Here is a 56356-nt window from a genome sequence, read left to right on the forward strand (position 1 = left end):
TATTCCGGCCAATGGGTCGATGGCCAGATCACCGGCACCGGCCGCGCCACCTATCCTAATGGCGCCGTCTATGAAGGCGCCTTCCTGAACGGTCAGCCCGAGGGCAAGGGCAAGATCACCTATCCCGATGGCGGCAGCTACGAAGGCGACTGGACCGCAGGCGCCATCACCGGCACCGGCACCGCCCGCTATGCCAACGGCTCCACCTATACCGGCCAGTTCAAGGATGGCCGGCACGAGGGGCAGGGCCTCCTCGAAGGGCCGGGCGGCTATCGCTACGAGGGGGCCTGGGTCGCGGGCCAGAAGGAAGGCCAGGGCAAGGTCACCTATCCCGACGGGGCAGTCTATGACGGCCAGCTCAAGGCAGGCCAGCGCGAAGGGACCGGCACGCTCACGCTTCCCGACGGCATGACCTACACCGGCAACTGGGCCAAGGGTCAGATCAACGGGCAGGGCAAGCTCACCTATGCCAATGGCGACATCTACGAAGGCAGCTTCCGCGATGGCGTCAAGGATGGCAGCGGCACGCTCACCTTCGCCTCGGGCGATGTCTACGAGGGCGCCTTCGCCGCCGACCGCCGCAGCGGCCGCGGCATCTTCCGCAGCAAGGACGGCTATATCCTCGAAGGCATATGGTCCGACGGCGCGCTGAACGGCCAGGGCAAGCTGACCTATCCCGACGGCTCGGTCTATGAAGGCACGCTCCGCAATGACCGCCCCGAAGGCAAGGGCCGCATCACCTATCCCGATGGCGCAACCTATGACGGCACCTGGACCGGCGGCGTCATCTCCGGCCAGGGCCGCGCCACCTATCCCAACGGTGCCGTCTATGAAGGCAGCTTCGCCAATGCCCAGCCCGACGGCACCGGAACGATGACCCTGCCCGATGGCTATGTCTATACCGGCCAGTGGAAGGCCGGCCAGCGCGAGGGGAAGGGCAAGGCCACCTATCCCGACGGCACCATCTACGAAGGCGATTTCCGCGGCGGCCTGCGCCAGGGCATGGGCAGCCTCACCATGCCCGACGGCTTCCTCTACGAAGGCCAATGGGCCAATGGCGAGATCGAGGGTCAGGGCCGCGCCACCTATCCCGGCGGCCATGTCTATGAGGGCAGCTTCGTCAAGGGCAAGCGGCAGGGTCCGGGCAAGCTCACCTATGCCTCGGGCGAGGTGGCCGAGGGGAGCTGGCTGAACGGCATCCTCGTCGCCCCGCCCGAAGCACCCGCCACCCCCGAAGGCGCAGCGGCGCCCGAAACCCCCACCGAAACCCCCACCGAACCCGCCCCGCCCGCCGAAGGCAGCGCCCCCGCCCCCGCATCACCCTAGCCGCGCCCGCCCTGCCCTCCCCAAGAGCCCCAACCCACTAACCTTAACGCCCCCCGACCGACCGCAGCCCCGCCCCCCACTTTCTGTCCAGAAATATCCTCGGGGGGAGGGCCGCATCGCGGCCCGTAGGGGCAGACAGCCCCCCCTACGACACCTATCCAAAGCTCCATCAGGCAGCCCACCCTCTGCCCCTCCCCCCAACCCGTTAACCTTAACGCCCCCCCCGACCGCGCCCCTCCCCCCACTTTCTGTCCAGAAAAATCCTCGGGGGAAGGGCCGCATCGCGGCCCGTTGGGGGCAGACAGCCCCCCTCTCCGACATCCACCCAAAGCTCCATCAGTCAGCCCCCCCTCTGCCCCTCCCCCAACCCATTAACCTTAACGCCCCCCCTGACCGCAGCCCCGCCCCCCACTTTCTGTCCAGAAATATCCTCGGGGGTGAATTGGCCGCAGGCCAAGAGGGGGCAGACAGCCCCCTGCGACGCTGGCCACGGGCACCGCGCCTCAGACCGGCTCCCCCGCCTCCATCCGCGCCAGAAAGGCCTCCGCCCCCGCCAGCACGCGGGTCCGGTGCCCTTCCTCCATCCGGTCCCAGGTCCGGTACATCTGCGCCATGCGCGGATTGTTCGCGAACCGCTCCCGGTGGCGCAGCAGGAAATGCCAGTAAAGCAGGTTGAACGGGCAGGCCCGCTCCCCGGCCTTCTCCTTCACCCGGTAGTGACAGCCGCCGCAGTAATCCGACATCCGGTCGATATAGGCCCCGGAACTCACATAGGGTTTCGACCCCACCACGCCCCCATCGGCGAACTGGCTCATGCCCAGGGTATTGGGCGCCTCGACCCATTCGAAGGCATCCACATAGACCGACAGATACCATTCATGCACATGGGCCGGGTCCACCCCGGCAAGCAGCGCGAAATTCCCCGTCACCATCAGCCGCTGGATATGATGGGCATAGGCCATGTCCCGCGTCTGCCCCACCGCATGGCCCATGCAGGCCATCCGCGTCTTGCCCCCCCAATAGACCGCAGGCAAGGCGCGGGCGTGCCCCAGCGCATTGCGCCCCATATACGCTGGCCCTTCCAAGGCCCAGATACCGCGCACGAATTCCCGCCAGCCGATGATCTGCCGGATGAACCCCTCCGCCGCATTGATCGCCACGCGCCCCGCCCGCCATTCCACCTCCACCCGCTGGCAGATCTCCATCGGCGACAAGAGACCAAGGTTCAGATAGGGCGAGATCAGAGCATGGCTCAGCGTCGGATCGCCCGCCAGCATCGCATCCTGCTCATCCCCGAAGCTGGGCAAGGCATGGCGCGCGAAATGCTCCAGCGCCGCCAGCGCATCCGCCCGCGTCACCCCCCATCCGAAGGGCCGCAACTCCCCGAAATGCGCCGCAAACCGCGCCTCGACCAGCGCCAGAACCTCTTCCGTCACCGCATCCGGCGCGAACCGCGGCGGGCGCGGGCGGAAGAGATCGGCCTTCGCGGGCTTGCGATTGTCATGGTCGAAATTCCACTGCCCGCCCGCAGGCTTCTCCCCCTCCATCATCAGCCCGGTCTTGCGCCGCATCTCGCGATAGAAGAACTCCATCCGCAATTGCTTGCGCCCCTCGGCCCAGGCGCCGAACTCCGCCTCCGAACAAAGGAACCGGTCATCCGGCAGCAGCGTCACCGGCAGCGGGCAGTCCCCCAGCGCGGCGCGCAGCCGCCAATCCCCCGGCGCGGTGGCGATCACCTCGCGCGCCCCCAGCTCCGCCGCGCGGCGGATCAGTTCCCCCACGATGCTCTGGCTGTTCTCCGCCTCGTCCAGCCGGGAATAGGCCACCCGCCTGCCGCCCGCCCGCAACTCCTCCGCAAAATGCCGCATCGCCGACAGGATCAGCGCGATCTTCTGCGGGTGATGGGGCACATAGGTCCCCTCCGCCATCACCTCGGCCATCACCACCACATCGCCCGGCCGCGCGGCGCGCAGCGCGGCCATATCGGGCGTCAACTGGTCCCCCAGCACAAGGATCAGTCGCGGCCCGCTCATGCGCCCCTCCCCCATGCGGCGCATCCCGCCGACCTGTCGCCATTGAGTATTTGGGCCAAGATGAAGCCCATGCCGCAGGACAGGATCACCACGGGACGACCTCCCCCTTCCAGTCGAAGAACTGCCCCGATTGCGCCGGACCGACGCCCTCCAGCACCCGCAGCAGGTTCTCCGCCGCCGCCTCCGGCGCCACCGACGGATGCCCGCCCGCATAGGCCGCCGTCAGCGACGTCGCCACCGTGCCGGGATGCAGCGCCACCAGCGCCGCCTGCGGATGCGTCCGCGCCAGTTCCACCGCGCAGGTCCGCACGATCTGGTTCAGCGCCGCCTTCGCCGCCCGATAGCCATGCCAGCCGCCCAGCCGGTTGTCCCCGATCGACCCCACCCGCGCCGACAGCACCGCCACCCGCGCCGGCCGGTCGCGCGGGATCATCCGCCAGACATGTTTCAACACCAGCGCCGGCCCGATCGCGTTCAGCGCGAATTGCGCCGCCATCGCCGCCCCGTCCAGCGCCTTCACGCTCTTCTCAGGCCGCACACCCCCGATCTCCAGCCCCCCCGTCGCCACGAAGACCAGATCGAACACCCCCTCCTGCGCCCCCAGCACCCGCGCCACTGCGGCCTCGTCAGTCACGTCCAGCCCATCGGCAGACCGCGACAGTCCCACCACCTGCCAACCCCGCGCCCGCAAGGCCGCCGCGACCGCCCCGCCGATCCCCCCCGATGCCCCGATCACCAATGCCCGCATGCGCCCTCGCTTTCCGAACCGGCACTTAACCCGCCGAAAACCCGCTTCAAGCCGCGTTTTCGGCCTTGCGCTGCGGCAATTCCTGCGTATCGTCGCGCCCCATGACACGGGACCGGCATATCGCTTCGCTGACGGGTGCGCTCTGCGCCCTCTCCCCCCGTGGCCTGCTTCTCCTTACCCGCCTCTGAGCGTGCCCAAGGGCGCGACCGCTCGGAGGTGAACAGCGCCCGCAGGAAAAGCAGCAGACGGCACAAGGAAACAGCCCATGACCGACAAAAGCACGCAACCCCGCGTCCTGATCTTTGACACGACCCTGCGCGACGGCGAACAAAGCCCCGGCGCCACCATGACGCATGAGGAAAAGCTCGAAATCGCGGGCCTGCTCGATGACATGGGCGTCGATATCATCGAGGCGGGATTCCCCATCGCCTCCGAAGGCGACTTCGCCGCGGTAAGCGAGATCGCCAGGCGGTCGCGCAACTCCACGATCTGCGGCCTCGCCCGCGCGAATTACAAGGATATCGACCGCTGCTGGGAGGCGGTCAAACACGCGAAATCCCCGCGCATCCACACCTTCATCGGCACCTCGCCGCTCCATCGCGCCATCCCCAATCTGGACATGGACCAGATGGCCGAACGCATCCATGAAACGGTCACCCACGCCCGCAACCTCTGCGACAATGTGCAATGGTCGCCGATGGATGCCACGCGGACGGAACCCGATTACCTCTGCCGCGTGGTGGAAATCGCCATCAAGGCGGGTGCGACCACCATCAACATCCCCGATACCGTCGGCTACACCTACCCGTTCGAAAGCGCCAAGATCATCAGGATGCTGCTCGACCGCGTGCCGGGCGCCGACACGATCACCTTCGCCACCCATTGCCACAACGACCTCGGCATGGCGACGGCCAATGCGCTGGCGGCGGTCGAGGCAGGCGCGCGCCAGATCGAATGCACCATCAACGGCCTTGGCGAACGCGCGGGCAATACCGCGCTGGAAGAGGTGGTCATGGCGATGAAGGTCAGGAACGACATCCTGCCCTATCGCACGGGCATCGACACGACCAAGATCATGAACCTCTCGCGCCGCGTCTCCACCGTCTCGGGCTTCCCGGTGCAGTTCAACAAGGCCATCGTCGGCAAGAACGCCTTCCTGCATGAAAGCGGCATCCATCAGGACGGCGTGCTGAAGAACGTGGAAACCTTCGAGATCATGCGCCCCGAGGATATCGGGCTGACGCAGAAGAACATCGCGATGGGCAAGCATTCCGGCCGCGCCGCCCTGCGGGCAAAGCTCAAGGAACTGGGTTACGATCTGGCCGACAACCAGTTGAACGACGTCTTCGTCCGCTTCAAGGCGCTCGCCGACCGCAAGAAAGAGGTCTATGACGACGACATCCTCGCTCTGGTAGCGGATGAACAGACCAACGACGCGCATGACACGCTGGTCCTGAAGAAACTGCGCGTGATCTGCGGCACCGAAGGCCCGCAAGAGGCGGACATGGTGCTCTCCATCGACGGCACCGATCACCACATCGACGCCACCGGCGACGGCCCGGTCGATGCGGCCTTCAACTGCATCAAGATGCTCTTCCCCCACAAGGCACGGCTTCAGGTCTATCAGGTCGCCGCCGTCACCGAAGGCACCGATGCGCAGGCCACCGTCTCCGTCCGGCTGGAAGAGGATGGCCGCATCGTCACCGGCCAGTCGGCGGATACCGATACCATCGTGGCTTCGGTGAAGGCCTATGTGAACGCGCTCAACCGCCTGATCGTCCGCCGCCAGAAAACCGCACCGGGCGAGGATGTGAAGACCGTCACCTATCACGGCGAGTGATCCGTGCAGGGGGCGGTGGCAACCGCCCCCCCTCAGACCACCCCGAACCGCGCCCGGACCGCCGCCGCATGGGCGGCAAGCGCAGGCACCGCCGCCCATTGCGCCAGCAGGTCCGCCCAGCGAACCGGCACGAAGACCACATCCGCCCCCTTCACGCGGCCCGCGAAATCCGCCACCTCCGCCGCATGGGCCGCAATCGCGCCCGGATCGACCGGTTTGCCATTGGCCCAGGCCACCGGCGCGGCATGCAGATAGACCAGCACCGCCCCCCGCCCCCGCTTGCGGCCCTGATTGCGCAGCCCATAGGCGTGCTTCACAAGTTGCACCGCATCCAGATGCCGGAACCGCAGCCGCCCCGCCGCAAGCTCCACCCGCAGCGCATCATAGCGCGCCATCCCCGGCCCCCAGTCGCGGCTCTCATAGGCCTCCGAAAAGGCCGTCGCCTTCGCCGGGCGGAAGGGCTCATACCGCTTCGCCTCCACCCCCACCAGCGTCGTGGGTGTCGTCACCGCCACGTCCAGCCAGGGATGACGCCCGCCCGCCCAGGGAAAGCGCATCTCCGCCTCGATCTCCACCGCCTCCGGCTGCCCCATCGGCACGCCTGGCAAAGGCGGCAGGGCCGCAGGCCGCTCCAGGAACCAGCCGAAGGCATTCACCGCCAGCGCGGAGGATGACTCGGGGCTGTCGAACTTGCCGCTGTCCACCTCGTTCCCCGGACTGCGCCGCAGCGCGGCCAGCAGGGCATCGGCAGGCAGGTCGGGCAGGAAATCGGGCATCGGGGCACCTCTTCTTTCCCCCTTGCCATAGGCGCGCCCCGCCGCAATGGAAAGCGCTGCCCAGCCGCCAGACGAAATCTGACGCAGATTTCGCCCCGCTTTCTGGCGCAGAAAGCGGCCGCGCCCCCGCGCGGCAGCCGGAATTTGCGTCAAATTCCGCCGCGATTTCTGCGTCAGAAATCGCCCCCACGCCGGCCCATGTCCGAAAAGCACAAGGCACGGCACCCGATCCGCCGCCGCCAGGTCCCATCCCGCCGCAAAACCGCAACCCAAACCCCATACACGCGGAATTGCGCGACCAAGGTCCCGCCGGGCTTTCGCAGGCCCCCACCTGTCTTTATATGGTGACGCCCGCCTCGGCCCTGCCTGAGTCGCGGGTATATCTCTTGTTCGCGCTTCAATCAGGATCACCCCAGCATGTCGGTACTCTCGGGCATCTTCTCGTCAGACATGGCGATCGACCTCGGCACGGCGAACACGCTGGTCTATATCCGCGGCAAGGGGATCGTGCTCAACGAACCCTCGGTGGTGGCCTATCACGTCAAGGACGGGAAAAAGCAGGTTCTGGCCGTGGGCGAGGATGCCAAGCTGATGCTCGGCCGCACCCCCGGCACGATCGAGGCGATCCGCCCGATGCGCGACGGCGTCATCGCCGATTTCGACAGCGCCGAAGAGATGATCAAGCATTTCATCCGCAAGGTGCACAAGCGCACGACCTTCTCGAAACCCAAGATCATCGTCTGCGTCCCCCATGGCGCAACCCCGGTGGAAAAGCGCGCCATCCGCCAGTCGGTCCTTTCCGCCGGCGCCCGCCGCGCCGGGCTCATCGCCGAACCCATCGCGGCGGCCATCGGCGCGGGCATGCCGATCACCGATCCCACCGGCAACATGGTGGTCGATATCGGCGGCGGCACGACCGAGGTTGCGGTCCTCTCGCTTGGTGACATCGTCTATGCCCGCTCCGTCCGCGTCGGCGGCGACCGGATGGATGAGGCGATCATCAGCTACCTCCGCCGCCATCAGAACCTGCTGATCGGCGAATCCACCGCCGAACGCATCAAGACCTCCATCGGCACCGCCCGCATGCCCGATGACGGGCGCGGCGCCTCCATGCAGATCCGCGGTCGCGACCTGCTGAACGGCGTGCCCAAGGAAACCGAGATCAACCAGGCCCAGGTCGCCGAGGCGCTGGCCGAACCCGTGCAGCAGATCTGCGACGCCGTCATGCAGGCCCTGGAAGCCACCCCCCCCGACCTCGCCGCCGATATCGTGGATCGCGGCGTGATGCTCACCGGCGGCGGCGCCCTCTTGGGCGACCTCGACCTCTCCTTGCGCGAACAGACCGGGCTGTCCATTTCGGTGGCCAATGAGTCACTGAATTGTGTCGCCCTCGGCACCGGCAAGGCGCTGGAATATGAGAAACAGTTGCGGCATGTGATCGACTACGACAGCTGATCCCCCCACGGGTCAGGCCATCGCAGAAGGGTAAGCCGTGGCAAAGTCGCGCAGCACAGGACCGGAAGATTACGCCCGCCCCCTGCGGCGGCTCTTCGTCGGGCTGCTCGTCCTTCTCCTTCTCGGCCTCTTCCTGCTCTGGCGGATCGACAGCCCCCGCGTCGAACGGTTCCGCGCAGCGCTGGTCGATCAGGTGGTGCCCTCCTTCGACTGGGCGCTCCTGCCGATCACCAAGGCCGCCGCGATGATCGACGAATTCCAGAGCTATGCCAGCCTCTACGAACAGAACCAGGAACTGCGCCGCGAATTGCAGCAGATGAAGGCCTGGCGCGAGGCGGCGCTGCAACTGGAACAGAAGAATGCCCGCCTCCTCGACCTCAACCAGGTCCGGCTCGACCCGAAACTCACCCATGTCACCGGCGTCGTGCTGGCCGACAGCGGCTCGCCCTTCCGCCAGTCCGTCCTTCTGAACGTCGGCGCCCGCGACGGCATCCGCGACGGCTGGGCCACGATGGATGGCATCGGCCTTGTCGGCCGCATCTCGGGCGTGGGCGAACGCACCTCCCGCGTGATCCTGCTGACGGATTCCAACTCCCGCGTCCCCGTCACGGTGCAGCCCTCGGGCCAGAAGGCCCTGCTCTCCGGCGACAACACCGCCCTGCCCCCGCTCGAATTCCTCGAAGACGCTGATCTCGTCCGCCCCGGCGACCGTGTCGTGACCTCGGGCGATGGCGCAATGCTGCCTGCGGGCCTGCTGGTCGGTCAGGTCGTCATGGGCACCGACCGCCGCCTCCGCGTCGTCCTCTCGGCCGATTACGAACGGCTGGAATTCCTGCGCGTCCTGCGCAGCCACGAACTCACGCCCATCACCGATGCCGGCGCCCTGATCGCCCCGCCCCCCGCCCCCCCGGAACCCGAGGCGGAAACCGGCGAAGGCACCGCCACCGGCCCCGATCCCGCCGATCAGGGCGGGACCGAAGACGTGACCGAAGGCTCCCCCGGACAGGCCGACAGCGATGGTTGACGCGCTCCGCTCCTCCGTCTGGCTCTACCGGCTGGCCTTCCTCGGCCTCGCCGCCCTGTTCCTCTTCCTGAAACTCCTGCCCCTCGGCTCGCTGGCGGGCGACTGGCCGGGGCCGGACATCCTGCTCTGCCTGATCTTCGCCTGGGTCGTGCGCCGCCCCGATTTCCTGCCCGTCCCGCTCATCGCCGCCGTGCTCCTGCTGGATGACCTCTTGCTGATGCGCCCGCCCGGCCTCTGGACCGCGCTCGTCATCCTCGCCACCGAATTCATCCGCTCCCGCGCCGCGCTCACCCGCGAACTCGGTTTCGTCACCGAATGGCTGCTGGTCGCCGGGATGATGGTCGCCCTCCTCATCTCCTACCGCCTCGCCTTCGCCTTCGCCTTCCTGCCGCAGCCCGGCTTCGGCTTCGCGCTGATGCAGACTCTCTGGTCCATCCTGTGCTATCCCCTCGTGGTGGCCGCCTCCCGCCTCGCCTTCGACCTGCGCAAGCCCGCCACGGGCGAAGTGGATGCCTACGGAAGACGCCTATGAGACGCACCGCCCGCGACACCGAAGAAAGCGCCCGCCGCATCAACCGCCGCTCCCTCATGATGGGCGGCGCCATGGTCGCCATGTTCGCCGTGCTCGGCGTGCGGATGCGCTTCCTCTCCGTCGAACAGGCCGATGAATTCCGCCTCCTGGCCGAAGAGAACCGCATCAACATGCGCCTCATCCCGCCGGAACGCGGCCTGATCTTTGATCGCAACGGCGTGCTGATCGCGGGCAATGAACAGAATTACCGCGTCACCGTCACCCGTGAAGAGGCGGGCGATGTCGATGCCGTCCTCGCCCGGCTGACCAACCTCATCCCCATCACCGCCGAGGATATGGAGCGGATCAAGCGCGACCTTGACCGCAACTCCCCGTTTGTTCCCATCATCGTGGCCGACCGCCTCTCCTGGGAGGATTTCTCCAAGGTCGCGATGAACGCCCCCACCCTGCCCGGCGTCACGCCCGAAGTGGGCCTGTCGCGCCACTACCCGCTGGTCGAGGATTTCTCCCATGTCGTGGGCTATGTCGGCCCGGTCAGCGAACGCGACCTCGAGGAACGCCCCGATCCCGATCCCGTCCTGCGCATCCCCGAATTCCAGATCGGCAAGATCGGCGTGGAACGCTGGATGGAAGACACGCTGCGCGGCTCGGCAGGCAACAAGCGGATCGAGGTCAACCATGTCGGCCGCGTGATGCGCGAGTTGGAACGCACCGACGGCACCCCTGGCCGCGACCTTCAGCTCACCATCGACGCTGAGGTGCAGAATTTCATCCAGGCCCGTCTGGGCGAGGAAAGCGCCGCCTGCGTGGTGATGGATGTCAACACCGGCGAAATCATCGCCTGCGCCTCCTCCCCCGGCTTCGACCCCAACCTCTTCGTGCGCGGCATCACCCAGCGCGACTATTCCGCCCTGATGGAGGATGACCACCGCCCGCTTGCCAACAAGACGGTGCAGGGCGCCTATCCGCCCGGCTCCACCTTCAAGATGGTCACCGCTCTGGCGGCGCTGGAAGAAGGGCTCATCACCCCCGAAACCACCCATTACTGCCCCGGCTATCTGGAATTCGGCGACCGCCGCTTCCATTGCTGGAAACGCGGGGGCCATGGCACCGTGGACCTTGCCAAGTCGCTCTCGGAAAGCTGCGACGTCTATTACTACGAAATCGCGCAGGCCGTCGGAATCGACAAGATCGCCGAGATGGGCAGGCGTCTGGGCCTCGGCATCCGCCACGACCTGCCCATGTCCGCCATCAGCGAAGGCATCATGCCCAACAAGGCCTGGAAGCAGGAACGCTGGGGGCAGGACTGGCGCATCGGCGACACCATCAACGCCTCCATCGGGCAGGGCTATGTCCTGGCCTCGCCCCTGCAACTCACCGTGATGACCGCCCGCATCGCCACCGGCCGCGCCGTCGTCCCGCGCCTCATCCGCGCCATCGACGGCACGCCCGAACCCCTGCCCGAAGCCGAACCGCTGGGCCTGTCCGCCGAAGGCCTCCGCGCCATCCGGGGCGGGATGTACGAGGTGATGAACACCCAGCGCGGCACCGCCTATTCCTCGCGCATCGCCGACGAAACGATGGCCTTCGCCGGCAAGACCGGCACCAGCCAGGTCCGCAACATCACCGCCGCCGAACGGGCGCGCGGCGTGATCTCGAACGATCAGCTTCCCTGGAACCGCCGCGACCATGCGCTTTACGTGGGCTACGCCCCCTATGAAAACCCCCGCTACGCCGTGACCGTGGTGGTGGAACATGGCGGCGGCGGCTCCGCTGCGGCGGCCCCCATCGCCCGCGACGCGATCCTCCGCGTGCTGCATGGCGACATCCCGCCCCTCACCGCCTATCCCGCCAACCAGCGCGGCCGCATCGAAACCGACCTGAACGCCCTGCGCGAGAAACTGCGCGACCTCACCCAGACCGGCAATTCGCGGGCCTGACGGAATGGAGGGCAGAACCGCATGAGTTTCCTCGAATACCGCGTCAAGACCGTTCCGGGCGGGCTGCGCAAGGTCTTCTACCTCAACTGGCCGCTGGTGGTGCTGATCACCGCCGTCGCTGCGGTGGGGTTCCTGATCCTCTATTCCATCGCCGGCGGGCGGATGGAGGTCTGGGCCGAACCGCAGATGAAGCGTTTCGCCGCAGGCCTCGTGCTGATGTTCGCCATCGCGCTCGTCCCGATCTGGTTCTGGCGCAACATGGCGGGGCTGGCCTATGGCACCTCGCTCCTCCTCCTGCTGGCGGTGGAATTCTTCGGCGTCGTCGGGATGGGCGCGCAGCGCTGGCTCGACATCGGCCCCTTGCGCCTGCAACCCTCGGAACTGGCCAAGGTCACGATGGTCATGATGCTCGCGGCCTATTACGACTGGCTCGACCTGAAAAAGACCTCGCACCCGCTCTGGGTGCTGATCCCGGTCCTGATGATCCTCGTCCCCACCTTCCTCGTGGTGATCCAGCCCAATCTCGGCACCTCGCTGATGCTGCTCATGGGCGGCGCGGCGGTGATGTTCGCCGCGGGCGTCTCCATCTGGTATTTCGCCGTCGTCGCCGCCCTGATCGGCGGCCTCGTCTTCGCCGTCTTCACCACCCGTGGCACGCCCTGGCAATTCCTGCACGACTACCAGTATCGCCGCATCGACACTTTCCTCGACCCCTCCGCCGATCCGCTCGGCGCGGGCTACAACATCATGCAGGCCAAGATCGCGCTGGGGTCCGGCGGCTGGGGCGGCAAGGGCTTCATGCAGGGCACGCAATCCCGCCTGAACTTCCTGCCCGAAAAACACACCGATTTCATCTTCACCACTCTGGGCGAGGAATTCGGCTTCGTCGGCGCCTTCTCCCTCCTCATCCTTTACGGCCTCATCCTCTTCTTCTGCTTCACCTCCGCGCTGCAATCGAAGGACCGCTTCAGCCAGCTTCTCATCATCGGGCTCTCGGCCAATTTCTTCCTCTACCTCGCCGTGAACCTGTCGATGGTCATGGGCATGGCCCCTGTCGTGGGCGTGCCGCTGCCCTTCCTCTCCTATGGCGGGTCGGTCATGCTGGTGCTGCTCATCGCCTTCGGCCTGATCCAGAGCGCGCATGTCCACCGACCAAGGTAACGCATGACCCTGACCGTCCTCTTCGCCGCCTCCGATGCCAATTGGGCGGAATATGCCGAACCCCTGCGCGCCGCCATCGCCGCCGCAGGCCTCACCGCCAGCCTCACGCGCGAGGCGGCGCCGCAGGCGGTGGATTACATCATCTACGCCCCCACCTCCCCGCTTCAGGACTTCGCGCCATATATCCGCTGCAAGGCCGTCCTCTCGCTCTGGGCCGGTGTGGAACGCATCGTTGGCAACCCCACCCTCACCCAACCCCTCTGCCGCATGGTGGACCCCGCCCTGACCGAAGGCATGGTCGAATGGGTGGTGGGCCACGCCCTGCGCCACCATCTCGGCATGGACCGCCACATCCTGAACCCCGGCCATGTCTGGGATCCGTCCTGCCCGCCGCTGGCCCGCGAACGCCCCGTCGCCATGTTGGGGATGGGAGAGTTGGGCACCGCCTGCGCCCGCGCCCTCGCCGCCCTCAACTTCCCCGTCACAGGGTGGAGCAGGTCGCCGAAACAGGTGGACGGCATCTCATGCCTGCATGGCGACGCGGGGCTCGACCAGGCCCTCTCGCAGGCGCAGATCGTCGTCACCCTCCTGCCGAAAACGCCAGAGACCGAAAACACGCTGAACGCCCGCACCCTCGCCCTTCTGCCCAAAGGCGCGGTGATCCTGAACCCCGGTCGCGGCGCGCTGATCGACGATGACGCCCTTCTCGCCGCGCTGGATGCAGGTCAGGTCGGCCATGCCACGCTGGACGTGTTCCGCGTCGAACCCCTGCCGCCGGATCATCCCTTCTGGTCCCACCCGCGCGTCACGGTCACGCCGCATATCGCCGCCGACACCCGCGCCCCCTCCGCCTCCCGCGTGATCGCCGAGAATATCCGGCGGGGCGAGGCCGGGGAACCGTTCCTCAACCGCGTGGATCGCGGGCGCGGCTACTGATCCGCCATCAGCACCGTCAGCGTCGGGATCGCCCCCGTCGCCGTCGCGCCCCGCAGCGAGGCCGCCGCCGCGCGATGGCCCAGCCGCAGGCAGGCTTCCGGCCCCCACCCCTCATGCAGCCCGTAAAGACAGCCCGCCGCAAAGGCATCCCCCGCGCCGACGGGTGAAACCACGTCAGAGGCAGGCACAGGCTCGGGCCGCACCACCACCGCGCCCCGCGCATCCAGCCACAGCCCCAGCGCCGGCGTATGCACCACCACCGCCCCGGCCCCGCCCGCGCGCAACTGCGCCGCCGCCGCCGTGATCCCCGCAAGGTCATCCGCCCCGGCAATCGCCAGCCCCGTCGCCCGCGCCGCCTCGCCTTCGTTCAGGAACAGCACATCCAGATGCGGCAGCGCCGCCTCCACCGCCGCCCGAAACTCCGCCCGGTCCGTGGACACGAGATCCGCCACCGTCACCATCCCCGCCGCCCGCGCCCGCGCCAGAACCCTGGCCGCGCCCGTGCTCCCCTCCACCACCGCATCCAGCCTGCCCAGCAGGTTCAGATAGCCAAGGTAGAAGACCCGCGCCCCCTCCGCCGCCACCGCCTCCACCGCGATATCGCCCTCATCCAGCAGGTCATTCGTGCCGGGATGATAAAAGAACGTCCGGCTGTCCCCGGGCAGGTTCATCACATGGGTATGGGCCGTCGGCGCGCGGTCCGTCTCGGCCAGATGGTCCAGCCCCGCCCCCGCCCCTTTCACCGCCCAGCGCACCGTCGCCGCATGGCGGTCCATCCCCACCAGCCCGATCGCCCACAAGGGCAGCCCCGCCCGGAACGCCGCCAGCGACAGCATCACATTGGCCGCCCCACCCCCGGTCCCCTCCACCTCGTCGAGGATGCGCACAAGGTCACTCTTCGCAGGCCAGGCCTCGATGGTGTGGACGATATCCACGATCCAGTTCCCCGCACAGGCGATGCCCCGCCGTTCCGAAACCGGCCCGGTCAATAGACCACCTCCACCGCCTGCCCGCTGATCCCCGCCTGCAAGGCCGCCGTCAGCACCGCATGATGCGCCGCCGCCTCGTCCGGCGTGGCGCAGGGAAAGCCCTTCGCATCCCCGCCCGCCAGTTCATCGACAAAGGCTGCCCACATCTGCTGGATCGCATCGGTGAAACCGAATTCGAAGATCCCCCCCGTGATCGCCCCGAACAGCGGCGTATATCCCAGGTCCTCCGTCACCCAGCCCTGCGCCCCGCCGGGCTCATAGCGCATATAGGACCACTGGCGCGGGTTCTTGGTGGAAAAGACCGCCGACCCGCGCATCCCCAGCACCCGGATCGACCAGGTATTCGCCTCCCCCGGTGCGATCCGCCAGGTCTTCAGCACCATGGGAAAATCGCCCGCCGCATCCGGCACCGTCGCCGTGATCGTCGCATTGTCCCAGGTGTCGCAAGGCACCCGCCCGCCCTTGCCATCGGGCCGCGTCTCCACCCGCTTCACCAGCGATGCCGTCACCCGCGCAGGCCGCCAGCCAAGGCGCAACGGCACATGCAGCACATGCATCCCCAGATCGCCCATGCAGCCATAATCGCCATTCACCCGCGCCATCCGCTTCCAGTTGATCGGCTTTTCCGGGTTGATGTCCGACGAATGCAGGAAACAGGCCTCCACCTCCAGCACCGGCCCCAGCGCGCCGGACCGCACGAAGTCCACCACTTTCTGCGCGCCGGGATAGAAGGGCATCTCCGAAGAACAGCGCACCATCAGATCGGGCCGCGCCGCAATGGCTTCGGAAATCACCTGGTTCTGCGCCAGGTCCATCCCGAAGGGCTTCTCCCCCAGCAGATGCTTCCCCGCCGCCAAAATCGCCGGGTAGATCTCCGCATGCAGCACATGCGGCACCGCGCAATAGACCGCCTCCACCTCCGGATTGGCCAGCAGTTCCCGGTAATCCACCGTCACCTGCATCTCGCCCAGCGCATCGGTGAACCACCCCATCAGCGCGGGGTTCGTGTCACAGACCGCCACGATGCGCGGCTTCGCCCGCATCCCCGTCAGATGCAGCCAGCGCGCGGCGGCCGAGGCGAATTCCCGCCCCATCAAGCCGCAGCCGATGATGCCGAAGCGGATCTCGCGCATCACTGCCCCCCGATCATCGCCAGCGCCGCCTCGGGGCTGGCCCCCTCATGCACCACCGCCATCAGCGCCCGCGTCATCCCCCCCGGATCGGGATGCTGGATCACGTTGCGCCCATAGACGATGCCCCGCGCCCCCTGCTTCATCAACGCCGCCGTCCGCGCCAGGATCTCCGCATCCGACACCCGCCCGCCGCCCCGCACCAGCACGGGCAAGCCCTGGGCAATCTCGATCACCCGGTGATACTCCTCCACCTCGCTGCACGGGTCCGCCTTGATGATATCCGCCCCCAGCTCCGCCGCCTGCCGGACCAGCGGCAATATCTTGTCGATATCCCCATCCACCATATAGCCGCCCTTGGAGTTATCCTGCATGACCAGAGGCTCCACCATCAGCGGCATCCCCATGATCTCGCATTCCCGCTTCAGCACATTCACGTTCCGCACGCAGGCGCGATAGACCTCCGGCTGATCGGGCAGCATCAGCAGGTTCACCACCACGCAGGCCGCATCCAGCACCACCCCCTGCTCCACCGCCCGGTCGATCACCTCGGAAAACAGCGCGCGCGGCAAGGGCGTGCCATAGACATTCGCGATATCCGTCCGCAGCACCAGCGCGGGCTTCTCCTTCCCCGGAATGGCCTGCAACAAGGGCGCCGTCCCCGGCGGAAGCTGGATCGCATCCGGCCGCGCCGCCGCCACCGTGCGGATCGCCCGCCCCATATCCTCGATCCCGCCAAGGAAACTGCGCTCGTTGAACATCCCGTGGTCGATCGCCACGTCGAAACACATCCCCGACGGGGCGAAAAGGCGGTTCATCCGGGCGGCTTTCATGGTCTCTCCTCCGTGACCGATGCAGGCATCGTTTTCTGTAAACGTTTCCACAAAGCCTACCCGACCCCCCGCCCCCGATCAAGCCCGCCCTTGCCACCCCGCGCCGCCATCTCCCCTTGCCCGGCTGCGGACCCAACCCTTCCGCACCCGCCAAAAAGCAAAAGGCCCGCCAAAGGCGAGCCATCCGTAGGGCGGGGTGCACCCCGCCACCGCAATACCCATAGGGCGGGGTTCACCCCGCCGCCCCGCTCACGCCCGCTTCAACCGGATCACCACATCGACCCGCGACACCTGCATCCCCTCGGGCGCGGCCGGCAGGCCCTCGATCCGCAGGTCCTCCGCCGGGGCATCGGTCAGCGTCGCGCTGTCCTCCCAGTAGAAATGCGGGTGATCGTCGATCCGCGTGTCGAAATAGCTCTTCGACCCGTCCACCACGACCTCGTTCATCAACCCCGCCGCGCAGAAGGCGCGCAGCGTGTTGTAGACGGTCGCCAGCGACACTTTTTCGCCTGACTGCTCGGCCAGCGCGTAAAGGCTTTCCGCCGTCACATGCCGGTCCTCGCCATCCCCCACCAGCAGCGCAGCCAGCGCCAGACGCTGCCGCGTGGGGCGCAAGCCCCCCCGTGCCAGCCAATCCGTCCCGCGTGCCTGTTCCGTCAGCGTCATCCCTGGGTCCGTAAAGCGTTCCATCCCTGTCATATACGGTGGGACGGGCCGAAATTACAAATGAAAATAGGAAGCATTCGGCCCGGCACCAGCCCCCGCAGCGGCCTTGCCACTCCTTCCATGCGGGTGCTACAGGGGTTTTGACGAAAAGATGAACCGGGAACCCATCCGCATGGCCGCCTATCCGAACAGCTTCGACCGCGACGCCCTCCTGAAATGCGCCCGCGGGGAACTCTTCGGTCCCGGCAATGCCCAGCTTCCGGCGCCCCCGATGCTGATGATGGACCGCATCACCGAGATTTCGGAAGATGGCGGGTTGCACGGCAAGGGCCATGTCGTGGCGGAGTTCGACATCACCCCCGACCTGTGGTTCTTCGACTGCCATTTCCCCGGCAACCCGATCATGCCCGGCTGCCTCGGCCTCGATGGCCTGTGGCAACTGACCGGCTTCAACCTCGGCTGGCGCGGCTGGCTGGGACGCGGCTACGCGCTCGGCGTGGGCGAGGTCAAACTGACCGGCATGGTCCGCCCCGACCGCAAGATGCTGACCTACAAGGTCGATTTCACCAAGGCCCTGCAAACCCGCCGCCTGACCATGGGCGTGGCCGACGGGATCGTCGAGGCGGATGGCGAGGTGATCTATATCGTCAAGGACATGAAGGTCGCACTTTCAGAGGCGTGACCCCGGTCGCGGTGCGTGCGAGCACGCACCCTACACCCACGTCCCGAAGATCGCTTGTTCGCCTTACCGCAAAGACCCAGGCCCGTAGGGTGCGTGCGCGCACGCACCACCCCACAGAACCAACCAAGCCCGAAGGATGCGTGAAAGCACGCATCCTGACCCCACTTCGCCGGGGTCGGGCAGTCGGCCTCCCCCAACCCCTCATCCCGTAGGGTGCGTGCTCGCACGCAACACCCCCCGAAAAAACCACCAACACCGCAGGATGCCCCCTCACCCCCGATCCCCCTTGAACCCCACCATCCCCGCAAACTCCGGCAACCACCCCTCCCGCCGCACCGTCCAGAGCTCATAGGTCGGCACGAACCGACCAACCTCATCCAACGCGCCCAGATGCACCTCCACCTCGCCGGGGCTGCGCGAAAAGACCGACGAACCGCAGACCGGGCAGAAGCACCGCCCGCGATACTCCGCCACCTCCCCCGTCACCACCACCCGCCCCTCCGCATAAACCGCCGAGGCATGGAACACCGCCCCATGATGCTTGCGGCAGTCCAGGCAATGGCAGACCCCCACCCGCAGCGGCGGCCCTTCCGCCACCACCCGCACCGCCCCGCAGAGACACCCCCCTGTCACAAGGTCCATCAAGCTCCTCCCGCCGCCGCCCGCAGATGGACGACTGCTTCCCCGACTGCGCCAAGGTCCGGCACCTCCAGCAGGAACCGGAACCGCCCGCTGCCCCCCATCGCGGGCGCCGGCGGCAGCGCGCCGCCCTCCGCCTGCGCCACCAACCCCAGCCACAGCCCCGGCCCGCCCCGCGCCCGCATTGCCACCGCGAACTGCGTCCGCGTCCCAAGCGTCACGTAACCCTGCCGCACCCCGACCCGCAGCCCCGGCATCAGCCCCTCCAGCCGTGCCACCAGCGCAGCAAACGCCTCCGCCCCCTCTCTGCCCAGCACGCCCTCCACCGTCGGCCCCGCGGCAGGCGGCCGCAAGGCCCGCACCACCACCTGCGCCGTCACATGGCCCATTCCTTCCGCCTTCAGCCAGCCCACCGCATCGGCAGGGCGCGCGAAAGGCCCCGCCGCCTCCAGCGCCGCGCGCCAGGCCTCCAACCCCCGCCCCGTCTTGGCCTCCAGCCCCCGCAGCACCGCCGCGTCCATCGCCTCCGGATCAAGCGCCATGCCCCACCCCCGCCAGATGCACCACCAGCTTCTTTGCCAGCAGCGACCGCCACCCGAACCCCAGCACCACCCGCGGCAACAGGTTCCCCGCCCCGTCAAATCCCGCATGACGAAGCGTGATCCGCGTGCCCCTTGCCACCGCCTCCAGATCGAAACTCACCACCGTCTCCAGCGGCCCGCCGACCCATGTAAACGCCACACGCTCCGGCGCGCGCAACTCCAGCACCTCGCAGCGCACCACCCCGTCGAACCCCGGCGCGGGCTTCGTGCGAAAGGTGAAGCGATGCCCAATATGCGGCGCAAAGTCATTCGGCATCAGCCACGCCCCAAGCTGCCGACTATCGGTCAGCGCGGCCCAGACCATCTCGCGGGGATAGGCCACCTCGCGCACCACGACGATATCCCGCATTCCCTTTCCCCTATTGCCGCTGCCGGGCCAGATGCGCCTCCAGCGCATCCAGCCGCTCGCCCCAGAAGACCTCGTATTTCGCGATCCACTCCGCCACCCCGCGCAACTCGTCCGCGCGCACGGAATAGAAGGTCCGCCGCCCCTCGGCGCGCTCCTCCACCAGCCCGGCCAGCCGCAGCACCGCCATATGCTGCGACACCGACGGCTGCGCGATGCCCAGAAGCCCCGCCAACTCCCCCACCGTCCGCTCCCCCGCCAACATGTGATCCAGCATCCGCCGCCGATTGGCATCGGCAATGGCGCGGAACGGGTCCTGATCGGGCGAGACTCGGCTCATGGGGCACCTCCGTTTCAAATCATAGGCGATCACCTATGATAATCAACCCCGGACCCAATCCCCTTGCCCCTTTCCCCCCTCTCCCTTAAGGACAACCCAAGGATACAGGATACGGGAGGCTCCATGCGCCGCGTCGTCATCACCGGGATCGGCATCGTCTCGCCCATCGGCAATTCCGCCGCCGAGGTGGAAGCCTCCCTCCGCGCCGGCAAGTCCGGCATCGTCTTCGCCCCCGAATATGCCGAGCGCGGCTTCCGCTCCCAGGTCCACGGCCAGCCCAACATCGTGCTGGAAGACTATATCGACAAGCGCGACCTGCGCTTCATGGGCGATGGCGCGGCCTATAACTTCATCGCCATGGATCAGGCCGTCAAGGATTCCGGCCTGACCGAGGCGGAGATTTCCAACGAACGCACCGGCATCATCGTCGGCTCCGGCGGCCCCTCGACCAAAAGCTTCTTCAAGGCCCATAACATCGTCCGCGAAACCGGCTCGCCCAAACGGATCGGCCCCTTCGGCGTGACCAAGGGCATGTCCTCCACCACCTCCGCCTGCCTTGCCACGCCCTTCAAGATCAAGGGCGTCAACTACTCCATCACCTCCGCCTGCTCCACCTCCGCCCATTGCATCGGCAACGGCGCGGAACTCATCCAATGGGGCAAGCAGGACATCGTCTTCGCCGGCGGCGGCGAGGAACTGGACTGGACGCTGTCCTGCCTCTTCGACGCCATGGGGGCCATGTCCTCGAAATACAACGACGCCCCCGAAACCGCCTCGCGCACCTATGACGCCACCCGCGACGGCTTCGTCATCGCCGGCGGCGGCGGCGTTGTCGTTCTAGAAGAACTCAACCACGCCCTCGCGCGCGGCGCCAAGATCTATGCCGAAGTCACCGGCTACGGCGCCACCTCCGACGGCCATGACATGGTCGCCCCCTCCGGCGAAGGCGGCGAACGCTCCATGCGGCTGGCCCTCTCCACCCTGCCGCAGGGCCGCAAGATCGACTACATCAACTCCCACGGCACCAGCACCCCGGTCGGCGACGTGACCGAGATGGAGGCGATCCGCCGCGTCTTCGGCAAGGGCTCCACGCCCCCCGTCGCCTCGACCAAATCCCTCACCGGCCACTCCCTCGGCGCAACCGGCGTGCATGAGGCGATCTATTCCCTCCTCATGATGAACGGCAATTTCATCGCGGCCTCCGCCAATGTCACCACCCTTGACCCCGCGCTCGACCCTTCCGAAATCGTGACGACGATGCGCGACGGCGTGGCGATCGACTCCGTGCTCTCCAACAGCTTCGGCTTCGGCGGCACCAACGCCACCCTCGTCATGAGCAAGTATCTCGGCTGACCGGCGGACGAACCGGCAACCACGTGTAAAGGGGACAGGGACATGGCTGATCTGATGACCGGCAAGCGCGGCCTCATCATGGGCGTGGCGAACGAACGCTCCATCGCCTGGGGCATCGCCGCCGCGATGGCCCGCGAAGGCGCCGAACTCGCCTTTTCCTATCAGGGAGAGGCCTTCGGCAAACGCGTCGCCCCCCTCGCCGCCTCCGTCGGCTCCGATTTCCTCGTCGATGTGGACGTGACGAATGACGACAGCCTCGATGCCTGCTTCGCCGCGCTGAAGGAGCGTTGGGGAAGGATGGATTTCCTCGTCCACGCCATCGCTTATTCCGACAAGAACGAACTCACCGGCCGCTTCATCAACACGACGCGCGGCAATTTCACCAACTCCCTCGCCATCTCCTGCTACAGCTTCATCGACGTCTCGCGCCGCGCGGCAGAGCTGATGCCCGAAGGCGGCACGCTCCTCACCCTCACCTATGGCGGATCGAACCGCGTCACGCCCAATTACAACGTGATGGGCGTGGCCAAGGCCGCGCTGGAAAGCTCTGTCCGCTATCTCGCCAATGACCTCGGCCCCCAGAAGATCCGCGTCAACGCCGTCTCCCCCGGCCCGATGAAGACGCTGGCCGGGGCCGCCATCGGCGGCGCCCGCGCCACCTACCGCCATACCGAGGCGAATGCCCCCCTGCGCTCCAACGCGACGCTGGAGGCCGTCGGCGGCACCGCCGTCTGGCTGGCCTCCGATTACGGCTGCTTCACCACCGGCGAAGTCGTCCATGTCGATGGCGGCTACCATGTGCTGGGCATGCCCCAGCAGGACAATCTCGGCGGCCCCGCCGACAAGGGGTAACCGGTGGCGGGGTCCACCCCGCCCTACCGCGCCTCCCGTCTGTCGCACGTCACCACCGGCAGGGCCAACCCAACCCCGGCCCGGCCCGCCCCAAGGGATCAGACCACCAGCCCCACCTCGCCCCGGCCAACAAAACCCGACGCATCCCCCGTCACGCGCAGCATCTGCGCCGCCCGCTCCGCCGCCGTCCCGTTGCGGAAGATGCCGTCCCGGTCAAGCCGCACCCCCTCCAGCGCCGCCCGGCTGGCCGCATAGGCCGCATCGGCGGCATAGGCCACGCGACAGGCCTCCTCCGGCAAGGCGAATTGCGAGGTCAGCAGCGCCGCCCCCCCATCCACCGCCGCGGCGGCACTGGCAAAGACCTCGAAATGCAAATGCGGCCAGCGCCCCGGATAGGTCCCCGGCATCACCGTCACCATCCGCACCCGGCCCGCCCCATCGCTGACCGCGACCCCGCGCAGATAGTTCCGGTCCGGCGCGCCATAGATCGAATAGACCCCCGCCGCATCGCATTGCCAGAGATAGACCGCATGTCCCGGCAGCGGCGCACAGCCCCGCGCCACATCCACCAGCCGCAGGTCCAGCCGCAGCGGCACCCCCGCCGCCACCGGCGTCATCCCCCCGATGGAGGCACGGATATCCTCGCGGATCACCCCCGCCTCGGTCAGGATATTCACCACCTGACCCTCCCGCACATTCGTCCCATCGGCGGGGAAAGGCCCCGGCGTTTCGGCAGGCAGGGCCACGCATTGCGCGCCATCCGGCCCGATGCCCGTCACTTCGGCCCCGCCGCGCCCGGCCAGAAAGGCCAGCGCCGCGCCGCCCCCCACCAGCCCGGCCAGCAGCCCCCGCCTACCGATCAGCCGCGGCAGATCTGCCCTCAGCCCCTCGGGCTGATCCGCTTCGTGCTTCCCGTGGTCATCCATGCGCATCCTACCCTCCGCTGCGGTTCGCAGGATATACGCCCGACCCGCCCGCTTCCGACGCCCGATCACGGTAATTTTCCTGGCCACCGCGCGCGGGCGATCCGGTTCAACCTGAAAAAGGGGAGGCTTGGAGCGGGCGGCGGGAATCGAACCCGCGTCTCCTGCTTGGAAGGCAGGGGTCTTACCATTACACAACGCCCGCGTCGTGGCATCTTCTACCCATCCCGCCCGGCCGATGCAACCCGTGTCCGCCCCTGCACCGCCCGCGACAAACACCCCCAAGTGGCGCGCCCCTCACCCGGCCCCCGTCCAGGGCCAAACCGCCAAGCCACACCTTTACGGCGGGGTTCACCCCGCCACGCCCCCCGCCCCCCAAGGTGCCGCAACACTCACCCGGCCCTCATCCCCCATCAAACCGCCAAGCCACCCCCGTAGGGCGGGGTTCACCCCGCCTCCCCCCAAGGTGCCACAACACTCACCCGCCCCCCTCCCAATCAAACCGCCAAGCCACCACCCGAAGGGCGGGGGTCTCCCCGCCACACCCCCGCCCCCCAAGACGGCGCAACATTCACCCGGCACCCCCATCCCAAAACAAACCACCCCGTAGGACGGGGTTCACCCCGCCACCCCTCCGATTCGCGTTAACCTTAACGCCCGGCAAATCCACCGCGCGTGACCACAGTTTGCTGCACAGAAGACGGCACAATATCCGGCACAGCCGAAATCCCCGAAATCCCCGAAATCCCATTGTAAACCCGGCGTTCTCAGGCACTTACGGGTTCGATCAACTCCGGCCCCTCGGCCCGGTTGGAATTCACCCGCACATCCACCCGATGGCAGGTCAACACCCCCTCGGCCGAGGGCTTCATCAGCACCGCCGCCCCATGCCCCGCCTCGCCCAGCCAGAGCGGCCAGTCCCCCCGCTCCAGCACCACCGCCTCGCGGTGATGCAGCCCCGCCATCCCCGGTCCCGCCTCGGTCGAGACGATGGCGACCGTATCCATCTCCCCCCAGCGCTGCCAGATGCCGGCAAAGGCCATGGGCTCGCCATCCATCCGCCTGAAATACCAGGGCAATTTCCGCCCCTCCACCTCCTGCCATTCATAGAAGCCAGAGGCAGGCACGATGCAGCGCCGCGCCCGCACCGCCTCGCGGAAGGCGGGCTTCGTGGCCACCGTATCCGACCGCGCATTGATGATCAGCGGCCCGTCATTCGGGGCCTTGTACCACTGCGGGATGAACCCCCAGCGCATCGCTCGCAGCCGCCGCGCGCCCCCCTCCGAGGTCACCACCGCGACCGGCGTGGTGGGGCAGATATTGAACCGCGGAACGGGCGGCAGATCATTCCCGATCACGGCATCAAACAGCCGCGCAATCGCCTCGTCCGGATGGGTGATGGTAAAACGCCCGCACATCCCCCCATCCTATCCCCGCCAGCCCGAAAGGAAAGGCCGCCCCGGCATCGGGGCGGCCTTTCAGCCATGCCTATTTCCGTGTGATCCGGCCATCCGTAAAGGGCTGATATGGCAGATTTTTCGCAAGGTATTCCGCCGTCACATCGGCCAGATCGGGGCCGAAATCATAGGCATTCGCAGCCGCGCGGAACATGCCATAGCCATCCCCGCCGCCGCGCACATAATTGTTCGACACCACCTTGTATGTGGCCGCCGGGTCGATCGGCACCCAGTCCCCGCCCGCCTGCACCATCACCTCCGACACCCGCGCCCCCGCCGCTGCCGCAGGGTCGAAGCTGTATTTCATCCCCGCCACCTGCGGAAACCGCCCCGCCTCGTCCTCGATCTGGCTCACCCCGTTCTCCAGCGCCGCGACGATCACCTCCCCCGTCACCTCAAAGGTCGAAAGCGTGTTCTGGAAGGGCAGCACCGTCAGCACTTCGCCCATCGTCACCGGCCCCGCGTCGATGCTGGCCCGCAGCCCGCCGCCATTGGTGATGGCGATGGTAACCCCTTGATCCGCAACGCGATCCAGCATCGCCTCGGCCACAAGGTTCCCCATCGCGCATTCCCCGGCGCGGCAGGTCTCACGCGCCCCGTCGATGGGCGCCGCCGCCTCGGCCACGACCCGCGTCTTCAATTCCTCGATCGGCCCCGCCAGTTCCTTGATCCGCGCCTCCAGCGCCGGGTCCGGCAGGACCGAGGCATCCAGCAGGATCGTATCCCCGCCCGCATAGATCAGCCTGCCCGCATCATCGAAAGTCAGTTCCAGATGCCCGACATATTTCGAATAGGCATAGGCCTGCACCACCGGCACAAGGTCATTCTCCCCCCGCGTCACCCAGGTCGGATAGGGCCCGTCCCGCTCGGGGTCGCTGGCCGACAGGAAACTATGTGAATGGCCGCCCACCACCGCGTCGATCCCCGGCACCGCCGCCGCGATCTCCAGGTCCCGGTGCAGCCCGACATGGGTCAGCGCCAGGATCTTCGTCACCCCTTCCGCCTCCAGCGCCGCGACATCCGCCTTCAGGCTTTCGATATCATCCTGAAAGATCACGCTTTCTCCGGGGCTCGATGTTTCCGGCGTGTCCATCGCCAGGGCCGAGACGATGCCGATCCGCTCCCCCCCGACCTCCAGAACGACATGGTTCTGCACCCGCCCGGCCAGCACATTGGACTGGCTCACGTCGATATTCCCCGACAGGACGGGAAAGGTCACCTTGTCCAGAAAGGCGGCAAAGCCCTCCGGCCCGTCGTCGAATTCGTGATTGCCCACCGCCATCGCGTCAAAGCCGATGGCCTCCATCATCTCGGCCTCCACCGCCCCCTTATAGGTGGTGTACATCAGGCTCCCCTGGAACTGGTCCCCCGCATCCAGGACGATCACGTTCTCGCCCGCCGCCACCAGCCCGTCGCGAAGCTCGCGGATTTTCGTGGCCAGCCGCGCCGCCCCGCCGAAACAGGCATTCTCCGCCGCATCCTCGGCCGAACAGGTGGAATCCGATCCGCTGATCGCCTCGATCCGGCTGTGGAAGTCGTTGATATGCAATACATGCAGGCTGTACTCCGCCGCCGCCTGCCCCGCCGACAGCGCCAGAATGGCCGAGGTGGAAAGGAAAATGCCCCGCATCGCAGATGCTCCTCTTCTGATGGAATGCTGCCAGCCTGCCCTCGCGTCAGCCGCCCTGTCAAACCTGACCCGACGGCACCCCGTTCCCGCCGCGCGACAACACGCCCACCCGCCCGAAATCCGCGCACCATTGACCGCAAACCCGGCGCGGTGCATGAACCGGCCATGCTGATCTACAAGATCTTCCGCCGCCCCGAATGGGATGCCTTCCGCGCCGCAGGTGAGACCACCGGCGCCCCCATCGACGTGACCGACGGCTTCATCCATTTCTCCACCGCCGCACAGGTCGCCGAAACGGCCGCCCGTCACTTCGGCACCGAAAGCGACCTCGTCCTCGTCGCCTTCAATGCCGAAACGCTCGGCCCCGCCCTGAAATGGGAAGCCTCGCGCGGCGGCGCGCTCTTCCCCCATCTCTACCGCAAGCTCAAGCTGTCCGAAGTGATCTGGGACAAGTCCCTCCCCCTCGGCGCAACCGGCCATATTTTCCCCGAAGGCGTCTGGTGACCCTGGTCGAGCGCGCCGCCCTCGGCCTTCTCCACCGCCTCGATCCCGAGGTGGCCCATGGGCTGTCGATCAAGGCGCTGCAATCCGGCCTCGCCCCCCTTCCCGGCCCGGTCACCTCGCCCCGCCTCGCCACCCGGCTGGCCGGTCTCGATCTGCCCAATCCCGTGGGCCTCGCCGCAGGCTATGACAAGAACGCCACCGCCACCGCGCCCCTCACCCGCGCCGGTTTCGGCTTTGTCGAGGTCGGCGCCGCCACCCCCCGCCCGCAGCAAGGCAATCCCAAGCCCCGCCTCTTCCGCCTGACCGAGGACCGCGCCGCCATCAACCGCTTCGGCTTCAACAATGACGGGATGGAGGCCATCGCCACCCGCCTCGCCGCCCGCCAGCGCGGCCCCGTCCCCGTCGGCCTCAATCTCGGCGCCAACAAGGACAGCGCCGACCGCGCCGCCGATTTCGCCACCGTGCTGCGCCGCTGCGGCCCGCATGTGGACTTCGCCACCGTCAACGTCTCCTCGCCCAACACCGAAAAACTCCGCGATCTGCAAGGCCGCGCCGCCCTCGCCGCCCTCCTTGCGGGGGTGATGGAAACCCGCGCCGCCCTCGCCACACCCATCCCCGTCTTCCTCAAGATCGCCCCCGACCTGACCGAAACCGATCTTGCGGAAATCGCTGACGTCGCCCTCGCCGCAGGCATTTCCGGCATCATCGCCACCAACACCACCCTCTCGCGCGATGGCCTGCGCAGCCCGCATCGCGCCGAAACCGGCGGCCTCTCCGGCGCGCCGCTCTTCGAGAAATCCACCCGCACCCTCGCCCGCCTTTCGCAACTCACCGAAGGCAAGCTTCCCCTCATCGGCGTGGGTGGCATCGCCACGCCCGAACAGGCCTGGGAAAAGATCCGCGCCGGGGCGACCGCCGTGCAAATCTACACCGCCATGGTTTATGAAGGCCTCTCCCTCATCCCCCGCATCGCCCAAGGCCTCGACGCGCTGGCCGCCCGGAACGGCTTCGCCCGCGTCACCGATGCCACTGGCACCGGCCGCGACCGCTGGCTCTGACCCTGCCCTTCATCTTGGCGGAAAATACTCTGCGGGGGTGAGCCGCCAAAGGCGGCGAGGGGGCGCAAAGCCCCCTTGCAACGCCACCGGCAAGGCGCGCGATCAGGCCCTCAGAACGCCTTGAAGGTCATCGTCGTCAGCGTCCGCACGATCCCCGGAATGTCGAACAGCCGGGACGACAGATACTGCCCCACATCCTCCTCCTCCGGGATATAGACCTTTGCGATCAGGTCATATTCGCCGCTGGTGGAATAAAGCTCGCTCACCACCTCGCGGTCATAGATGGCCGTGGCCACCTCATAGGTCTTGCCGGGGGTGCAGCGGAACTGGACGAAAACGCAGCGCATCTTGGGCCTCCTGATCTTGCGCAGAGCCTATCCAACCCGCCCGCCGGAAACAATTTTCTTCGAAGAAAATTGCAAATTCCTTCGAAAGAACTTGTTCACTCCTCGCCGCTCAGCGCCAGCGCCGCAGGCCCCTTGCGCAGATCGGCCACCGACAGCGCCCCCTGCGGCCGCGCCAGACGATAGCGCGTCACCCAGAACAGCCGGTGCGAGGCCCGGGTGATCGCCACATAGGCCAGCCGCTTCCACAAGGGCACCCCCGCCTCGCTCCGCCCCGCCTGGGCTGCGGCATAGATATCCGGCGCAAAGACCTGCACATCCTCCCACTGGCTGCCTTGCGCCTTGTGGATCGTCACCGCCGCCCCATGCAGGAAGGCCGCGCCCATCGTGGCGGCCGAGGGGATGAAGGGCTCCTCCTCCTCCGGCTTCTCGATCTTGATGATCGAGGCCGCCGAAACCTGCGGCTCCTCCGCCCCCACCACATGCAGCTTGGCGAAACCGGGCTTGGACCCCGGGCCCAGATAGATCACCTGCGCCCCCTTGATCAGCCCCCGCGCCTCCAGGTCGATCCGCTTCTTGCGATGCTTCAGCGGCAGTTCGATCCCGTCGCAGATCAGCGGCTCCCCCGGCAAAAGCTCATCCTCCGGCGCGCCGAACGCCCCCCGGAAGGCATGGATCAGCCGGATGCGCGTCGCATTCCGCCAGACCAGCACGGGGGATCGCGCCATCATGTCGGCATCCACCCGCTCCGCCATCACCACCCGGTCATCGGCCCGCGCGGCATCCTCCACCATCCGCTCGAACTGCTCGAACCGCAGCCCCTCATCGCCCAAGGCATGGGCCAGATCGAGGATCGGGCTGTCCTCCGCCTGCCGATGGATGCGGTTCAGCACCAGCCGCCGCGTCGCCGGCAGCCGGTCGAAGACCATCTCCCCCGACAGCCCGACCGGGGCCAATTGCGCCGGATCGCCAAACAGGACCAGCGTCGGAAAGATCTCGCGCAAATCCTCCAACTGCCGTTCATCCAGCATCGAGGATTCGTCGATGAACCCCACATCCAGCGGCTCTTCCCGCCGCTTCCATCCCTTGATGAAGTCCGAACCCTTCAACCCCGCCGCCGCCAGCGCGCCGGGAACCGAGGCCACCTGTTGATAAAAGGCAAAGGCCCGCTCCAGCGCGAGGTCCGTCATCCCCTCCACCACCGGCCGCTCGCCCTGCCCGGTCAGCCATTCGGCGATGCGCTCATATTCCGGGTCATAGACGGGGGTATAAAGGATGCGATGGATCGTCGTCGCAGGCACCCCGCGCAGGCGCAGCACGCTCGCCGCCTTGTTCGTCGGGGCAAGGATGGCCAGCGTCCGGCGATCCTTCCGCCGCCGCCCCTCATAATCGCCGGAAATCACCTCCACCCCCGCCGATACCAGCGCCTTGGTCAGCCCGGCCAGCAGCATCGTCTTGCCCGATCCGGCCTTGCCCACCACCGCCAGAACCGAGGGCTTCCCCTCCGCGCGCGGCGTCAATTCCCCCGCCGTCAGGTCGATTCCATTGGCGAAAAGCTCCGCCGCCACACGGTCGAAGGCTTCGGCCTGGTCATCGGACAGGGTCACGGGAACGGTCATGCGCGCGACCATAAGGGCGCGCCGGAAAAGATGCGAGGGGCCATCGCCCCGTTCGGACCGATCCCCTTCCCCGCTCAATGCACCGGGGTCATCCCGCCGCTATCCTCGGGCGGGTCATCCTCCGCCGCCTCGCCGATCTCCTGCTGCGCCACAAGCAGCGTCTCCGCCGCCTTCCGCGCCAGCCGGGGCAGTCCGTTGCGCTCGGCGTAATCCGCCAGATCCTGCAACACCTCGATCACCCAGTCATGCCCCATGGGGGAAACCCGCACCCTTGACGCCCCGCGCCCAAGGATAGCACCCCCCCGCCCGCACCATTATCCGAAGGCTGCGCGACACAGCGTTTCCCGCGCCGAAACGCCTGCCGCCCCCCGTCCCGCGCCCCCCGCAAGGCGGGCACCGGCCGCGCAACGCAAAGGGGCGCGCCCGGCCCTCGCCCGACGCGCCCCTCGCAAGACCCTGCGCCGGTGGATCACAATCCCCGCGACGCCTCCAGCGTATCCTCAAAGGTCCGCAGCCCCGGCCGCGGCGCCTGCACCAGCACCGCCATATTGCCCGGAAGATGCTGGTTCTTCAGCATCTTCATATGGGCCTGCGGAATCTCGGCCCAGGGAAAGACCTCCGACATGCAAGGGTCCAGCCGCCGCTCCACCATAAGCTTGTTGGCGGCACTCGCCTGCTTCAGATGCGCGAAATGGCTGCCCTGCAACCGCTTCTGATGCATCCACATGTAGCGCACGTCAAAGGTGCAGTTGAACCCGGTCGTTCCGGCACAGATCACCACCATGCCGCCCTTCTTGCAGACCAGCGACGACACCGGGAAGGTCGCCTCGCCCGGATGCTCGAACACCATGTCCACATTCACGCCCTTGCCGGTGATGTCCCAGATCGCCTTGCCAAAGCGCCGCGCCTCTTTCAGCCAGTCATTGTATTCCGGGCTGTTGACCTTGGGCAGTTGCCCCCAGCATTTGAAGTCATTGCGGTTGATCACGCCCTTCGCGCCCAGCCCCATCACGAAGTCGCGCTTGCTCTCGTCGGAAATCACCCCGATCGCATTCGCCCCCGCCGTGTTGATCAACTGGATCGCATAGGACCCAAGGCCCCCCGAAGCACCCCAGACCAGCACGTTCTGACCGGGCTTCAGGTCATGCGGATGATGCCCGAACAGCATCCGGTAGGCCGTGGCCAGCGTCAGCGTATAGCAAGCGCTTTCCTCCCAGGTCAGGTGCTTGGGCCGCGGCATCAACTGCTGCGCCTGCACCCGCGTGAACTGGCAGAAAGACCCGTCATGCGTCTCATATCCCCAGATGCGCTGCGTGGGCGAGAACATCGGATCGCCGCCGTTGCACTCCTCGTCATCGCCATCATCCTGGTTGCAATGGATCACGACCTCATCGCCCACCTTCCAGCGCGTGACCTTGTCGCCCACCGCCCAGACGATGCCCGCCGCATCCGATCCCAGCACCGCATAGGGCTGCTTGTGGCCGTCAAAGACGCTGACAGGCTCGCCCAGACAGGCCCAGACGCCGTTGTAATTCACCCCCGCCGCCATCACGAGGACAAGCACCTCATGGCTGTCGATCTTCCAGGTATCGACCACCTCAAGCTGCATCGCCGTATCCGGCTTCCCGTGCCGTTCCCGCCGGATCACCCAGCCATACATCTGCTTCGGCACATGGCCGAGGGGCGGCATCTCGCCGATCTCATAGAGGTCCTTCTTCGGTGCGTCATAGGCGACGACGTGCTGCTGCGTGTCCAAAGCCATCCTCCGGCCTCCCTGATAACCCGATGCCGCGCCGCAGAATCGGCGCCCTTGGGTCACTGATAGAGGATGGCCGCGCAACTTTGCAATAGAGGGGGTGGAATTTTTGTAATTTTATGTCCGCCGCATCGCGGCACCACCCCATCCAGGCGAAAGATGGATCAAGGAAGCCCGCCCCGGGCCTGACCCGGAGCCTCCTCCCGCACGAAATCAGATGCCGGCTCAGGCCCGGGACGCGGTTTCAAAGGTCCAGCCGCTGCCGGACCGAGGCCGCGTAAAAGGCCACCAGCCCCCGCTTCTCCGGGGCCAGGCGCAGGTCCGCCCCCACCAACCCCCGCCGCTGCATATGCAGCAGCGCCTCGTCCAGCGTTGCCTCCACCCCCTGAGGATGCAGCCGCAACACCGCATCCTTCGCGGCCAGCGCCTCGACCAGCCGCGTCACCTCCGCCAGCAGCGCCGCGCGACTGTCCACCCCCGCCTCCAGCGCCGCCGCGACCAGCGGCACGGGCAGGATCGGCACCGCCCGCGCCACCCGCGCCATCAACTCCGCCCCCAGCGCCTCGGTCACATCCCCCGCGCGGCCCTCCATGAAGGCCCGCAGCGACACCGGCGCCCCGAATCCCGCCGCCGTCGCGCCAAAGCCGGGAAAGTTCCCCCGCAGCGCCCGCCACCCCATGCGAAAGACGAAGGCCACCACCCCCGTCGCGCTTGGCCGGAACCGCCGCACACCTGTCCGCCCGGCCTCGGTCAGCAACCGGTCCTCCAGCACCCGGTCATAGGCCAGCCCCACCGGCACAAACAGGATATCCCGCCCCGCTGGGTCATGGCCGCTCACGAAATAGGACAGAAGGCCCAGCTTCGCCGCCCCCACCCGCCCATCCAGCGACAGCCCGCCTTCGGGAAAAATCGCCTGCGCCACCCCCTCCTGCGCCGACATCTGGACATAGCGCGCCAGCACCCGGCGATAGAGCGCGTTGCGCGACCCGCGCCTGATGAAATAGGCCCCCATCCCCCGGATCAGCCGCGACAAAGGCCAGACCCGCGCCCATTCCCCCACCGCATAGGAAATCGCCGACCGATCCGCGATCAGCCATGTCACCAGCACGTAATCCATATTGCTGCGATGGTTCATCACGAAGACAACCGTGGCACGCCCGTCCACCCGCTCCAGCGCCGGGTCGATCCGCCCGATCCGCACGCGATAGAACTTCCGCGTCAGCCAGCGCGCCACCTGCACGGCAAAGCCGAAATACATGGTGGCCGAAAAGGCGGGCACGATCTCGCGCGCATAGTCCCGCGCCTCCTGCATCGCCACCGTGGGCGGCACGCCCGCCTCGGCCGCATGCTCTGCCACGGCCTGCATCACCTGCGGGTCATAGGCCAGCCGCAGGATCATGTCATGCCGCTGCGCAAGCTTGAAGGGCGCGATGGGCCGCTCCAGCCGCTCGTTCAGCCGGGCCACCGCCCGCTCCATCCGGCGGCGAAAGAACCAGCGCACGGATGGCGCAAGGATGCGGTCCAGCGCGGCCACCGCCGCAAGGACCAGCACCAGCACCACAAGCCATAGCGGAAGTTCCACCGTCCCCGTCATGGGCACAGGCTATCGGGCCAGGCCAGCACCCGACAAGCGATCAGTTGTAGGTGACAGAGGTGACGGAACAGACGTCGATATCCTGCACGGCCTCATCGCCATCATCAAAGACGGCGCGGAAGCTGTAGGTGCATTCCCCGGTATCGGCAAAGTTCACCACGGCACTCTGGCCCGTGCCGACGGCCTGCCCGCCCAGCACATCTTCCTGCCAATCCGCCGCCCCAAGGGTGGAGGCGTAGAAATTCGTGATGGTAAAGCCGGATTCATTCACGATCTGAACCGACCGTTCCTGCGCCATGGCCGGAACAGCCAGCGTCAGAGAGAGGGCAGCAAGCGCAAGAGAGTTGCGCATCGTCATCAGGTCCTTCGACCCTCGGCCCCCCTTGTTGATGCCGGATCCCCGGCAGGGGCCTTCCCGAACAATATAGGGAGTGCCGGGGTCCTTGTTAAGAGGTGGGACAAAGGGCGAAGTCTGACACAGAAATCGCCTTCCTCCGCAGCGCCACGCCTCCATCCGGAATTTGCGCCAAATTCCGGCGCGGATTTTGCGTCAGAATCCGCCTCCTCCCCCCGCCGCGCCGCGGAATGCCGCAACGCGGCGAATTGACATTGAATGATTCTGTCCTCTATTGAGGTCATCGCGAAATAATATTGCCGAACCGCCGCAGGAGGCCCCCATGACCCAGAAGCAGAAAGAGTCCCCTTGGCTCTTCCGCACCTATGCCGGGCATTCCACCGCGCGGGCCTCCAATGCGCTTTACCGCACCAACCTGTCCAAGGGGCAGACGGGTCTCTCCGTCGCCTTCGACCTGCCCACCCAGACGGGCTATGACAGCGACCACGAACTCTCGCGCGGCGAAGTGGGCAAGGTCGGCGTCCCCGTCGCCCATCTGGGCGACATGCGCACCCTGTTCGACCAGATCCCGCTCGAACAGATGAACACCTCGATGACGATCAACGCCACCGCGCCCTGGCTCCTCGCGCTCTATATCGCCGTGGCCGAGGAACAGGGGGCCGATATCGCCGCCCTGCAAGGCACCGTCCAGAACGACATCATCAAGGAATATCTCTCGCGCGGCACCTATATCTGCCCGCCGAAACCCTCGCTCCGCATGATCACCGACGTCGCGGCCTATACGCAGAAACATCTGCCGAAATGGAACCCGATGAACGTCTGCTCCTACCACCTGCAAGAGGCGGGCGCGACGCCGGAACAGGAACTCGCCTTCGCCCTTGCCACCGCCTGCGCCGTGCTGGACGACCTGAAAACCAAGGTCGCGCCCGAGGATTTCCCCAACATGGTCGGCCGCATCTCCTTCTTCGTGAATGCCGGCATCCGTTTTGTCACCGAAATGTGCAAGATGCGCGCTTTCGTCGATCTCTGGGATGAAATCTGCGAAACCCGCTACGGCGTGACCGATCCGAAATACCGCCGCTTCCGCTATGGCGTGCAGGTCAATTCGCTCGGCCTCACGGAACAACAGCCGGAAAACAACGTCTATCGCATCCTGATCGAGATGCTGGCCGTCACCCTGTCGAAAAAGGCCCGCGCCCGCGCCGTGCAATTGCCCGCCTGGAACGAGGCGCTGGGTCTGCCCCGCCCCTGGGATCAGCAATGGTCGCTCCGGATGCAGCAGATCCTCGCCTATGAAACCGACCTTCTGGAATATGACGATCTCTTCGACGGCAACCCCGCCGTGGACCGCAAGGTCGCCGAGTTGAAAGACGGCGCCCGCGCCGAACTCGCCACGATCGACGCGATGGGTGGCGCCGTTGCCGCCATCGAATACATGAAGGGCCGTCTGGTCGAATCGAACTCCGAACGCCTCGCAAAGATCGAAACGAAGGAAACCACCGTCGTCGGCGTCAACCGCTGGACCGAGGCCGCACCCTCGCCCCTCACCGCAGGCGACGGCTCCATCATGGTGGCCGACCCGCAGGCCGAGGCCGACCAGATCGACCGCCTCAACCAGTGGCGCGCCACCCGCGACGAGGCCAAGGTCAAGGCCGCCCTCGACGCGCTGCGTCAGGCCTGCGCCACGGGACAGAACGTCATGCCCGCCTCCATCGCCGCCGCCAAGGCAGGTGCCACCACCGGCGAATGGGGTGCCGTCGTCCGCAGCGCCTTTGGCGAATACCGCGCCCCCACCGGCGTCTCGCGCAACCCTTCGAACCGCACCGAAGGGCTGGAACCGATCCGCGACGCGGTGGCGCAAGTCAGCACCAAGCTCGGCCGCCAGCTCAAGTTCCTCGTCGGCAAGCCCGGCCTTGACGGCCATTCCAACGGGGCCGAACAGATCGCCGCCCGCGCCCGCGATTGCGGCATGGATATCCATTACGAAGGCATCCGCCTGACCCCCGCCGAAATCGTCGCGGCAGCGGCCGATCAAGAGGCGCATGTCGTGGGCCTCTCGATCCTGTCCGGCAGCCACATCCCCCTCATCTCCGAAACGATGGAAAGGATGCGCGCCGCAGGCCTTGGCGACATTCCCGTGGTCGTCGGCGGCATCATCCCCGAAGAAGACGCCACCCGCCTGCGCGCCATGGGCGTGGCCGCCGTCTATACGCCCAAGGATTTCGAGTTGAACCGCATCATGATGGATATCGTGGGGCTGGTGGACCGGCAGGCCGTCGCTGCGGAGTAGGCCGCGCGCCACCGTCCTCCCCTGACGGGGCCGGAGCCGACCGCCCCGCGCGCGGCCAACCTTCCCATGAACCGCAGGCCCAGCCGAATGGCACTCTATTGCCCCCAAGTGGCAGGACCTACGTGGCGTCGGCCATGCCTCCAACTGCGCCCCTTCATCTTGGCCCAAATACTCAAAAAAAAACCAAAACCTCCTCACGCTCCGCCCGGCCCCGAAAAGGCGCCCCAGGCACCAGCATTCTGCCTGATGCCTCTGCCACTCAGCAGGCGCACTCGGCCATTCGCGCATCGCAAGGCAAGGCAAGACGCCCCCACCTTGCCCCAATCCAGACCGACCACCCTACGAGCAGGCCTTTCGCCCGCCTTTTCCATGGTCTAGCCTCTCTCCCCAGATCAGACAGAGGCCCCCATGACCGTCCATATCGGCGCGAAACCCGGCGACATCGCCGAAACCGTCCTTCTTCCCGGCGATCCCTACCGCGCCCGCTGGGCCGCCCAGACCTTCCTCGAAAACCCCGTTCTGGTGAACGAGGTGCGCGGGATGCTGGGGTTTACCGGCACCTGGAAGGGCCAGCGCGTCACCATCCACGGCACCGGCATGGGGATGCCCTCCCTCTCCATCTACGCCAATGAGTTGATCCGCGATTACGGGGCGAAAACCCTTATCCGCATCGGCTCGGCCGGGGCCTTGCAGCCTCACATCAAGGTCCGCGACATCGTGCTGGCGCAGGCCACCACGACCCTCGGCTCCCCCTCCCGCTCGATCTTCAAGGAACTGAACTTCGCCCCCGTCGCCGATTACGGCCTTCTCGCCGCTGCCCATGCCGCCGCCACGGCGCGCAACCTCCCCACCCATGTCGGCGGCATCTATTCCTCCGATACCTTCTACGACGAACGGCAGGACCTCTCCGATCAACTCCAGCGCCACAACTGCCTGTGTGTGGAGATGGAGGCGGCCGAACTCTACACCCTCGCCGCCCGCCACGGCGCCCGCGCCCTGGCCATCCTCACCATCTCCGACCATATCCTGACGCATGAGGCGCTGCCCTCGGATCAGCGCGAACGCAGCTTCGGCGACATGGTGGACATCGCGCTTCAGGCGGCCTTCACCCCTGCGTGAGGGGGGCTATCGCCCGGTCCGCGCCGGGCATAGCTTCCCCGGTCCAACCGCCTGAAAGGACCGCAAGATGAAAGCCGCCCGCATCCACGACTATGGCACCCCCGAGGTGATCCGCGTCGAAGACGCGCCCATGCCCGAGATCGGCCCCGACGATCTGCTCATCCGCACCGTCGCCGCCTCGGTCAATCCGGTGGATTGGAAAATCCGGCGCGGCTACCTTGCCCAGATGCTGAACCACCCCCTGCCCCTCACCCTCGGCTGGGACGTGTCGGGGATCGTGGAAAGCGTGGGCAGCAACGTCACCACCTTCAAACCCGGCGATGCCGTCTATTCCCGCCCCGACATCCGCCGCAACGGCAGCTATGCCGAATACATCGCCGTCCGCGCCTCCGAAGTGGCACTGAAACCCGCAACCATCAGCCATGTGGAGGCAGCCTCCCTCCCCCTCGTCTCCATCACCGCATGGGAGGCGCTCATCACCTCCGCCGGGATGCAACCCGGCCAGCGCGTCCTGATCCATGCAGGCGCGGGCGGCGTCGGCTCCATCGCCATCCAGCTTGCCAAAGCCAAAGGCGCCCATGTCACCGCCACCGCCTCCGCCGCCAAATCCACCTTCGTCCGCTCCCTCGGCGCGGATGAGGTGATCGACTACCGCGACCCCGCCGCCTTCGCCGCCGCCCGCGATCTCGACATCGTCTTCGACACCATCGGCGGCGACACGCAAGAGGCGTCCTGGGCCATGCTGAAACCCGGCGGCTTCCTTGTCTCCATCACCCAGCCGCCGAAACCCGAACGCGCCGAAGCGGAAGGAAAACGCGCGGGCTTCGTCTTCATCGACCCGAATGCCGCCATCCTGCGCGATCTGGCAACGCTTGTGGATGAAGGAAAGATCCGCCCCGTCATCGGCGGCGAATACCGCCTCGACCATGCCGCCCGCGCGCATGAGGCCAGCGAAACAGGCCGCACCACCGGCAAGATCGTCCTCTACACCGGCCAGCCCTGAAGCGAGGCGATCTCTTCCGCGACCATCCTCTGCAACTGCCAGAGGTATCGGTCGCGGATACCCAATTCCTCCAGATGCTGCACGGTATTGCGCAGATAGGCCGCGCAGCTTCCCACATGCCCCGCCGCCCGCGCGATGCGCCGCGCCTGCTCGGCCAGCGGCAGGTCCACTTGAATCGCCCCGTCCAGCGGTGCCGCGTAAAACACAAGCGCCCGGAACGGCCCCGCCTCTCCCCGCACCGTCAACCAGCGGACCGAAGCCAGATCGACCTCATACCCGATCTCGCGCCGCAGCAGCGCCTCCATCGCCGCCGCGCGCCCCGTCTCGGGCAGGCGATAGGCCATCCCCCGGCAACTCCCGCCCCGCGCCAAGGCCAGCATCAGCCCCGGCTCCTCCGGCGTCCCGCGCCAGCTTTCCAGATGGATGCAGAAGGACCGCCGCCAGCCATGCAGCGTGCAAGGCACCGCCTCCGCCGCCTTGAAGGCCGGTTTCCAGATCAGCGACCCATAGGCAAAGGTCCAGACCGGCCCCTCCCCCGCCTCTGCCAGCAGGCGCTGCGCATGGCGGGCAAAGGCCTCTTCCGCGATATAGGGAAGCCCCCGCGCGCCGGGATGTTCCGCCTCCTGCCGCTCCACCCGCGCCACCAGCGCCTCGGTCAGGTGCAGGGCCCTAGCGGCCATGGCTGCCGTCATATCCGTTCACCGCAGGCGCGACCCATCCCGCGGGCGGGGCCACCGGCCGAAACACCTCCACCAGCAGCGGATGACACCGCGCCGCGTCCGAGGAATGTTCCGCCGAACAATCCCCGCCGGGACAGGCCGACAGCCCCCCCACAAGGTCGATCTCGGCAAAGAACTCCAGATAGTCCCCCGGGCGCACCGGCGAGGCCTTCATGAAATACTGCCCCGTATCCCGCGTGAACCCCGTGCACATGAAGACATTCAGCACATCATGCACATGCCCCTCCGCCTCGCGCAGCGGCAAACCCGTCCAGTCGGCCAGCGCGCGGGTCAGGTTGGAATGGCAGCAATGGTGATACTGCCCGCCCGCGCTCAGCAGGTTATGGGTATAGGGATCACAGCGCGTGCCGATCACGTCATGCACCGCGCCCCCGAATGCGTCGAACCCGTACCAGTCCAGCGTGTCATCGGTGATGGTCGCCATGGGCCGCAGAAAGGGGAAGGCCGACCACAGCCGATCCCCCGTCGAAAGATGCGTGCCATGCAGCGCCCGCGTCTTGCCGGAATAGAACCGCTCGCGCAAATCGGCCTGCGCCCACAGGTTCAGGTCTCCCACCTGCGGCCCCTCGACGCTGGTGATGCGGAAGAAATGTCCCGCAGGCACCGCGAAACAGCGCGCCTCGCGCGCAGGCACAAGAACCTCCGCCACCCTCTCCCATCCGATGCGGGCGGCGCGGAAAGGCGCCATGTCGGGGCGGGGCAGCCCTTCCACCGGATAGCAGATGACAAGGGAAATGCCCTTGCGGGCCTCGGCATCCGGCGGGGCGGCGTGATCTCGGGTCAGTTTCATGGGAACGGCACCTCTCTGCCCGCCCACCCTATCAGCCCGGCCCCCGCAGGCAATGGCGCGGCGTCGCCGCGCCCCCCAGCGTGGCCCCGCAAACCGCACAGCGCCAGACCGGCCCGCCCGCCGCCGCCCGGTCCAGCCGCCAGCGGCACTCCCGCGTCAGGGTCACCCCCCGGCGCATCAGATTCATGCCCAGCAGCACAGAGATCAGAAGGATCGGCACAAGGATCAGCATGCCCCTCCCTGCCACTCCCCCGCCCCCACGACAAGACGGCACAGCCGCCGCCCCTCACAGGAACAGGAAATCCCCCGCCTCCAGTCCCGCCACAAGAACCCCCTCCAGCCGGATCACATGGCCGCCCCCCGCCACCTCCGCCATCCGCACCCCGCCAATGACCACATCGCGCAGGGTCAGCGCCCCAAGACCCGCCAGCCCCGTGAATTCCAGCCGATCCTCGCCCGCCCGAAAGTCGCGGATCACCTCCACCCCGCCGCGATCCCCCGGCGCAAAGACAAAGACATCGGCCCCGGCCCCGCCCGTCAGCCAGTCTGATCCCGCCCCGCCCTGAATCCGGTCCGCCCCTGCCCCGCCGAAAAGCAGATCCGCCCCCGACTCGCCCATCAGGCGATCCGCCCCCTCCCCTCCTTCCAGAGTGTCATTCCCCGTCCCGCCCTGCATCAGATCATCCCCCCATTCCCCGATCAGCCGGTCCGCCCCCGCCCCGCCCAGCAGCAGATCCAGTCCCGCCCCGCCCAGCAGGATGTCGCCGTCCCCGCCACCGTCCAGCCGGTCATTCCCCTCACCACCGCGCAGGCTGTCGCGCCCCGCCCCGCCCTCCAGCAGATCATCGCCATCATCGCCCGACAGGCTGTCATTTCCCGTGCCACCGAACAGCACATCCTCCCCGCCATCGCCCTGCAACAGATCATGGCCCGTCCCGCCCTCGATCCGGTCCGCCCCGCCGCCGCCCGACAGGCTGTCCGCGCCCGCCTCGCCCGCCAGCCGGTCATTCCCCTCCCCTCCCGAAAGCGTGTCATTCCCCGTGCCCCCCAGCAGCAGGTCATCCCCCGCCTCCCCGAACAGCCCATCCGCCGCAAACCCGCCGTCAATCGTATCGGCCTCCGTCCCGCCCCAGATCAGATCGCCCTCCGCCCCGCCGAAAAGCAGGTCTTCCCCCGCCTCGCCGCGCAGGCTGTCCCGCCCCGATCCACCATCCAGCCGATCCGCCCCGACACCGCCCAGCAGGCTGTCATTCCCGGCCTCGCCCCAAAGCGAATCCTCGCCGTCACCACCCGAAAGCGTGTCATTCCCCGTCCCTCCGCGCAGCAGATCGTTGCCCGCCTCGCCAAACAGCAGATCGGCCTCCGTCCCGCCGATCAGGCTGTCATCCCCAGTGCCGCCCAGCAGGCTGTCCCGGCCATCCCCGCCATCCAGCCGGTCGTTTCCGGCCCCTCCGGTCAGACTGTCATCACCCGTCTCGCCCCAAAGCGAATCCGCGCCCTCCCCGCCCGCAAGCGTGTCGCCCCAGGTCCCGCCATACAGAAGATCATCCCCCGCCTCGCCCGACAGGGCATCGCGCCCCGCCCCGCCCCAAAGCCGATCGCCCTCCGTCCCCCCGAAAAGCTGGTCCTCCCCCGTCCCGCCATACAGTAGATCGGCCCCCGCCTCGCCCAGCAGGGTATCGGCCTCCTCCTCCCCCTCCAGCCGGTCATTCCCCGCCCCGCCCAGCAGCCGGTCCTTCCCCGTCCCGCCCAGCAGCGTGTCATTGCCATCGCCCCCCTCCAGCCGGTCGTCCAGCGACCCACCCTCCAGCCGGTCATTCCCCGCCTCGCCCATCAGGCTGTCCGCCCCGCCCCCGCCCCACAGCCGGTCCGACTCCGCCCCGCCCCACAGCAGATCGCGCCCCTCCCCGCCCCAAAGCCGGTCAATACCCGCCTCGCCGAACAGCAGGTCATCCCCCTCCAGCCCGCTCAGCCAGTCCAGCCCGGCGCCGCCGCGCAGGCTGTCATTGCCCTCGCCGCCAGTCAGCCGGTCATTCCCCTCCCCACCGTCCAGCGTATCGGCCCCCGCCCCGCCCAGCAGGCTGTCCGCCCCCGCCTCTCCGGCCAGCCGGTCATTCCCGGTCCCGCCGTCGATCGCATCCGCCCCCGCGCCGCCCGTCAGGCTGTCATTCCCCTCCCCGCCCGTGATCGTGTCATTCCCCGCCCCGCCCGTCAGGCTGTCCGGCCCCGACTGGCCCTCCAGCCGCCAGTCCGGCCCCTCCGGCACCGGGGTCAGCCCGTCAAAGGCCACCCGGTCCATCTCGGAAAACACCATCCCGCGCAGTTCGGCCAGCGTCAGGCCCCGCCCCGTAACCGTCCGGATCTCCAGTTCCTCATCGCCAAAGCGCAGGATCGCCCCCGTCGCCACGGGCTGCATCGCCAATTGCCACCCGCCCCGGAAGAAGGTCCAGCCCGACAGGTCGATCCGGTCCAGCGCCGGGTCGAAATCCGCGATCACATCGCGCCGCCCATCGGCCCGCATCACGAAGAGATCCGCCCCCGCCCCCCCGGCCAGAACCTCGCTTCCCGCCCGGTCAAGGATCACGTCCCGCTCGGCCCCCCCGGCCTGCACCACCGCGCCCAGCCCCACCAGCGGCACAGAAAGCTGTGTCAGCCCCGCCTCCGCCCCCGACAGGGCAAGGATCTGCAACCGGTCCCCCACCACCGCCCCCCGCAGCGCGGTGATCCCCTCCAGCGTCAGGTCCGCCCGATCCGCCAGCGTCGCCAGATGCACCAGCCGCCCCCCCGGCAACAGCGCCAGCACCGACAGCCCCGCATCCGCCCCCGCCGCAATCACGAAGGTCCAGCCGCCATGCGCCACCGTTTCCAGCACCGTCACCCCGGCAAAGCGCGTCGCCAGCCCGTCGATGACATGATCCGTCGGCGTCAGCGCGCCATCCGCCCCGATCCGGAACAGGGTCAAGCTCGATGTCCCCGCCGCCCCCGCGATCAGCCATGACGCGCCATGCGCCTCCACCACCCGCAGCGCGGTCGGGGTGTCGATGGGAATGCCCTGCGCCACGCCCGCCTGTCCCACCCGCGCCAGACCGCCCGCAGGCGACAGCGACAGAACGGCAATCCCGTCCTCACGGCCCGAGGCGGCAAAGACAAGGCTTGCGCCCCCCACCACCGCCCCGGCCAGCGCCGTCACCCCCGCCAGCGGCAGGTCGCGCGCATCCGCCAGCGCCGCGACCCGCGTCAGCGCCCCGCCCTCGCCGATGCGGAAGGCCTCCACCCCGCTGCCCTCCGGTCGCGCCGCGATCAGCCAGTCCCGCCCCCCCGCCGCCAGCGCCATCACCTCCACCGCCTGCCCCTGCAAGGCCGTGGTCGGGGCCAGATGGCCGGTAAAGGCCCGCCCGGCCTCGCCCCGCGCCGCGCCGATCAGATCGGCGGGCAGGCTGCCCGCCATCCCCCCCACCTCCAGCGCCAGCCGCCCCTGCTGGGCCAGACCCGTGACCGTCGCGCCCGTCGCCGTGACCGACAACGTCACCGTCTCGTTCAGCACCGGATTGAACACCCGCAACACCGGCGCCGCCCCGTCAGACAGGCCCATCTCGCCGCGCGTGAAAGGCTGCGCAAAGCGCGCGCCAAGTGTCACCCCGACCCGCAGGAATTCCAGCATATCCCGACCCACCCCCTGACCCACCCAAGTCAGACAGGGCCAGACTGCCGCCGCAGGGTTAGGGATTTCTTCGGGAATTCGGGCAGGGCGGCGGCATTCCCGGCGCATTCGCCCGAAGGGTCACAATGTCGCCGCACCATCCGTCGGCGTCACCTGCCGCCGCTTGATCACCGTCTCGCGCCAGGTGATATAGCTGATCGCCCCGATGATCACCGCCCCGCCCGCGATCACCCAGGGGTCCACCGCCTCGCCGAACAGCGCCGCGCCCAGGATCGTGCCCCAGACCAGTTGTAGAAAGGTCACCGGCTGCGTCACCGCCAAAGGCGCCGCGCGAAAGGCCCGCGTCATGCAGTAATGCGCCGCCGTGGCAAAGCCCGCCACCAGCCCCAGCCAGCCAAGCTGCACCAGGCTCATCGGCACCCAGACCCAGATCGCCAGCGGTAGCAGCCCCAGCGTCACCGTCAGCGACAGCATCGCAACCACCGTCCCCGCCGGGACAAGCTGGCTCAACCGCTTGGCATAAAGGTAGGAGGCCGCGAAGAACACCGCCGCGCCAAGCTGCGCCCAATGCCCCTCCGTCACCTCGCGCAGCCCGGGGCGCAGCACGATCATCGCGCCCAGCAGCGCCACCAGCACCGCCGCGATCCGCCGCGCCTTCAACGCCTCGCCAAAGAACAGCGCCGCCCCGATCGTCACCACCACCGGGTTCAGATAGCCGATGGCAATCACCTCGGCGATCGGGATACGCGCCATCGCATAGAACCACAGCACCACCGCCGCCGTATGCACCAGCCCGCGCCAGCCGAACAGCCGCGCCGTTCCCGCAGGCAGCCCGTTCCGCGCCACCATCCACAGGCTCGGCGCCAGAAACACCACCCCCCAGGCAAAGCGCACAAAGGCGGATTGCGCCGCAGGCAGCTCTGTCCCCAGATGCCGCACGATCCCGTTCACCGCGACAAAGCACAGCCCCGTCAGCAGCATCCACAGAACCCCTTCCACGGGGCGGCCAAGATCGGCGGGGGCAGTCGTCATGCGCGCCACAGAAACCGATCCGCGCGCCCCCCGCAAGGCCCCCTCAGGCCGTCAGCGCCAGCTTCGCCGCAATCGCCCACATCGTGCAGCCCACCACCACCTCCAGCACGACCCAGGCCCGCGGCCGCGCGAAGACCGGCCCCAGCAGCCGCGCGCCAAAGCCCAGCGCGCTGAAGAACACCAGCGATCCCAGCGCCGCCCCCGTGCCGAAGGCAAGCCCGTAAGGCGCATATTGCGCGCTGATCGACCCCAGCAACACCACCGTATCCAGATAGACATGCGGATTGGCCCAGGTCAGCACCAGACAGGTCGCCAGCACCTTGCCCAGAGGCGCCGCCCCCCCGGGCGCGGGCATCAGCGCCTCGCCCCCGCGCCAGGCCGCCCGGAACCGCATCCCGCCATAGACCACCAGAAAGGCCACGCCCCCCCACAGCATCACATCCGCCAGCCAGGGCACCGCCCCCGACACAAGGCCAAATCCCCCCACGCCCGCCGCAATCAGCACCGCATCCGACAGCGCGCAGGTCGCCACCACCGCCAGCACATGCTCGCGCCGTATCCCCTGCCGCAGGACAAAGGCATTCTGCGCCCCGATGGCCGCAATCAGGCTGATCGCCACCAGAAACCCCGCCCCCGCCGCAACACCCGCCGTCATCCGCGCCTCCTGCCTCGTCCCGGGCTTGACCTAGCCCGCCGCAGAGGGATCAATCCAGTTAATCTTCCTGCATCCAGATTAGAAACGCTAATGCTAGACCCGGCCCAGCTCGCCGCCCTCGCCGCCATCCACCGCCGCGGCTCCTTCGACCTTGCCGCGGCCGAACTTCACGTCACCCCCTCCGCCATCTCGCAACGGCTCAAGGCGCTGGAAGAACGCATCGGCACGCTCCTCATCCGGCGCGGCACGCCCTGCACCGCCACCGATACCGGCCTCCGCCTCATCCGCCACCATGACGAGGTGGCGCTTCTGGAACATGCCCTCGCCGCCGATCTTCCCGGCATCGCCCCCGGCCCCGCCACCCTGCGCATCGCGGTCAATGCCGACAGCCTCGCCACCTGGGTCATCCCCGCCCTCGCCGCGACCGACGGCTTCCTCTACGACATCGTCATCGACGATCAGGACGTCTCGCAAGACTGGCTCCGCCGGGGCGAGGTGGCCGGGGCCATCACCTCCCATCCCGGCCCGCTGCAAGGCTGCGAAACCCTGCCCCTCGGCGCGCTGCGCTACCGCGCCACCGCCTCGCCTGCCTTTATCGAACGCTGGATGCCCGATGGCCCCACGCCCCCGGCCCTCACCCGCGCCCCGGCCCTTACCTTTTCCGACAAGGACCGGCTCCAGCATGTCTGGGTGGATCGGATGACCGGCGGCCAGGCCAGCCGGGCGGGCTTTCCCTCGCATCGACTCGCCTCCTCCCATGGCTTCGTAGAGGCCTGCCGCGCGGGCCTCGGCTGGTGCCTCAACCCCGAACCGCTGATCGCCCCCGCCCTCGCCGATGGCGCGCTGATCGACCTCGCCCCCGACCACCCGCTTGACGTCGCGCTCTACTGGCAATTCGCGCGCCTCACCGCCCCGGCCACCGCGCCGCTCACCCGCGCGCTTCTCGCCCAGGCGCGGGCGGCACTCCGTCAGCCGTGACGCAGCGCCCGGAACACCAGCATCACCGCCAGCAGCACGAAGATCAGCCCCGCCATGTCCCCCGCCACCACATCGGCATAGGTGCCCAGCTTCTCGCCCGGCGCCATGCCGTCGCAGCACGGGCCCACCGCCACGCGCGGCACATTCCCGATCAGCGATCCGGCCAGCCCCACCGCCACCAGCATCTTCCAGTTCGCCGCCTGCCCCACGCCCCGCGCATCCTGCCCCGCCCAGCGGAACAGATCGAAAGCCAGCGACACCGCCGCCAGCTTGATCCCCAGAAGCAGCATGTTCAGCGGCTCCAGAACCGCCGACCCGATCAGCAGCCAGGCCGAAACCAGCGCCGCCGGATAAAGCAGCGGCATCGCCGCCCAGCCATAGATCCAGGCAAAGACCACCGCCACGCCATGCGGCAGGAACACCGCATGGGGCTGCGGGGTCAGATGGGCCTGAAGCCGCGCCAGATGGTTCAGCCCGTCACACAGCACGAATGCCATGAACATCGCGGCGGATGCCGCGGCAAAATGCAGGCCAGCCTGCACGGGATGCAAACGCATCCATCCTCCTCCCTGAAGGCTCGCCCTTCAGACCCGCCCGGTCAGCCTTCGATGCTGTCCGGCAGCACGTAATGCCCGGCCCGCGTGTCAGGCGCATGGGCAACCAGCCCGCGCTGCACAAGGCTCTTCAAGGCACGATGATAGGTCGCCTGCGGAATGGCAGCAGCCAGAGGATGATTGCGGATCGCCTCCGACCGGGCCTTCTTGGGCGACCCGCTCGACACTTCGTTGATCGCATAAAGCACATCCCGCTCATTCGGCGAGAGGTCAACAAGACCAAGAGACCGTTCCATCTCGAAAAGCAGTGCCCGCAACTGTGCGACGCTCTTGATATTCACCACGTCCCTGCCGTCCCGTGTGACACGCCATCCCGGCGTCAATACCTTCGTATAGCTTAATTCCCGCGCGAATTGCTCGCAATGTTTCTGTGTCTCCTTGGGAGACAGAAAACCCTCAGAGCGCAAATTATACGCGAAGGATTGACAAACGGAAAGAAATCAACAACTAATACGTGTATGTTAATGTGTGTGTTCGCCTGAAACAGTATTCCGCGGGACTAGCGCCATAGCCCCTTCATCGAACCCGGTCAGGTTTTACCCTGACTTTCCGGAGTTCTTCAGCGCTATGGGTGTTCAATTGTCCAACCAACAGACAACGGCCTTCCGTCCCACCATCGTCACCGCCCCCCCTGTCACCTCCAGGGCCCATGCCCCGGTCGCCCCGGTCCGTATCGTGGCCTTCTGCTCCCTTCCGGGCAGCCCGCTCGACCCGCTGCTCGACTGGTTCGACGCCTGCGGTGCGCGGCTTTCGATCATGCCGATCCGCGGCCTCCCGCTCGAATGGTTCGACCGCTACGCCACGGCCTTCGACATCGCCTTCGTGGATGCCGATTTCCTCGGCGATGACGGCACGGTGATCGACTTCGGCCTCCGCCTGCGCCGCTTCGCCCCCGAACTGCCGATCATCATGATCTCCTCCCGCGTGGCCGAGTCGGACTTCTCCACCGAACGCAAGGCGATCTGCGATGTCACCCTGCGCGCGCCACTGACCGCCAAGAGCCTGATCGAGGCGCTCTCCATCGCCACGAAGAACCACGATCTCTGGCACGAAGGCCGCTTCGGCCGGATGCAGTCGCGCTGATCCGAATGGCAGAAGGGGGCGGCCCCTCCGGAACCGCCCCCCTCTCCAACCACCCGAGGCCGCGCCTCAGCCCAGCTGTGCCGCCACCGCGTCGGGGATGTCGAAATTGTGCGTCACCGTCTGCACATCGTCATCCTCTTCCAGCATGTCGATCAGCTTCATCAGCTTCTGCGCCGTCTCCAGATCGACCTCGGTCCGCGTCTGCGGCCGCCAGATCAGCTTCGACTCGGTGGATTCCCCCAGACCCGCCTCCAGCGCGTCCGACACATCCGACAGCGCCTCGACACTGCAATAGATCCAGTGCCCCTCCTCGTCGGATTCAACGTCATCCGCCCCCGCCTCCAGCGCCGCCATCATCACGTCATCCGCTGATCCGGCACTGGCCGGATAGGAAATCTCGCCAACCCGGTCAAAGCCGTGGCTCACCGATCCGGTCTGCCCAAGGTTGCCGCCGCATTTGGTGAAATAGGACCGCACATTCGATGCCGTGCGGTTCAGGTTGTCGGTCATCGCCTCGACGATGATCGCGATGCCGTTCGGGCCATAGCCCTCATAGCGGATTTCCGTGTAATCCGCCGCATCGCCGCCCTGCGATTTCTTGATCGCGCGCTCGATCACATCCTTCGGCATCGACACCGCCTTGGCAGCCTTCACCGCCAGACGCAGACGCGGGTTCTTCTCCGGGTCCGGATCGCCCATCTTGGCCGAGACGGTGATTTCCTTCGCCAGCTTGGAAAACATTTTCGAGCGGATCGCATCCTGCTTGCCCTTGCGGTGCTGGATGTTCGCCCATTTCGAATGGCCTGCCATGACCCTTGCTCCGATATCCCTGCGGGGTGATGGCGTCCTATACACAAGCCGCACGGGGAACGGCAACCCCGCGCGACGGTCTGTAGGATGGGCAATCCTGCCCATCCTCCCCCGGGATCACTCCACCGGCGGCGGCGACACGAACGCCCAGGACCGCCCGCCGCCCGTGATCTCCACCTTCGCCATCGGCGGCACCACGCCCTCCGCCCCCAGCGCCTGGGTCAGCCCGCTCCAGAACTGGCGCAGCAGGTTCGGCCGCTCCACCACCGTCACCCGGTAGTCATAGCCCGGCCCGCAGGGCTCCAGCCGCCCGGCCCCGCCTGCCGCCGCCCAATCCGCCCGGCAGACCGTGCCATCCGCCAGCGTCACGGTCAGCACCTCCGCCGACAGCCGCGCCGCCTGCGGCACCGGCGGCTGCATCAGCCCCGCACAGCCCGCCACCAGCAGCACGCCCAGACCCAGACCCGCAAGCCGCATCGCAATCCCCTCACAACACCCCGTCACAGGGGCCAGATCACCGGGATCAGCGCCGAAGCCAGCAATCCCGTCAGGATGTTCAGCGGTATCCCCACCCGCATGAAGTCCGAAAACCGGTATCCGCCCGGCCCATAGACCATCATGTTGGTCTGATACCCCACCGGCGTCGCAAAGGCCACCGAGGCCGAGAACATCACCGCCACCACCAAGGGCCGCGGATCCACCCCCAGCGACTGCGCCAGCTCGATCACGATGGGCGTATAGATCACCGCCACCGCATTGTTCGACAGGAACTCGGTCAGCGCGAGTCCCAGGAAATAGACGCAGAGCACCAGAAGAAAGGGTGACAGCCCGGCCAGCGACGGCGCCACCGCCTCCACCATCAGGGCCACCGCGCCCGACTGGTCCAGCCCCTCGCCCACCGCCAGCATGGCAAAGATCATCGCCAGCAGCCGCCCGTCCACGAAGGAAAAGGCCTCCTCCGCATCCACGCAGCGCGTGATCAGGATCACCGCCACCGCCAGCAGCGCCAGCGGCAGGATCGGCGCCACATCCAGCGCCGACAAAAGCACGATCCCTGCCAGCGCCGCCACCGCGATGGGCGCCTTCGCCCGCCGGAAGGGCTTGATCGACGGGCGGCTGATATCCACCAGGTCCATATCCGCCGCCAGCCGCTGGATATCCTCCACCGCGCCTTCCAGCAGCAGCGTATCCCCCACCCGCACGATCAGGTCATCCAACTGCCGCCCGATATTCTGGTTCCGCCGATGCGCCGCCAGCACATAGACGCCATAGCGCCGCCGCAGCCGCAGCTCGCCCAGACGCCGCCCCTCCATCCGGCAGCCGGGGGAAATCAGCACCTCCACCGTCTCCGTCCGGGTGGAGGAAAGCTTGTCCACCAGATGCAGGTCCTTGCGCCCCTGCAATCCCAGCAGTTCCGTCATCTCCGTCCGCAGCACCACCCGGTCCCCGGCCTCCAGCTTCACGGGCTGAAGGTCGCGCCGCAGCGACGCATCCCCCCGCAGCACGTCGATCAGACGCACCCCGTCGCGCTTGAACAGGTCGATCTCCAGCACCGCCTGCCCGATCAGCGGGCTGTCCTCCGGAATGGCGACCTCGGTGAAATACTTCATCTTGCGCCGGTCGCTCAGCAGCACGCCCATGCTCTGCCGCACCGGCAACAGCTTCTCCGCCGTCATCGCCAGGAAAAGCCCCCCCGCCACCGCCAGCGCGATGCCCAGCGGCGCGATCTCGAAGATCGAGAAATGCTCCAGCCCGTTCTCCGCCGCAACCCCATCCACCAGAAGGTTGGTCGATGTCCCGATCAGCGTGATCATACCCCCCAGCACCGTCATGTAGGACAGAGGGATCAGCAGCTTTGACGGCGCCGTCCGCATCTTCACCGCAAGCTGCATCACCACGGGGATCATCACCGCCACCAGAGGCGTGTTGTTCATGAAGGCCGAGGCAGCGGCGATCATCCCGAACAGCACCACGATGGTCGTCTTGGGCCGCCCGCCCACATGCCGCTCGGCCATTCGCACGACGCTTTCCACCGCGCCTGTCCGGACCAGCCCGCCCATCACCAGAAACATCATCAGAATGGTCCAGGGTGCCGGGTTCGACAGAACCGCCGTCGCATCCCGCACCGGCAGGATGCCAAGGATCAGCATCATCGCCGCCCCGCCCAGCGCCGTCACCTCGACGGGATAGGTCTCGCGCACGAACAGCACGAACATCCCCGCAAGGATTCCGATGGCAACCCAGGGCTGCCATGCCGCCGCCAATTCCCAACCGAACATCCCGCCCCCGTCACAACCCTTCGCAGGCGCCGAAGGACGGGTCAGTCTCCCCGATCCGCCCGCGCCCGCGGGCTGACCAATGCCACACCGGAGAGAAGCAAAACAAGCGAAAGCCAGAGAGAAGGAGGAAATCTTTCTCCCAGCAGCACCATCGCCCAGAAAATTCCTGCTCCCGTCACGATATAGGAACATTGTGACGCAAACACCGCCCCCGCCCGGAAGGCCAGCCACACATAGGCCGCATAGATCACCGCATGCAGCGCCGAAGACCCGGCCAAAGCCAGCTCCGCCCGCCCGAAATCGGCAAAGGGATCGAACATCTGCCCCGTCACCAAGGCCACCGGCAGACAGGCCAGCAGCCCCGTGACCGAAGCCCCGAACATCGCCTGCACCGGGTCCATGCCGGCCGTGCCATAGCGCGCGACATACAGCCCCTCCAGCGCATAGCAGAGCGGCCCCACCATCGCGACCGGCAGGAAGGCCACCATCGCCGCCTCCGGCAGCACCGCCCCCGGCGCGGCCAGCATCCCCACCGCCGCCAGCCCCAGACAGAGGCCCAGAAGGCGCAGCCAGGCAAAGCGCTCCATCCCCATCAGTACGGCGATGGGAAAAGCGATCATCGGCACGGCCGAAATGATCATCGACATCACCCCCGATGGCAGCCGCGCCACCGACAGATAGAAGGTCGCATTGGGGATCAGCGTCCCCAGCGCCGCCACGATCACATAAAAGCGCAGCGCGGGCGCCGTGAAGACCAGCCCCTTCCCCCGCGGCAGGCACAGGGCCCCCAGCACCACCACACAGACCACCAGCTGCCAGAAGATCAACCCGAACGGCCCCTGCCCGTCCTCCGTCGCCATCTTGCCCAGCGGCTGGGTCATGCCCCAGCCAAGCCCCAGGCACAGCAGCACCGCCACATGGAACCAGCGCCGGTCGGTCACGGCCAGCGCGGTCACGGCGCGCTCTCCGCCAGCCGCCCGCCCACCCGCACCGGCTGCACCCGCAGCGCCTTGCCCGTCCGGTCATCGGTTTCCACAAAGACGCCCGACAGCGTGGCCTCCCCCTCCGCCGGTTCGAACCGCCCCTTCGCCATGCCGGTGACGAAACGGCGCAGCGGCTCCATCTTCTCCATCCCGATCACGCTGTCATAATCGCCGCACATGCCCGCATCCGTCAGATAGGCCGTGCCGCCCTTCAGGATCATCGCATCCGCCGTCGGCACATGGGTATGCGTCCCCACCACCAGCGAGGCCTGACCGTCGCACCAATGCCCCATGCCCATCTTCTCGCTCGTCGCCTCGGCATGGACATCCACCACCGCCGCCTGCACCGCAGCACCCAGGGCATGGGTCTTAAGCACGCCCTCGATGGCCGAAAACGGGTCATCGAAAGGCCGCTTCATGAAGACCTGACCCAGCACCTGCGCCACCAGAACCTTGCGCCCCTGCGTCGCGGTGAACACCCGGAACCCCTTCCCCGGCGCAACCTTCGAAAAGTTCAGCGGCCGGATGATCCGCGGCTCCGTCTCGATAAAGCTCAACATGTCCTTCTGGTCAAAGGCATGATCGCCCAGCGTGATGCAATCCGCCCCCGCCGCAAGGATCAGCTTGGCATGATCCGGCGTCAGCCCCGCCCCGCTCGATGCATTCTCCCCGTTCACCACCACGAAATCGAGCGCCCAGTCCGCCCGCAAGCCCGGCAGCCGCGCGGTGATCGCCGCACGCCCCGTCCGCCCCATCACATCGCCAAGGAAAAGGATCCGCATCCCTCCGCCCTACGCCGCGCCACCGGAAACGGCAATCCCGTTCCCGACCCCGCGCCGTCGCAAATCCGGCCCGGGCGCGAAACCCGTGTCCCAGGGGGCCGGACCTGCCACTTCATCTTGGCCCAAATACTCACCTTCCCCGGTCGCGGCGACACGCCCCCGCCCGACCTTCGCCGTAGGGCGGGGTTCACCCCGCCCCTGCTCTTGTGCACCACCGCACCCTTAACCCCCTTTCCCCACCCCACCCTCCCCAGATTTGTATGTACACTTTGCTGCACAGAAAGCGGCACAACTTCCGGCACAGCCGTTTTCGGCCAACCCCCCGAAAACACGAAAACCTTTCGCTCCCCCGCCCCCTTCCCCCGCCCCGGCCCGCAGCCTACCATTCCCCCATGCACCTGCCCCCTCCCCTCACCGACTGGTTCGCCGCCAAGGGCTGGACCCTCCACCCCCACCAGCAGGCCATGCTGGACCGCGCCGCCAACCCCGCCACCCTCCTCATCGCCCCCACCGGCGGCGGCAAGACGCTGGCAGGCTTCCTGCCCACCCTCGCCGAACTGGGCCAAACACCCCGGAACGGCCTCCACACCCTCTACATCTCGCCGCTCAAGGCCCTCACCGCCGACATCCGCCGCAACCTGCGCACCCCCGTCGAAGGCGCCGCCCTCCCCATCCGGATCGAAGACCGCACCGGTGACACCTCCTATACCCAGCGCCGCCGCCAGCGCGCCGACCCGCCGCATATTCTGCTCACCACGCCGGAATCCCTCGCCCTCCTCCTCTCCTACGAAGACGCCCCCCGCATTTTCCAATCCCTCCAACGGGTTGTGATCGACGAACTCCATGCGCTCGCCGAATCCAAGCGCGGCGACCAGCTCATGCTGCTCCTCTCCCGCCTCGAAAGCCTCTCCCCCGGCCTCCGCCGCGTCGGCCTCTCCGCCACAGTCGAAGACCCGCCCGCGCTGGCCCGCTTCCTCGCCCCCACCGGCTGCGACATCCTGCAAGCCGACCCCGGCCCCGACCCCGATATCGCCATGCTGGAAACCGAAGCCCCCCCACCCTGGAGCGGGGGCGGCGGCCGCTATGCCATGCGCGCGATCCTCGATGAAGTCCGCCGCCACCGCACCACCCTCATCTTCCACAACACCCGCGCGCAGGCAGAGCTTTTCTTTCACGATCTCTGGCTACAGAACGACGATGGCCTTCCCATCGGCATCCATCACGGCTCTCTCGCCCGCGAACAGCGCGAAAGGGTGGAGGCCGCGATGGCCGCGGGCCAGCTTCGCGCCGTGGTCTGCACCGGCTCGCTCGACCTCGGCATCGACTGGGGCGATGTCGATCTCGTCATCCAGGTCGGCGCGCCGAAGAACGTCAAACGCCTCGTGCAAAGGATCGGCCGCGCCAACCACCGCTACAACGCGCCCTCCAAGGCCCTCATTCTGCCCGCCAACCGCTTCGAGGTGGTGGAATGCCGCGCCGCGCTCGACGCCGTCCGCGATCACACGCTGGACGGCGAACCGCGCGGCCCCGGCCCCCGCGACGTGCTCTGCCAGCACATCCTGATGACCGCGGCCTCCGGGCCGTTCGACGCTAACGAATTGTTCACAGAGGTTACCAGGGCAGGCCCCTACGCGACCCTCACCCGCCCCCAGTTCGACGCCTGCCTCGACTTCTGCGCCACCGGCGGCTATGCCCTCCGCGCCTATGACAAGTGGCAGAGATTACAGGAAAAAAACGGCCTCTGGCAGCTCCGCGATCCGCGCAGCGCGGCGCTCATCCGCCAGAATCTCGGCACCATCATCGACACCGAAACCCTTAAGGTCCGCCTGAAGAACCGCTTCGGCGGCACGCCCTTGGGAGAGGTCGAGGAAGGCTTCGCCTCCACCCTCACCCCCGGCGATACCTTCCTCATCGGCGGCGAAATCGTCCGCTACGAAGGCCTGCGCGAAATGACCGTCGAAGTCACCCGCCAACCCGGCCGCGACCCGAAAGTCGCCACTTTCAACGGCACCAAATTCGCCACCTCCACCCTGCTCACCCAGCGGATACTCGAACTCTTCCAACAGGATGCATGGCCCGCTTTGCCCGCCCACACCGCCCAATGGCTCGCCCTGCAACGCGAGGTCAGCCGTCTGCCAAGCCCTGACCGCCTGCTTGTCGAAAGCTTCCCCCATGACGGGCGCGAACATCTCTGCGTCTATGGCTTCGCAGGCCGCAACGCGATGCAGACCCTCGCCCTTCTGGTGACAAAACGGATGGAGGAACAGGGGCTTGCCCCCCTCGGCTTCGTCGCCACCGATTACGCCACGCTGATCTGGGGCCTCGATCCCGTCACCGATGCCGCCCCCCTCTTCGACCTCGCCGCGCTGCGCGAAGGGCTGGAAACCTGGCTTTCCGGCAATGCCGTGATGAAGCGCACCTTCCGCGCCACCGCCATCATCGCGGGCCTCATCGAACGCTCCAACCAGGGCCGCCGCAAGACAGGCCGTCAGGCCACCTTCTCTTCCGACATCCTCTACGACACGCTCCGGAAATACGACCCCGACCACCTGCTCCTTCAGGTGACACGGGAAGAGGCCGAACGCGGCCTCGTCGATTTCTCCCGCATCGAAGACATGCTCGCCCGGGTGGAGGGGCGCATCGACCTCATCCGCCTGCCCCGCGTCACCCCCCTTGCGGCCCCCCTCTTCCTCGAACCCGGCCGCATCCCCGTCCACGGAACCGGCCGCGAGAGGATGGTGGAAGAGGCCGCCCGCCGCCTGATGGAAGAGGCCGGCCTCGCCTGACCCGCTTGCAACCCCTTGCGCCACAGGGCAAACCTCGCCCCATGCACCACGCCTTCACCCTGTCCGGCGCAACGCTCCACGCCCTGCCCTCCGGCGCGCTCTACTGGCCCGCGCAGCGGCTGCTCTGCGTCTCCGACCTGCACCTCGGCAAATCCGAACGCCTCGCCCGGCGCGGCGGCGCCCTGCTGCCGCCCTATGAAACAAGGGAAACCCTGCATCGGCTGGAGGCCGAGGTGGACCGCACCGCCCCCGCCACAGTCATCTGCCTCGGTGACAGTTTCGACGACCTCGCCGCCGTCCGGGGGCTGGAGGAAGAAGCCCGCCTCCGCCTTGCCCGCCTGATGGCCGGGCGAGACTGGACCTGGATCGAAGGCAACCATGATGCAGGCCCGGTGGAAATCGGCGGCACCCACCGCGCGCAGGTGACACTTGGCCCGCTGACCTTCCGCCACATCGCGGACCGTTCGGAAAAGCACGAAGTGTCAGGCCATTACCACCCGAAACTCCGCCTCAAGGGCGCGGCCCGCCCCTGCTTCCTGCTGGATTCGAAACGGCTGATCCTGCCCGCCTTCGGCCTCTATACGGGCGGTCTTTCCGTGGATGATCCGGCGCTGACTGCGCTTCTCGATCCGCCCGCGCTGGCCATCCTCACCGGTGCCCGCGCCCTGCCCGTGCCGCTCCCGCTCAGATAAGCCCGCGCTCCACCAGACGCTCGCGATGGTTCCGGCTCACCGGCACAGGCGGCCCTTCGGCCATCACCAGCATCAGCCGCCCCTCGCCCCGCTCCAGCCCCATCACGCGATCCCAGGCCACCCAATGCGACCGATGGACCTGCGCCCCCTCGACCGGGCCCACCTCTGCCATCGCATCGCCGAATCGCATCAGCAGGGTCCCTCGCCCCGCCAGGGTCTGCACATCCACGTAATGATCCCGCACCGAAAGCGAAACCAGCGCCCCCCGCAAGGCAGGCTCCAGCCGCAGCACGATCCGCGGCAGGACCACCGCCTCCTCGGGGACCGACGGCACCACCGGCGGCAGGGGCGACACCGCGCCGCGCCCGAAATCATGATGGGCGGCAATGGCCAGGCTGACAACGAACACCATCGCCGCGATCTCGGGCAATCCGGCATTCAGATAGGGCCCGTCCACCACCGGCAGGACGTCCAGCAGGTTCATCGCATTCACCGGAAAGGCCACACCGCAGGCCACCAGCACCGCGGTCAGCAGTCCGCCGCGATGGAAATCCCGCAGGTCCAGCACGCTGTGCACAAAGGCCCGCGCCCCCGTGGCGATCACGGCAAACAGCCC

The 56356-nt window shown here is 67.5% G+C and carries 54 protein-coding genes and 1 tRNA gene (2 of these 55 running past the window's edge); 20 read left to right on the forward strand and 35 right to left on the reverse strand.

Annotated elements, in window-relative coordinates; all coding sequences use genetic code 11:
- On the forward strand, positions 1-1326 hold the 3' portion of the coding sequence (locus C0V75_RS12085) for an MORN repeat-containing protein (RefSeq protein WP_101921170.1). Its footprint begins 195 nt before the window's first position; the window shows 1326 of its 1521 coding nt (coding positions 196-1521); its start codon lies beyond the left edge, outside the window; it ends in the stop codon at positions 1324-1326.
- 503 nt (positions 1327-1829) lie between these two features.
- On the opposite strand, the gene C0V75_RS12090 is transcribed toward C0V75_RS12085, so the two are convergent.
- Together C0V75_RS12090 and C0V75_RS12095 are read right to left on the reverse strand one after the other, a co-directional pair.
- Entirely contained in the window at positions 1830-3359 is a 1530-nt protein-coding gene (locus C0V75_RS12090; RefSeq protein ID WP_101921316.1) for a cryptochrome/photolyase family protein, read from the reverse strand.
- An 85-nt stretch (positions 3360-3444) separates the two neighbouring features.
- A complete protein-coding gene (locus C0V75_RS12095; RefSeq protein ID WP_101921171.1) occupies positions 3445-4107 on the reverse strand; it encodes an SDR family NAD(P)-dependent oxidoreductase in 663 nt (220 codons plus the stop codon).
- Positions 4108-4372: 265 nt separating this feature from the next.
- On the opposite strand from C0V75_RS12095, the gene C0V75_RS12100 reads away from it, so the two are divergent.
- Positions 4373-5947, forward strand: coding sequence for a 2-isopropylmalate synthase (locus tag C0V75_RS12100; RefSeq protein ID WP_101921172.1), 1575 nt, complete (start codon positions 4373-4375; stop codon positions 5945-5947).
- 32 nt (positions 5948-5979) lie between these two features.
- Here the strand turns inward: C0V75_RS12100 and C0V75_RS12105 are convergent, their stop codons facing one another.
- Positions 5980-6723, reverse strand: coding sequence for a hypothetical protein (locus C0V75_RS12105; protein WP_101921173.1), 744 nt, complete (start codon positions 6721-6723; stop codon positions 5980-5982).
- 417 nt (positions 6724-7140) lie between these two features.
- Between C0V75_RS12105 and C0V75_RS12110 the strand changes: the two genes are divergently transcribed.
- From C0V75_RS12110 to C0V75_RS12135, 6 genes are read left to right on the forward strand one after another with little or no spacing between them, the layout of a single operon-like run.
- Positions 7141-8178, forward strand: coding sequence for a rod shape-determining protein (locus C0V75_RS12110; protein ID WP_023664066.1), 1038 nt, complete (start codon positions 7141-7143; stop codon positions 8176-8178).
- 37 nt (positions 8179-8215) lie between these two features.
- A complete protein-coding gene (gene mreC / locus C0V75_RS12115; protein ID WP_101921174.1) occupies positions 8216-9202 on the forward strand; it encodes a rod shape-determining protein MreC in 987 nt (328 codons plus the stop codon).
- The gene (locus tag C0V75_RS12120; protein WP_101921175.1) at positions 9195-9734 is read left to right on the forward strand and encodes a rod shape-determining protein MreD; all 540 of its coding nucleotides are present in this window, start codon (positions 9195-9197) and stop codon (positions 9732-9734) included. The genes mreC and C0V75_RS12120 overlap by 8 nt, the downstream gene beginning before the upstream one ends.
- On the forward strand, positions 9731-11674 hold the full coding sequence (mrdA, locus tag C0V75_RS12125) for a penicillin-binding protein 2 (RefSeq protein ID WP_101921176.1): 1944 nt from the start codon (positions 9731-9733) through the stop codon (positions 11672-11674). Before C0V75_RS12120 ends, mrdA begins: the two co-directional genes overlap by 4 nt.
- A 21-nt stretch (positions 11675-11695) precedes the next feature.
- Complete coding sequence (gene rodA / locus C0V75_RS12130) at positions 11696-12835, forward strand: rod shape-determining protein RodA (protein WP_101921177.1); 1140 nt, start codon at positions 11696-11698, stop codon at positions 12833-12835.
- 3 nt (positions 12836-12838) lie between these two features.
- Positions 12839-13771, forward strand: coding sequence for a glyoxylate/hydroxypyruvate reductase A (locus C0V75_RS12135; protein WP_101921178.1), 933 nt, complete (start codon positions 12839-12841; stop codon positions 13769-13771).
- On the opposite strand, the gene C0V75_RS12140 is transcribed toward C0V75_RS12135, so the two are convergent.
- From C0V75_RS12140 to irrA, 4 genes are all read right to left on the reverse strand, one after another.
- On the reverse strand, positions 13765-14760 hold the full coding sequence (locus C0V75_RS12140) for a carbohydrate kinase family protein (protein WP_101921179.1): 996 nt from the start codon (positions 14758-14760) through the stop codon (positions 13765-13767). The genes C0V75_RS12135 and C0V75_RS12140 overlap by 7 nt on opposite strands.
- Positions 14757-15893: a Gfo/Idh/MocA family protein gene (locus C0V75_RS12145; protein WP_216821446.1), complete on the reverse strand. Its 1137-nt coding sequence runs from the start codon at positions 15891-15893 to the stop codon at positions 14757-14759. The genes C0V75_RS12140 and C0V75_RS12145 overlap by 4 nt, the downstream gene beginning before the upstream one ends.
- Positions 15893-16723 (reverse strand): class I fructose-bisphosphate aldolase, encoded by an 831-nt coding sequence (locus C0V75_RS12150; RefSeq protein WP_101921181.1) that lies wholly within the window; start codon positions 16721-16723, stop codon positions 15893-15895. Before C0V75_RS12150 ends, C0V75_RS12145 begins: the two co-directional genes overlap by 1 nt.
- 249 nt (positions 16724-16972) lie before the next feature.
- Positions 16973-17389, reverse strand: coding sequence for an iron response transcriptional regulator IrrA (gene irrA / locus C0V75_RS12155; RefSeq protein ID WP_254216453.1), 417 nt, complete (start codon positions 17387-17389; stop codon positions 16973-16975).
- 172 nt (positions 17390-17561) lie between these two features.
- On the opposite strand from irrA, the gene fabA reads away from it, so the two are divergent.
- A complete protein-coding gene (gene fabA / locus C0V75_RS12160; RefSeq protein WP_101921317.1) occupies positions 17562-18071 on the forward strand; it encodes a bifunctional 3-hydroxydecanoyl-ACP dehydratase/trans-2-decenoyl-ACP isomerase in 510 nt (169 codons plus the stop codon).
- Between the two features lie 270 nt (positions 18072-18341).
- On the opposite strand, the gene C0V75_RS12165 is transcribed toward fabA, so the two are convergent.
- Genes C0V75_RS12165 through C0V75_RS12180 form a run of 4 tightly spaced genes read right to left on the reverse strand, consistent with a single transcriptional unit; the run spans position 18342 to position 19998 of the window.
- Entirely contained in the window at positions 18342-18713 is a 372-nt protein-coding gene (locus C0V75_RS12165; protein WP_101921183.1) for a GFA family protein, read from the reverse strand.
- Positions 18713-19252 carry a DUF4287 domain-containing protein gene (locus tag C0V75_RS24095; RefSeq protein WP_158241836.1) on the reverse strand — a complete coding sequence of 180 codons (540 nt, stop codon included), beginning with the start codon at positions 19250-19252 and terminating at the stop codon, positions 18713-18715. Before C0V75_RS24095 ends, C0V75_RS12165 begins: the two co-directional genes overlap by 1 nt.
- The gene (locus C0V75_RS12175) at positions 19242-19661 is read right to left on the reverse strand and encodes an SRPBCC domain-containing protein (protein WP_158241837.1); all 420 of its coding nucleotides are present in this window, start codon (positions 19659-19661) and stop codon (positions 19242-19244) included. Before C0V75_RS12175 ends, C0V75_RS24095 begins: the two co-directional genes overlap by 11 nt.
- A gap of 10 nt (positions 19662-19671) precedes the next feature.
- Positions 19672-19998 (reverse strand): helix-turn-helix transcriptional regulator, encoded by a 327-nt coding sequence (locus C0V75_RS12180; protein WP_101921186.1) that lies wholly within the window; start codon positions 19996-19998, stop codon positions 19672-19674.
- A gap of 123 nt (positions 19999-20121) precedes the next feature.
- Between C0V75_RS12180 and fabB the strand changes: the two genes are divergently transcribed.
- Positions 20122-21351 carry a beta-ketoacyl-ACP synthase I gene (fabB, locus tag C0V75_RS12185; protein WP_101921187.1) on the forward strand — a complete coding sequence of 410 codons (1230 nt, stop codon included), beginning with the start codon at positions 20122-20124 and terminating at the stop codon, positions 21349-21351.
- Positions 21352-21393: 42 nt separating this feature from the next.
- The gene (locus tag C0V75_RS12190) at positions 21394-22203 is read left to right on the forward strand and encodes an enoyl-ACP reductase (protein ID WP_101921188.1); all 810 of its coding nucleotides are present in this window, start codon (positions 21394-21396) and stop codon (positions 22201-22203) included.
- A 98-nt stretch (positions 22204-22301) separates the two neighbouring features.
- On the opposite strand, the gene C0V75_RS12195 is transcribed toward C0V75_RS12190, so the two are convergent.
- The 4 genes from C0V75_RS12195 to C0V75_RS12210 form a co-directional block, all read right to left on the reverse strand.
- Positions 22302-23129 (reverse strand): hypothetical protein, encoded by an 828-nt coding sequence (locus C0V75_RS12195; RefSeq protein WP_216821447.1) that lies wholly within the window; start codon positions 23127-23129, stop codon positions 22302-22304.
- 128 nt (positions 23130-23257) lie between these two features.
- Positions 23258-23331: transfer RNA gene (locus C0V75_RS12200), tRNA-Gly, on the reverse strand.
- A gap of 562 nt (positions 23332-23893) precedes the next feature.
- Entirely contained in the window at positions 23894-24544 is a 651-nt protein-coding gene (locus C0V75_RS12205; RefSeq protein ID WP_101921190.1) for an SOS response-associated peptidase, read from the reverse strand.
- 70 nt (positions 24545-24614) lie between these two features.
- Positions 24615-26213: a bifunctional UDP-sugar hydrolase/5'-nucleotidase gene (locus C0V75_RS12210; protein WP_101921191.1), complete on the reverse strand. Its 1599-nt coding sequence runs from the start codon at positions 26211-26213 to the stop codon at positions 24615-24617.
- Positions 26214-26378: 165 nt separating this feature from the next.
- On the opposite strand from C0V75_RS12210, the gene C0V75_RS12215 reads away from it, so the two are divergent.
- Both C0V75_RS12215 and C0V75_RS12220 read left to right on the forward strand, forming a co-directional pair.
- Positions 26379-26717, forward strand: coding sequence for a DUF952 domain-containing protein (locus tag C0V75_RS12215; protein WP_101921192.1), 339 nt, complete (start codon positions 26379-26381; stop codon positions 26715-26717).
- Positions 26714-27775: a quinone-dependent dihydroorotate dehydrogenase gene (locus tag C0V75_RS12220; protein WP_101921193.1), complete on the forward strand. Its 1062-nt coding sequence runs from the start codon at positions 26714-26716 to the stop codon at positions 27773-27775. Before C0V75_RS12215 ends, C0V75_RS12220 begins: the two co-directional genes overlap by 4 nt.
- A gap of 110 nt (positions 27776-27885) precedes the next feature.
- On the opposite strand, the gene C0V75_RS12225 is transcribed toward C0V75_RS12220, so the two are convergent.
- From C0V75_RS12225 to C0V75_RS12250, 6 genes are all read right to left on the reverse strand, one after another.
- Positions 27886-28122 carry an Lrp/AsnC family transcriptional regulator gene (locus C0V75_RS12225; protein WP_101921194.1) on the reverse strand — a complete coding sequence of 79 codons (237 nt, stop codon included), beginning with the start codon at positions 28120-28122 and terminating at the stop codon, positions 27886-27888.
- Positions 28123-28217: 95 nt separating this feature from the next.
- Complete coding sequence (locus C0V75_RS12230) at positions 28218-29750, reverse strand: ATP-dependent RecD-like DNA helicase (RefSeq protein ID WP_371410681.1); 1533 nt, start codon at positions 29748-29750, stop codon at positions 28218-28220.
- 62 nt (positions 29751-29812) lie between these two features.
- A complete protein-coding gene (locus C0V75_RS12235) occupies positions 29813-30007 on the reverse strand; it encodes a hypothetical protein (RefSeq protein ID WP_254216454.1) in 195 nt (64 codons plus the stop codon).
- A 200-nt stretch (positions 30008-30207) separates the two neighbouring features.
- Complete coding sequence (gene ccrA, locus C0V75_RS12240; protein WP_101921196.1) at positions 30208-31500, reverse strand: crotonyl-CoA carboxylase/reductase; 1293 nt, start codon at positions 31498-31500, stop codon at positions 30208-30210.
- A gap of 238 nt (positions 31501-31738) precedes the next feature.
- A complete protein-coding gene (locus tag C0V75_RS12245) occupies positions 31739-33088 on the reverse strand; it encodes a 1-acyl-sn-glycerol-3-phosphate acyltransferase (RefSeq protein WP_101921197.1) in 1350 nt (449 codons plus the stop codon).
- A gap of 40 nt (positions 33089-33128) precedes the next feature.
- Positions 33129-33446: a hypothetical protein gene (locus C0V75_RS12250; RefSeq protein WP_101921198.1), complete on the reverse strand. Its 318-nt coding sequence runs from the start codon at positions 33444-33446 to the stop codon at positions 33129-33131.
- Between the two features lie 319 nt (positions 33447-33765).
- On the opposite strand from C0V75_RS12250, the gene C0V75_RS12255 reads away from it, so the two are divergent.
- From C0V75_RS12255 to C0V75_RS12265, 3 genes are all read left to right on the forward strand, one after another.
- Entirely contained in the window at positions 33766-35733 is a 1968-nt protein-coding gene (locus C0V75_RS12255) for a protein meaA (RefSeq protein WP_101921199.1), read from the forward strand.
- A gap of 408 nt (positions 35734-36141) precedes the next feature.
- Positions 36142-36852, forward strand: coding sequence for a purine-nucleoside phosphorylase (gene deoD / locus C0V75_RS12260; protein ID WP_101921200.1), 711 nt, complete (start codon positions 36142-36144; stop codon positions 36850-36852).
- Between the two features lie 67 nt (positions 36853-36919).
- Entirely contained in the window at positions 36920-37855 is a 936-nt protein-coding gene (locus tag C0V75_RS12265) for an NADP-dependent oxidoreductase (protein WP_101921201.1), read from the forward strand.
- Here C0V75_RS12265 and C0V75_RS12270 read toward each other — a convergent pair.
- The 6 genes from C0V75_RS12270 to C0V75_RS12295 all read right to left on the reverse strand — a co-directional run bounded on the left by C0V75_RS12270 (position 37837) and on the right by C0V75_RS12295 (position 44733).
- Positions 37837-38535, reverse strand: a complete 699-nt coding sequence (locus tag C0V75_RS12270) for a gamma-glutamylcyclotransferase (protein WP_101921202.1) — start codon at positions 38533-38535, stop codon at positions 37837-37839. The two genes, C0V75_RS12265 and C0V75_RS12270, sit on opposite strands and share 19 nt — an antisense overlap.
- On the reverse strand, positions 38525-39385 hold the full coding sequence (locus tag C0V75_RS12275; RefSeq protein WP_101921203.1) for a DUF1989 domain-containing protein: 861 nt from the start codon (positions 39383-39385) through the stop codon (positions 38525-38527). Before C0V75_RS12275 ends, C0V75_RS12270 begins: the two co-directional genes overlap by 11 nt.
- 31 nt (positions 39386-39416) lie before the next feature.
- Positions 39417-39617 (reverse strand): hypothetical protein, encoded by a 201-nt coding sequence (locus C0V75_RS12280; RefSeq protein ID WP_101921204.1) that lies wholly within the window; start codon positions 39615-39617, stop codon positions 39417-39419.
- 54 nt (positions 39618-39671) lie between these two features.
- Positions 39672-43046 carry a calcium-binding protein gene (locus tag C0V75_RS24100; protein ID WP_101921205.1) on the reverse strand — a complete coding sequence of 1125 codons (3375 nt, stop codon included), beginning with the start codon at positions 43044-43046 and terminating at the stop codon, positions 39672-39674.
- 120 nt (positions 43047-43166) lie between these two features.
- Positions 43167-44078, reverse strand: coding sequence for a DMT family transporter (locus tag C0V75_RS12290; protein ID WP_254216455.1), 912 nt, complete (start codon positions 44076-44078; stop codon positions 43167-43169).
- 43 nt (positions 44079-44121) lie between these two features.
- Positions 44122-44733, reverse strand: a complete 612-nt coding sequence (locus C0V75_RS12295; protein WP_101921207.1) for a LysE/ArgO family amino acid transporter — start codon at positions 44731-44733, stop codon at positions 44122-44124.
- A 90-nt stretch (positions 44734-44823) separates the two neighbouring features.
- Here C0V75_RS12295 and C0V75_RS12300 point away from each other — a divergent pair, with 90 nt between their 5' ends.
- A complete protein-coding gene (locus C0V75_RS12300) occupies positions 44824-45711 on the forward strand; it encodes a LysR family transcriptional regulator ArgP (RefSeq protein WP_101921208.1) in 888 nt (295 codons plus the stop codon).
- Here C0V75_RS12300 and C0V75_RS12305 read toward each other — a convergent pair.
- Entirely contained in the window at positions 45702-46268 is a 567-nt protein-coding gene (locus C0V75_RS12305; RefSeq protein WP_101921209.1) for a hypothetical protein, read from the reverse strand. The genes C0V75_RS12300 and C0V75_RS12305 overlap by 10 nt on opposite strands.
- Positions 46269-46309: 41 nt before the next feature.
- Complete coding sequence (locus tag C0V75_RS12310; RefSeq protein WP_254216456.1) at positions 46310-46606, reverse strand: hypothetical protein; 297 nt, start codon at positions 46604-46606, stop codon at positions 46310-46312.
- 298 nt (positions 46607-46904) lie between these two features.
- On the opposite strand from C0V75_RS12310, the gene C0V75_RS12315 reads away from it, so the two are divergent.
- The gene (locus tag C0V75_RS12315) at positions 46905-47408 is read left to right on the forward strand and encodes a response regulator (RefSeq protein WP_143710415.1); all 504 of its coding nucleotides are present in this window, start codon (positions 46905-46907) and stop codon (positions 47406-47408) included.
- A 66-nt stretch (positions 47409-47474) separates the two neighbouring features.
- On the opposite strand, the gene C0V75_RS12320 is transcribed toward C0V75_RS12315, so the two are convergent.
- The 5 genes from C0V75_RS12320 to C0V75_RS12340 all read right to left on the reverse strand — a co-directional run bounded on the left by C0V75_RS12320 (position 47475) and on the right by C0V75_RS12340 (position 52262).
- Entirely contained in the window at positions 47475-48218 is a 744-nt protein-coding gene (locus C0V75_RS12320) for a YebC/PmpR family DNA-binding transcriptional regulator (RefSeq protein ID WP_101921212.1), read from the reverse strand.
- Between the two features lie 117 nt (positions 48219-48335).
- Complete coding sequence (locus C0V75_RS22985) at positions 48336-48695, reverse strand: hypothetical protein (RefSeq protein ID WP_158241838.1); 360 nt, start codon at positions 48693-48695, stop codon at positions 48336-48338.
- Positions 48696-48718: 23 nt separating this feature from the next.
- Entirely contained in the window at positions 48719-50497 is a 1779-nt protein-coding gene (locus C0V75_RS12330) for an SLC13 family permease (protein WP_101921213.1), read from the reverse strand.
- Positions 50498-50538: 41 nt separating this feature from the next.
- Positions 50539-51453 (reverse strand): DMT family transporter, encoded by a 915-nt coding sequence (locus C0V75_RS12335; RefSeq protein ID WP_254216457.1) that lies wholly within the window; start codon positions 51451-51453, stop codon positions 50539-50541.
- Positions 51450-52262: a TIGR00282 family metallophosphoesterase gene (locus tag C0V75_RS12340; RefSeq protein ID WP_101921214.1), complete on the reverse strand. Its 813-nt coding sequence runs from the start codon at positions 52260-52262 to the stop codon at positions 51450-51452. The genes C0V75_RS12335 and C0V75_RS12340 overlap by 4 nt, the downstream gene beginning before the upstream one ends.
- A gap of 392 nt (positions 52263-52654) precedes the next feature.
- Here C0V75_RS12340 and C0V75_RS12345 point away from each other — a divergent pair, with 392 nt between their 5' ends.
- Together C0V75_RS12345 and pdeM are read left to right on the forward strand one after the other, a co-directional pair.
- The gene (locus C0V75_RS12345) at positions 52655-55048 is read left to right on the forward strand and encodes a ligase-associated DNA damage response DEXH box helicase (protein ID WP_101921215.1); all 2394 of its coding nucleotides are present in this window, start codon (positions 52655-52657) and stop codon (positions 55046-55048) included.
- A gap of 41 nt (positions 55049-55089) precedes the next feature.
- The gene (gene pdeM / locus C0V75_RS12350; protein ID WP_101921216.1) at positions 55090-55740 is read left to right on the forward strand and encodes a ligase-associated DNA damage response endonuclease PdeM; all 651 of its coding nucleotides are present in this window, start codon (positions 55090-55092) and stop codon (positions 55738-55740) included.
- Here the strand turns inward: pdeM and C0V75_RS12355 are convergent.
- Positions 55733-56356: the 3' portion of a LytTR family DNA-binding domain-containing protein gene (locus tag C0V75_RS12355; RefSeq protein ID WP_101921217.1), read on the reverse strand. 159 nt of this gene lie beyond the right edge of the window; 624 of the gene's 783 nt are visible here — the last part of the coding sequence; its start codon lies beyond the right edge, outside the window; the stop codon is at positions 55733-55735. The two genes, pdeM and C0V75_RS12355, sit on opposite strands and share 8 nt — an antisense overlap.

The sequence above is a fragment of the Tabrizicola sp. TH137 genome, from assembly GCF_002855575.1.
Classification (GTDB): Bacteria; Pseudomonadota; Alphaproteobacteria; order Rhodobacterales; family Rhodobacteraceae; genus Paragemmobacter.

Excerpts from the sequence above, each read along its gene's own strand:
- C0V75_RS12215 (WP_101921192.1), top strand. The coding sequence starts at position 26,379 with ATGCTGATCTACAAGATCTTCCGCCGCCCCGAATGGGATGCCTTCCGC.
- C0V75_RS12255 (WP_101921199.1), top strand. The coding sequence starts at position 33,766 with ATGACCCAGAAGCAGAAAGAGTCCCCTTGGCTCTTCCGCACCTATGCC.
- C0V75_RS12305 (WP_101921209.1), bottom strand. The coding sequence starts at position 46,268 with ATGCGTTTGCATCCCGTGCAGGCTGGCCTGCATTTTGCCGCGGCATCC.
- C0V75_RS12275 (WP_101921203.1), bottom strand. The coding sequence starts at position 39,385 with ATGAAACTGACCCGAGATCACGCCGCCCCGCCGGATGCCGAGGCCCGC.
- C0V75_RS12190 (WP_101921188.1), top strand. The coding sequence starts at position 21,394 with ATGGCTGATCTGATGACCGGCAAGCGCGGCCTCATCATGGGCGTGGCG.
- C0V75_RS24095 (WP_158241836.1), bottom strand. The coding sequence starts at position 19,252 with ATGGCGCTTGATCCGGAGGCGATGGACGCGGCGGTGCTGCGGGGGCTG.
- C0V75_RS12320 (WP_101921212.1), bottom strand. The coding sequence starts at position 48,218 with ATGGCAGGCCATTCGAAATGGGCGAACATCCAGCACCGCAAGGGCAAG.
- C0V75_RS12175 (WP_158241837.1), bottom strand. The coding sequence starts at position 19,661 with ATGCGGGATATCGTCGTGGTGCGCGAGGTGGCCTATCCCCGCGAGATG.
- C0V75_RS12210 (WP_101921191.1), bottom strand. The coding sequence starts at position 26,213 with ATGCGGGGCATTTTCCTTTCCACCTCGGCCATTCTGGCGCTGTCGGCG.
- C0V75_RS12165 (WP_101921183.1), bottom strand. The coding sequence starts at position 18,713 with ATGGACCTTGTGACAGGGGGGTGTCTCTGCGGGGCGGTGCGGGTGGTG.
- C0V75_RS12095 (WP_101921171.1), bottom strand. The coding sequence starts at position 4,107 with ATGCGGGCATTGGTGATCGGGGCATCGGGGGGGATCGGCGGGGCGGTC.
- fabA (WP_101921317.1), top strand. The coding sequence starts at position 17,562 with ATGGCCGCCTATCCGAACAGCTTCGACCGCGACGCCCTCCTGAAATGC.
- C0V75_RS12205 (WP_101921190.1), bottom strand. The coding sequence starts at position 24,544 with ATGTGCGGGCGTTTTACCATCACCCATCCGGACGAGGCGATTGCGCGG.
- C0V75_RS12270 (WP_101921202.1), bottom strand. The coding sequence starts at position 38,535 with ATGGCCGCTAGGGCCCTGCACCTGACCGAGGCGCTGGTGGCGCGGGTG.
- pdeM (WP_101921216.1), top strand. The coding sequence starts at position 55,090 with ATGCACCACGCCTTCACCCTGTCCGGCGCAACGCTCCACGCCCTGCCC.
- C0V75_RS12345 (WP_101921215.1), top strand. The coding sequence starts at position 52,655 with ATGCACCTGCCCCCTCCCCTCACCGACTGGTTCGCCGCCAAGGGCTGG.
- C0V75_RS12110 (WP_023664066.1), top strand. The coding sequence starts at position 7,141 with ATGTCGGTACTCTCGGGCATCTTCTCGTCAGACATGGCGATCGACCTC.
- ccrA (WP_101921196.1), bottom strand. The coding sequence starts at position 31,500 with ATGGCTTTGGACACGCAGCAGCACGTCGTCGCCTATGACGCACCGAAG.
- C0V75_RS12090 (WP_101921316.1), bottom strand. The coding sequence starts at position 3,359 with ATGAGCGGGCCGCGACTGATCCTTGTGCTGGGGGACCAGTTGACGCCC.
- rodA (WP_101921177.1), top strand. The coding sequence starts at position 11,696 with ATGAGTTTCCTCGAATACCGCGTCAAGACCGTTCCGGGCGGGCTGCGC.
- C0V75_RS12330 (WP_101921213.1), bottom strand. The coding sequence starts at position 50,497 with ATGTTCGGTTGGGAATTGGCGGCGGCATGGCAGCCCTGGGTTGCCATC.
- C0V75_RS12300 (WP_101921208.1), top strand. The coding sequence starts at position 44,824 with ATGCTAGACCCGGCCCAGCTCGCCGCCCTCGCCGCCATCCACCGCCGC.
- C0V75_RS12145 (WP_216821446.1), bottom strand. The coding sequence starts at position 15,893 with ATGCGCGAGATCCGCTTCGGCATCATCGGCTGCGGCTTGATGGGGCGG.
- C0V75_RS12120 (WP_101921175.1), top strand. The coding sequence starts at position 9,195 with ATGGTTGACGCGCTCCGCTCCTCCGTCTGGCTCTACCGGCTGGCCTTC.
- C0V75_RS12280 (WP_101921204.1), bottom strand. The coding sequence starts at position 39,617 with ATGCTGATCCTTGTGCCGATCCTTCTGATCTCTGTGCTGCTGGGCATG.
- C0V75_RS12230 (WP_371410681.1), bottom strand. The coding sequence starts at position 29,750 with ATGGTCGCGCGCATGACCGTTCCCGTGACCCTGTCCGATGACCAGGCC.
- C0V75_RS12100 (WP_101921172.1), top strand. The coding sequence starts at position 4,373 with ATGACCGACAAAAGCACGCAACCCCGCGTCCTGATCTTTGACACGACC.
- C0V75_RS12340 (WP_101921214.1), bottom strand. The coding sequence starts at position 52,262 with ATGCGGATCCTTTTCCTTGGCGATGTGATGGGGCGGACGGGGCGTGCG.
- C0V75_RS22985 (WP_158241838.1), bottom strand. The coding sequence starts at position 48,695 with ATGCGGCTTGCGGGTCTGGGTCTGGGCGTGCTGCTGGTGGCGGGCTGT.
- irrA (WP_254216453.1), bottom strand. The coding sequence starts at position 17,389 with ATGACGCTGACGGAACAGGCACGCGGGACGGATTGGCTGGCACGGGGG.
- fabB (WP_101921187.1), top strand. The coding sequence starts at position 20,122 with ATGCGCCGCGTCGTCATCACCGGGATCGGCATCGTCTCGCCCATCGGC.
- C0V75_RS12250 (WP_101921198.1), bottom strand. The coding sequence starts at position 33,446 with ATGACGATGCGCAACTCTCTTGCGCTTGCTGCCCTCTCTCTGACGCTG.
- C0V75_RS12105 (WP_101921173.1), bottom strand. The coding sequence starts at position 6,723 with ATGCCCGATTTCCTGCCCGACCTGCCTGCCGATGCCCTGCTGGCCGCG.
- C0V75_RS12135 (WP_101921178.1), top strand. The coding sequence starts at position 12,839 with ATGACCCTGACCGTCCTCTTCGCCGCCTCCGATGCCAATTGGGCGGAA.
- C0V75_RS12150 (WP_101921181.1), bottom strand. The coding sequence starts at position 16,723 with ATGAAAGCCGCCCGGATGAACCGCCTTTTCGCCCCGTCGGGGATGTGT.
- mrdA (WP_101921176.1), top strand. The coding sequence starts at position 9,731 with ATGAGACGCACCGCCCGCGACACCGAAGAAAGCGCCCGCCGCATCAAC.
- C0V75_RS12295 (WP_101921207.1), bottom strand. The coding sequence starts at position 44,733 with ATGACGGCGGGTGTTGCGGCGGGGGCGGGGTTTCTGGTGGCGATCAGC.
- deoD (WP_101921200.1), top strand. The coding sequence starts at position 36,142 with ATGACCGTCCATATCGGCGCGAAACCCGGCGACATCGCCGAAACCGTC.
- C0V75_RS12245 (WP_101921197.1), bottom strand. The coding sequence starts at position 33,088 with ATGACGGGGACGGTGGAACTTCCGCTATGGCTTGTGGTGCTGGTGCTG.
- C0V75_RS24100 (WP_101921205.1), bottom strand. The coding sequence starts at position 43,046 with ATGCTGGAATTCCTGCGGGTCGGGGTGACACTTGGCGCGCGCTTTGCG.
- C0V75_RS12290 (WP_254216455.1), bottom strand. The coding sequence starts at position 44,078 with ATGACGACTGCCCCCGCCGATCTTGGCCGCCCCGTGGAAGGGGTTCTG.
- C0V75_RS12195 (WP_216821447.1), bottom strand. The coding sequence starts at position 23,129 with ATGGATGACCACGGGAAGCACGAAGCGGATCAGCCCGAGGGGCTGAGG.
- C0V75_RS12225 (WP_101921194.1), bottom strand. The coding sequence starts at position 28,122 with ATGCGCTGCGTTTTCGTCCAGTTCCGCTGCACCCCCGGCAAGACCTAT.
- C0V75_RS12180 (WP_101921186.1), bottom strand. The coding sequence starts at position 19,998 with ATGAGCCGAGTCTCGCCCGATCAGGACCCGTTCCGCGCCATTGCCGAT.
- C0V75_RS12265 (WP_101921201.1), top strand. The coding sequence starts at position 36,920 with ATGAAAGCCGCCCGCATCCACGACTATGGCACCCCCGAGGTGATCCGC.